40 protein-coding genes, 1 tRNA gene and 3 pseudogenes are annotated in these 45545 nt (G+C 71.4%); 25 read left to right on the plus strand and 19 right to left on the minus strand.

All coding sequences use genetic code 11. From position 1 onward, the window contains the following. Positions 1 to 63 precede the first annotated feature (63 nt). Positions 64 to 1167, minus strand: coding sequence for a 3-deoxy-7-phosphoheptulonate synthase (locus tag V5O40_RS20000; RefSeq protein WP_332906888.1), 1104 nt, complete (start codon positions 1165 to 1167; stop codon positions 64 to 66). Between the two features lie 300 nt (positions 1168 to 1467). On the opposite strand from V5O40_RS20000, the gene V5O40_RS20005 reads away from it, so the two are divergent. Together V5O40_RS20005 and V5O40_RS20010 are read left to right on the plus strand one after the other, a co-directional pair. Further along, positions 1468 to 2619, plus strand: coding sequence for an alkaline phosphatase PhoX (locus V5O40_RS20005; protein ID WP_332906889.1), 1152 nt, complete (start codon positions 1468 to 1470; stop codon positions 2617 to 2619). 107 nt (positions 2620 to 2726) lie between these two features. Next, on the plus strand, positions 2727 to 2942 hold the full coding sequence (locus tag V5O40_RS20010; protein WP_332906890.1) for a hypothetical protein: 216 nt from the start codon (positions 2727 to 2729) through the stop codon (positions 2940 to 2942). Here V5O40_RS20010 and V5O40_RS20015 read toward each other — a convergent pair. Continuing rightward, positions 2909 to 3643, minus strand: coding sequence for a phosphodiesterase (locus V5O40_RS20015; protein WP_332906891.1), 735 nt, complete (start codon positions 3641 to 3643; stop codon positions 2909 to 2911). The two genes, V5O40_RS20010 and V5O40_RS20015, sit on opposite strands and share 34 nt — an antisense overlap. Positions 3644 to 3770: 127 nt before the next feature. On the opposite strand from V5O40_RS20015, the gene V5O40_RS20020 reads away from it, so the two are divergent. The 8 genes from V5O40_RS20020 to V5O40_RS20055 all read left to right on the plus strand — a co-directional run bounded on the left by V5O40_RS20020 (position 3771) and on the right by V5O40_RS20055 (position 12177). Next, positions 3771 to 5063 (plus strand): M16 family metallopeptidase, encoded by a 1293-nt coding sequence (locus V5O40_RS20020; protein WP_332906892.1) that lies wholly within the window; start codon positions 3771 to 3773, stop codon positions 5061 to 5063. 85 nt (positions 5064 to 5148) lie between these two features. Next, on the plus strand, positions 5149 to 6501 hold the full coding sequence (locus V5O40_RS20025; protein ID WP_332906893.1) for a M16 family metallopeptidase: 1353 nt from the start codon (positions 5149 to 5151) through the stop codon (positions 6499 to 6501). Positions 6502 to 6719: 218 nt separating this feature from the next. Next, complete coding sequence (locus V5O40_RS20030; RefSeq protein WP_332906894.1) at positions 6720 to 7742, plus strand: aspartate-semialdehyde dehydrogenase; 1023 nt, start codon at positions 6720 to 6722, stop codon at positions 7740 to 7742. Positions 7743 to 7770: 28 nt separating this feature from the next. Beyond that, entirely contained in the window at positions 7771 to 8211 is a 441-nt protein-coding gene (locus tag V5O40_RS20035; protein WP_269737984.1) for a PPOX class F420-dependent oxidoreductase, read from the plus strand. A gap of 67 nt (positions 8212 to 8278) precedes the next feature. Next, on the plus strand, positions 8279 to 8695 hold the full coding sequence (locus tag V5O40_RS20040) for a CBS domain-containing protein (protein WP_269737983.1): 417 nt from the start codon (positions 8279 to 8281) through the stop codon (positions 8693 to 8695). 191 nt (positions 8696 to 8886) lie between these two features. Continuing rightward, positions 8887 to 9255, plus strand: coding sequence for an SCP2 sterol-binding domain-containing protein (locus V5O40_RS20045; protein ID WP_332906895.1), 369 nt, complete (start codon positions 8887 to 8889; stop codon positions 9253 to 9255). Continuing rightward, entirely contained in the window at positions 9255 to 11315 is a 2061-nt protein-coding gene (locus V5O40_RS20050; protein ID WP_332906896.1) for an amylo-alpha-1,6-glucosidase, read from the plus strand. Before V5O40_RS20045 ends, V5O40_RS20050 begins: the two co-directional genes overlap by 1 nt. Before the next feature lie 112 nt (positions 11316 to 11427). After that, on the plus strand, positions 11428 to 12177 hold the full coding sequence (locus tag V5O40_RS20055; protein ID WP_332906897.1) for a lysophospholipid acyltransferase family protein: 750 nt from the start codon (positions 11428 to 11430) through the stop codon (positions 12175 to 12177). A 29-nt stretch (positions 12178 to 12206) separates the two neighbouring features. Here the strand turns inward: V5O40_RS20055 and V5O40_RS20060 are convergent, their stop codons facing one another. The 5 genes from V5O40_RS20060 to V5O40_RS20080 form a co-directional block, all read right to left on the minus strand. Further along, a complete protein-coding gene (locus V5O40_RS20060; RefSeq protein ID WP_332906898.1) occupies positions 12207 to 12908 on the minus strand; it encodes a hypothetical protein in 702 nt (233 codons plus the stop codon). Between the two features lie 73 nt (positions 12909 to 12981). Then, on the minus strand, positions 12982 to 13695 hold the full coding sequence (locus V5O40_RS20065; protein ID WP_332906899.1) for a response regulator transcription factor: 714 nt from the start codon (positions 13693 to 13695) through the stop codon (positions 12982 to 12984). Beyond that, positions 13668 to 14921 carry a hypothetical protein gene (locus V5O40_RS20070; protein WP_332906900.1) on the minus strand — a complete coding sequence of 418 codons (1254 nt, stop codon included), beginning with the start codon at positions 14919 to 14921 and terminating at the stop codon, positions 13668 to 13670. The genes V5O40_RS20065 and V5O40_RS20070 overlap by 28 nt, the downstream gene beginning before the upstream one ends. Beyond that, positions 14911 to 16089 carry a sensor histidine kinase gene (locus V5O40_RS20075; RefSeq protein ID WP_332906901.1) on the minus strand — a complete coding sequence of 393 codons (1179 nt, stop codon included), beginning with the start codon at positions 16087 to 16089 and terminating at the stop codon, positions 14911 to 14913. Before V5O40_RS20075 ends, V5O40_RS20070 begins: the two co-directional genes overlap by 11 nt. Positions 16090 to 16227: 138 nt before the next feature. Further along, the gene (locus V5O40_RS20080; RefSeq protein ID WP_332906902.1) at positions 16228 to 16773 is read right to left on the minus strand and encodes a GNAT family N-acetyltransferase; all 546 of its coding nucleotides are present in this window, start codon (positions 16771 to 16773) and stop codon (positions 16228 to 16230) included. A gap of 101 nt (positions 16774 to 16874) precedes the next feature. Here V5O40_RS20080 and V5O40_RS20085 point away from each other — a divergent pair, with 101 nt between their 5' ends. Both V5O40_RS20085 and V5O40_RS20090 read left to right on the plus strand, forming a co-directional pair. Then, a complete protein-coding gene (locus V5O40_RS20085) occupies positions 16875 to 18419 on the plus strand; it encodes a PQQ-dependent sugar dehydrogenase (RefSeq protein WP_332906903.1) in 1545 nt (514 codons plus the stop codon). A gap of 147 nt (positions 18420 to 18566) precedes the next feature. Further along, positions 18567 to 19331: an HAD family hydrolase gene (locus V5O40_RS20090; protein ID WP_332906904.1), complete on the plus strand. Its 765-nt coding sequence runs from the start codon at positions 18567 to 18569 to the stop codon at positions 19329 to 19331. A gap of 291 nt (positions 19332 to 19622) precedes the next feature. Here V5O40_RS20090 and V5O40_RS20095 read toward each other — a convergent pair whose 3' ends face one another. Continuing rightward, complete coding sequence (locus V5O40_RS20095) at positions 19623 to 20246, minus strand: 3'-5' exonuclease family protein (protein ID WP_332906905.1); 624 nt, start codon at positions 20244 to 20246, stop codon at positions 19623 to 19625. After that, on the minus strand, positions 20243 to 21103 hold the full coding sequence (locus V5O40_RS20100; RefSeq protein WP_332906906.1) for a hypothetical protein: 861 nt from the start codon (positions 21101 to 21103) through the stop codon (positions 20243 to 20245). The genes V5O40_RS20095 and V5O40_RS20100 overlap by 4 nt, the downstream gene beginning before the upstream one ends. Positions 21104 to 21439: 336 nt before the next feature. Here V5O40_RS20100 and V5O40_RS20105 point away from each other — a divergent pair, with 336 nt between their 5' ends. Beyond that, positions 21440 to 21931: a hypothetical protein gene (locus V5O40_RS20105; RefSeq protein ID WP_332906907.1), complete on the plus strand. Its 492-nt coding sequence runs from the start codon at positions 21440 to 21442 to the stop codon at positions 21929 to 21931. On the opposite strand, the pseudogene V5O40_RS27975 reads toward V5O40_RS20105, so the two are convergent. The 7 genes and pseudogenes from V5O40_RS27975 to V5O40_RS20145 all read right to left on the minus strand — a co-directional run bounded on the left by V5O40_RS27975 (position 21886) and on the right by V5O40_RS20145 (position 27656). Then, positions 21886 to 22918, minus strand: a pseudogene (locus V5O40_RS27975) (NAD-dependent epimerase/dehydratase family protein). The gene V5O40_RS20105 and the pseudogene V5O40_RS27975 overlap by 46 nt on opposite strands. Before the next feature lie 128 nt (positions 22919 to 23046). Beyond that, positions 23047 to 24060, minus strand: coding sequence for a hypothetical protein (locus tag V5O40_RS20120; RefSeq protein WP_332906910.1), 1014 nt, complete (start codon positions 24058 to 24060; stop codon positions 23047 to 23049). 3 nt (positions 24061 to 24063) lie between these two features. Continuing rightward, a pseudogene (locus V5O40_RS20125) lies at positions 24064 to 25551 on the minus strand (tyrosine-type recombinase/integrase). A 140-nt stretch (positions 25552 to 25691) separates the two neighbouring features. Then, a tRNA-Arg gene (locus tag V5O40_RS20130) sits at positions 25692 to 25764 on the minus strand. Between the two features lie 94 nt (positions 25765 to 25858). Next, on the minus strand, positions 25859 to 26896 hold the full coding sequence (locus V5O40_RS20135; RefSeq protein ID WP_332906911.1) for an alpha/beta hydrolase: 1038 nt from the start codon (positions 26894 to 26896) through the stop codon (positions 25859 to 25861). Between the two features lie 79 nt (positions 26897 to 26975). Further along, positions 26976 to 27182 carry a hypothetical protein gene (locus tag V5O40_RS20140; protein ID WP_332906912.1) on the minus strand — a complete coding sequence of 69 codons (207 nt, stop codon included), beginning with the start codon at positions 27180 to 27182 and terminating at the stop codon, positions 26976 to 26978. A gap of 54 nt (positions 27183 to 27236) precedes the next feature. Then, complete coding sequence (locus V5O40_RS20145) at positions 27237 to 27656, minus strand: HPF/RaiA family ribosome-associated protein (RefSeq protein WP_164447469.1); 420 nt, start codon at positions 27654 to 27656, stop codon at positions 27237 to 27239. Positions 27657 to 28004: 348 nt separating this feature from the next. Here V5O40_RS20145 and V5O40_RS20150 point away from each other — a divergent pair, with 348 nt between their 5' ends. The 4 genes from V5O40_RS20150 to V5O40_RS20165 all read left to right on the plus strand — a co-directional run bounded on the left by V5O40_RS20150 (position 28005) and on the right by V5O40_RS20165 (position 32360). Then, entirely contained in the window at positions 28005 to 28838 is an 834-nt protein-coding gene (locus V5O40_RS20150) for a single-stranded DNA-binding protein (RefSeq protein WP_332906913.1), read from the plus strand. A 290-nt stretch (positions 28839 to 29128) separates the two neighbouring features. Then, entirely contained in the window at positions 29129 to 30145 is a 1017-nt protein-coding gene (locus V5O40_RS20155; protein ID WP_332906914.1) for a cobalamin biosynthesis protein, read from the plus strand. Then, positions 30142 to 31683 (plus strand): cobyric acid synthase, encoded by a 1542-nt coding sequence (locus V5O40_RS20160; protein WP_332906915.1) that lies wholly within the window; start codon positions 30142 to 30144, stop codon positions 31681 to 31683. The genes V5O40_RS20155 and V5O40_RS20160 overlap by 4 nt, the downstream gene beginning before the upstream one ends. Positions 31684 to 31751: 68 nt before the next feature. Next, complete coding sequence (locus tag V5O40_RS20165) at positions 31752 to 32360, plus strand: hypothetical protein (protein ID WP_332906916.1); 609 nt, start codon at positions 31752 to 31754, stop codon at positions 32358 to 32360. A gap of 1 nt (position 32361) precedes the next feature. Here the strand turns inward: V5O40_RS20165 and V5O40_RS20170 are convergent, their stop codons facing one another. After that, on the minus strand, positions 32362 to 32763 hold the full coding sequence (locus tag V5O40_RS20170; protein WP_332906923.1) for a rhodanese-like domain-containing protein: 402 nt from the start codon (positions 32761 to 32763) through the stop codon (positions 32362 to 32364). Here V5O40_RS20170 and V5O40_RS20175 point away from each other — a divergent pair. The 4 genes and pseudogenes from V5O40_RS20175 to V5O40_RS20190 form a co-directional block, all read left to right on the plus strand. Beyond that, positions 32698 to 33602 (plus strand): annotated as a pseudogene (locus V5O40_RS20175) (uridine kinase family protein); the annotation flags it as partial. The gene V5O40_RS20170 and the pseudogene V5O40_RS20175 overlap by 66 nt on opposite strands. After that, positions 33592 to 34938 (plus strand): dipeptidase, encoded by a 1347-nt coding sequence (locus V5O40_RS20180; RefSeq protein ID WP_332906925.1) that lies wholly within the window; start codon positions 33592 to 33594, stop codon positions 34936 to 34938. The pseudogene V5O40_RS20175 and the gene V5O40_RS20180, both read left to right, overlap by 11 nt. Before the next feature lie 70 nt (positions 34939 to 35008). Next, positions 35009 to 35215 (plus strand): hypothetical protein, encoded by a 207-nt coding sequence (locus V5O40_RS20185; RefSeq protein ID WP_093410448.1) that lies wholly within the window; start codon positions 35009 to 35011, stop codon positions 35213 to 35215. 139 nt (positions 35216 to 35354) lie between these two features. Next, entirely contained in the window at positions 35355 to 36941 is a 1587-nt protein-coding gene (locus V5O40_RS20190; RefSeq protein WP_332906917.1) for an ATP-dependent DNA ligase, read from the plus strand. A gap of 4 nt (positions 36942 to 36945) precedes the next feature. On the opposite strand, the gene V5O40_RS20195 is transcribed toward V5O40_RS20190, so the two are convergent. Beyond that, a complete protein-coding gene (locus V5O40_RS20195) occupies positions 36946 to 37764 on the minus strand; it encodes an SURF1 family cytochrome oxidase biogenesis protein (protein WP_332906918.1) in 819 nt (272 codons plus the stop codon). 283 nt (positions 37765 to 38047) lie between these two features. Between V5O40_RS20195 and V5O40_RS20200 the strand changes: the two genes are divergently transcribed. Beyond that, complete coding sequence (locus V5O40_RS20200; protein WP_332906919.1) at positions 38048 to 39529, plus strand: cobyrinate a,c-diamide synthase; 1482 nt, start codon at positions 38048 to 38050, stop codon at positions 39527 to 39529. A 3-nt stretch (positions 39530 to 39532) separates the two neighbouring features. Here V5O40_RS20200 and V5O40_RS20205 read toward each other — a convergent pair whose 3' ends face one another. Further along, positions 39533 to 41665 carry a transglycosylase domain-containing protein gene (locus V5O40_RS20205; protein WP_332906920.1) on the minus strand — a complete coding sequence of 711 codons (2133 nt, stop codon included), beginning with the start codon at positions 41663 to 41665 and terminating at the stop codon, positions 39533 to 39535. Positions 41666 to 41786: 121 nt separating this feature from the next. On the opposite strand from V5O40_RS20205, the gene cobC reads away from it, so the two are divergent. From cobC to cobA, 3 genes are all read left to right on the plus strand, one after another. Continuing rightward, entirely contained in the window at positions 41787 to 42869 is a 1083-nt protein-coding gene (cobC, locus tag V5O40_RS20210) for an Rv2231c family pyridoxal phosphate-dependent protein CobC (RefSeq protein ID WP_332906921.1), read from the plus strand. After that, positions 42869 to 43972 carry a nicotinate-nucleotide--dimethylbenzimidazole phosphoribosyltransferase gene (gene cobT, locus V5O40_RS20215; protein ID WP_332906926.1) on the plus strand — a complete coding sequence of 368 codons (1104 nt, stop codon included), beginning with the start codon at positions 42869 to 42871 and terminating at the stop codon, positions 43970 to 43972. The genes cobC and cobT overlap by 1 nt, the downstream gene beginning before the upstream one ends. A 142-nt stretch (positions 43973 to 44114) precedes the next feature. Then, a complete protein-coding gene (gene cobA, locus V5O40_RS20220) occupies positions 44115 to 45368 on the plus strand; it encodes a uroporphyrinogen-III C-methyltransferase (protein ID WP_332906922.1) in 1254 nt (417 codons plus the stop codon). The last annotated feature ends 177 nt before the right edge of the window (positions 45369 to 45545 follow it).

Here is a 45545-nt window from a genome sequence, read left to right on the forward strand (position 1 = left end):
TGCCGCTAACCTCATGATCAACGAGGCGGGGGGTGTGGGGGTGGGGTGGGGTGGGGTGGGGTGTTAGGCGGGGGTGGGGAGGGAGGGGGTGATGGCGCGGCGGGTGCGGACGGCGGCGGCCAACTCGGAGAGCACCTCGTCGGTGGTGTCCCAGCCGATGCAGGCATCGGTGACCGACTGGCCGTAAGTGAGTTCGCGGGTCGGGTCGAGATCCTGTCGACCCGGTACCAGGAAACTCTCCAGCATGATCCCGACGATGCCGCGCTGGCCGGCGGCGATCTGCCCGGCCACGTCGGCGGCGACCGCGGGCTGGTTGCGGTGGTCCTTGCCGCTGTTGGCGTGGCTGGCATCCACCACCAGGCGTTCCGGCAACCCTGCGGCGCGCAGCAGATCCAGCGCCCCGGCCACCGACTCGGCGTCGTAGTTCGGCCGGCCGCCGCCGCCCCGCAGCACCAGGTGGCCGTCCGCGTTGCCCCGGGTGTGCATGATCGCCGGCGTGCCGGAGACGTCGATGCCCGGGAAGACGTGCGGCACGCCGGCCGCCCGGATCGCGTCGACCGCGGTGGCGATGCTGCCGTCGGGACGGTTCTTCATGCCGATCGGCATGGACAGCCCGGAGGCGAGCTGGCGGTGCACCTGGCTCTCCACGGTGCGCGCCCCGATCGCCCCCCACGCGACGGTGTCCGCGATGTACTGCGGGGTGATCGGGTCGAGGAACTCGCAGCCCACCGGCAGACCGAGACGCAGCACGTCGAGCAGCAGCGCCCGGGCGCGGCGCAACCCGGTGTTGACGTCACCGGAGCCGTCCAGCCCGGGGTCGTTGATCAGCCCCTTCCAGCCCACCGTGGAACGCGGCTTCTCGAAGTACACCCGCATCACGACGAGCAGGTCCTCGTTGACCCGCTCGGCCGCCGCGCGGAGCCGGTGCGCGTAGTCGAGGGCGGCGGCGGGGTCGTGGACCGAGCACGGCCCGACCACCACCAGCAGGCGGTCGTCGGTGCGGTCGAGCACCTGGCCGACCGCCCGACGGCCAGCCAGTACGGCCGCCGTGAGGGCGTCGTCCAGGGGTAGCTCGTGCAGCAGCAGGGCCGGGGTGGTCAGCGGTACCACACGGTCGATCCGCTGGTCGATGACCCGGTGGTTCTCCGGGGTCGTCACGGTGGGCATCCTTCCGCCGACCGCACCCGGGGCCGGTGCCCGGGTCGAGCCGGCTGCTCGTACGCGAAAGGGCAGGAACGAAAGCTCCTGCCCGGCCGGCTCGAATTCGGTGACGTCAGATCATGGTGAGGTCACCGGCCGAGCCGGCTGCCTAAACCATCGATACGAGCGCGTCACGGCGGTAAGCGTACCCGACCATGCCCGAGCGCTCATCCTCCCGTCGACAAAGCCTCGCCTCGTGTTCACCGACATCGATAAAACCGCCGGTAATTTCAGCGCCACCGAACGCTGCTCCTCCGGAGGTCCCCGATGGATCGTCGTACCGTCCTGCGCGCCACCGTCGCCGGTGGCGCCGCCGCCTTCTCCGGCAGCCTCTGGGCGGGCGCCGCCGTGGCCGCACCCGCCCAGCCCGGTCCCAGCCCCTACGGCTCACTGCGCAGCGCCGACAGCAACGGCATCCAGCTGCCCACCGGATTCACCAGCCGGGTGATCGCCCGGTCCCGCCAGGCCGTTTCCGGGACGTCGTACACCTGGCACGACGCGCCCGACGGTGGCGCCTGCTTCGTCGCCGGCACGGGCTGGATCTACGTCTCGAACTCCGAGATCACCCCGGGCGGCGGTGCCTCGGCGGTGCGTTTCAACGCCGATGGCAGCATCGCCTCGGCGTACCGGATCCTCGCCAACACCAACCAGAACTGTGCCGGTGGGGCCACGCCGTGGGGCACCTGGCTCTCCTGCGAGGAGGTCAACCGCGGGTTCGTCTACGAGACCTATCCGCAGGGCGGCACCGCCGCGGTGCAGCGGCCGGCGATGGGACGGTTCAAGCACGAGGCCGCCGCCTGCGACCCGGACCGTCGGGTGATCTACCTGACCGAGGACGAGAGCAACGGCTGCTTCTACCGGTTCCGGCCGAACAGTTGGGGCAACCTCTCGTCCGGGACGCTTGAGGTACTGGTCGCGGGGTCCGCCACCAGCGGCCCGGTGACCTGGGCACGGGTACCGGACCCGGACGGGTCGCCGACGGTGACCCGCAGCCAGGTCTCCGGCGCCAAGCGGTTCAACGGTGGCGAGGGCTGCTGGTACGACGACGGCACCTGCTGGTTCACCACCAAGGGCGACAACCGGGTGTGGGCGTACGACGCGGTCAACCAACGCATCGACCTGGCGTACGACGACTCGCTGGTCTCCGGCACCGCACCGCTGACCGGGGTGGACAACATCACCGGCACCGGCTCGGGTGACCTCTACGTGGCCGAGGACGGCGGCAACATGGAGATCAACATCATCACACCGGCCGGGGTGGTCGCCCCGTTCCTGCGCATCACCGGTCAATCCTCCTCGGAGATCTGCGGGCCGGCCTTCTCACCGGACGGCACCCGGCTGTACTTCTCGTCCCAGCGCGGCACCTCCGGCTCCTCGTCCGGCGGCATCACCTACGAGGTGCGTGGCCCGTTCCGCTGACCCGGGTCTCGGAACGATCGGAAGGGCCCCTTGTCCGGCGCCAGGCGTCAGGAAGGGGCCCTTCCCCGGCGGAGTGGGGAAGACGGGGGCGGGGTATGAGGAGCGCCATGACTGACGAGCCAAGCGACCAGGAGCGGGTGGAGTCCCGCGCCCACCTGCTACCGGAGGAGGCGGCCGCCGGCAGCGACGACGCGCAGGCCCAGGCCGACGCGATCCTCACCGAGTCCGACGCCCGGGAGGCCGACCAGAACGCCGCCCCCGACACGGTGTTGGAGCGGCGCACCTCGGATCAGACCGTCAACCCGGTGGAACCGCCGGACTGAGCGGTGGCGCCACGCCCTCGGCGGGATCCTCGGTAGGTGTGCTGGCGCAGCCAGGCCAGCGGCCCGGCCAGGCGCAGCTCCTCCGGGAGGTTACCGACTGGGTCGAAGGCCAGCCCGGCGTCCTTTCGCGCGCTGAGCTGATCGCCGATCGTGACCTGCCCGAACGGCCGCCACGGTCCGGCGGCCGAGGCGACGGCGAGGACCAGGCTCGGCCGGCCGGCCGCCACCGCGGTGGACAGGCCGGCCAGGTCCCGGCCCAGGTCGGGTGACTCCGGGTCGGCCAGCGCGGCCAGCCAGAGCCGCCGCCGACCGGTGCGGTACGACATGACCGAGCTGTACGTGCCGGTGAACCGGCGTCGCGGCAGCGGCAGATGCCGCAGCACCGGTGCCGTGGCGCTGGAGCTGACCAGGAGATCGAACGGCCGTCCGGTCGCCCGGTGGATCCGCACGGCCAGGCCGAGCACGTCGGGCCAGGTGCCCGGGGTGGGCGTCCCCTTGGAGAGCCGGACGGTGGCCGGATACTGTCCGGGCCGGTCGAGCAGCCGGACACCGGTCGGCCGGCCGGCCGTACCCCAGACGAGCACCGCACCGGCGAAGGACCGGCCGGCCGGGTGCAGCGTCCGGCCCCGGCGCAGCCGGGCCACGGCCCGTGCCGCTCGTTCGGTGAGGACGGCGGGCGGCGGCCAGGAGATCGTCGGCATGTCTTCCGCATACCCAGGGCCCCACCGTCGATGCCGCCGTCCGCTCCTCGGACCCGTGCGTCGACGCGGCTCGCCGGTGGGGCGTCCCGGGGCCTGCCGGGGCGGAAGATCGGATAGCGTCGGTGCCATGCCCGACAGCGGTTACCCCTGGCCGATCTCGACGACCCGACTGGACAACGGCCTGCGCGTGGTGGTCAGCGAGGATCGCACCGCCCCGGCGGTCGCGGTCAACCTCTGGTACGACGTGGGTTCCCGGCACGAGCCGGCCGGACAGACCGGCTTCGCCCACCTTTTCGAGCACCTGATGTTCGAGGGCTCGACGCACGTGGCGAAGACCGAGCACATGAAGCTGGTCCAGGGGGCCGGGGGTTCGCTCAACGCCACCACCAACCCGGACCGCACCAACTACTTCGAGACGGTTCCGGCGGAACACCTCGAGTTGGCGCTCTGGCTGGAGGCCGACCGGATGGGCGGGTTGGTGCCGGCACTGACCCAGGAGACGCTCGACAACCAGCGGGACGTGGTCAAGAACGAGCGGCGGCAACGCTACGAGAACGTGCCGTACGGCGACGCCTGGCTGCGGCTGCTGCCGCTGCTCTACCCGCCAGGCCATCCGTACCACCACGCCACCATCGGCTCGATGGCCGATCTGAACGCCGCCGACCTGGCCACCTTCCAGGCGTTCCACCGGACCTACTACGCGCCGAACAACGCCGTGCTCAGCGTGGTCGGCGACACCACGGTGGACGAGGTCGTCGCGCTGGCCGAGAAGTACTTCGGCGGCATCCCGCCCCGGCCGGAGATCCCGGCGGCACCCGACGGCCGGGTCGTGCCGGCCACCGGAGTCCCCGCGGTGGAGACGGTGGTCACCGAGGTGCCGGCGCCGCGCGTGTACGTGGCGCACCGCACCCACCCGTTCGGCAGCCCCGGATACGACGTGGTGACCGTGCTGGCCACCGTGCTCGGCAGCGGTCGGGGCAGCCGGCTCTACCAGCGCCTCGCCGATGGTGAGCGGATCGCCCAGCCCGATCTGGTCGGTGCGTACGGGGTGGATCTGGCACACGCACCGGCACCGCTGATCGCCACCGCCACCGCCCGTCCCGGGGTGAGCGGTGAGCGGTTGGCCGCCGGGCTCGCCGAGGTGGTCGACGAGCTGGCGACCGTGCCGGTCACCGCCGCCGAGCTGGACCGGGCGAAGGCGTTGCTGACCACCGCGTGGTGGCGGCAGATGTCCACGGTGGACGGCCGGGCGGACGCGCTGAGCCGGTACGCCACCCAGTTCGGCGACCCGGCCACGGTGGCCGAGCGGCTACCGGCCTGGCTCGCGGTGACCGCCGAGCAGATCGCCGAGGTGGCCGCCGAGGTGCTCGGCGCCGACGACCGGGTGACCCTCACCTACCTACCGCAGGACAAGCAGTGAGCGCCAGCAGCGGGCGGTGCCGCCCGGCGGAGTGCTGTGGGTGGGCATCCGTGAACCCCGCAGCCGCGAACGAAAGGATCACCCGGTGACCCTGATCGCTGATCGTCCCGGTCCGGGTACGGCCCGCCCGTACCGTTTTCCCCAGGTGGTCCGCCGCTCCGTCGCCGGTGGCGACGTCGTCGCCGCGCACCTGCCCGGGCAGAACCTCGCCGTGGCGATGCTGCTGCTCGACGCGGGCGCCGGTCGGGAACCGGTGGGCCGCGAGGGGCTCGGCGGGGTGCTGGCCAAGGCGCTGGAGGAAGGCACCACCCAGCGTGACGCCACCGCGTACGCGCTGGCGATCGAGGCGCTCGGCACCGAGTTGGTGACCGGGCTGGACTGGGACACCTTCCAGGCGAGCGTGCAGGTGCCGGTGGGTCGGCTGGGCGCGGCGGTGGAACTGCTCGCCGAGGCGGTGCGTACCCCGAGGCTGGACCCGGACGACGTGCGGCGGGTCCGCGACGACGAGGTGACCGCGCTGCGGATGGACTGGGCCAACCCGGGGCCACGGGCCGACGCGGCGTTGCGTGCCGACCTGTTCGGGGCCGGCAACCGTTGGGGCCGTCCGATGTACGGCGACCCCGACTCGGTGGCGGGCCTGGACGTGGAGGACGTGACCGTCTTCCACTCGGAGTGGTTCATCCGTCCGGGCACCCTCGTCGTCGCCGGTGACCTGGACCGGCTCGACCTGGACGCCCTCGCCGCCACGGCGTTCACCGGCACCGGCGGTGGGCCGGTGGACCGGGGGACGCCGATCGAGGTGCCGGTGCGTCCCGAGCGGCGGATCATCCTCGTCGATCGGCCCGGATCGGTGCAGTCCACACTGCGGCTCGGTCATCCCGGACCGCACCGGGCACACCCGGACCACGTGCCGATCGCGCTCGCCGGCACGGTGCTCGGCGGGGCGTTCACCTCCCGGCTCAACCACCTCATTCGGGAGGTCCGTGGCTACACGTACGGCATCCGGGGTGACTTCGCCTCGTCCCGCCGGTACGGCCGGTTCGCGGTCAGTTCGAACGTGCAGACCGCCGTCACCGCACCGGCGCTGGTCGAGGCGGTCGGCGAGATCGCCCGTACCCAGGCCGGTGGGGTGACCGAGGACGAGCTGGCGGTGGCCCGGTCCTGGCGGGCGGGCCAGCTCTCGGTCGAGTTGCAGAGCCCGCGGGCGATCGCCGGGGCGCTCAGCACGCTCGTGGTGCACGATCTGCCGGACGACTACCACGCCCGGCTGCGGGAGGAACTGCTCGGCGCCCAGGTGGACCAGGTCTCGGCGGCCGCCGCCACGCACCTGCGTCCGGAGTCGCTGACCCTGGTGGTCGAGGGCGACGCCGCGGTGATCAGGGACGAGCTGCTGGCCACCGGTCTCGGCGAGCTGACCGACCACCCGTCCGGGACGTGATCGACCGCCCGCTGGGCCAAAGTGTGACGTCGGTCGCGGCGAGGGTGGCCGGGCTGAGATGCTGCGGTCGGTGAGGGCGGCGCGACGATGTTCTTGCGGCGGAACCGGCCGGCGAGGGGCGACTCTCCCGGTCCGGTCCGGCCCGGTCCGGCCGCCGGAATCCCCGCCGGTGGGAAAGCGTTCCCGATCCGGGCACCGGGCTGGGTAGCCTCGCGGGCATGAGGATCGGCATTGTGGGTGCCACCGGCCAGGTCGGTGGCGTGATGCGGCAGGTGCTGGCGGAGCGGAACTTCCCGGCGGAGCAGCTGCGGCTGTTCGCCTCGGCGCGCTCGGCCGGGCGGACGCTCGCGTGGCGCGGCGAGGAGATCACGGTCGAGGACGCCGCCACCGCGGACTACTCGGGGCTGGACATCGTGCTCTTCTCGGCCGGCAAGGGTTCCGCCAAGGAGCTGGCGCCACGGGTCGCCGCGGCCGGTGCGGTCGTCATCGACAACTCCTCGGCGTTCCGGATGGACCCCGAGGTGCCGTTGGTCGTCGCCGAGGTCAACCCACACGCCGCCGCCGTCCGGCCCAAGGGCATCATCGCCAACCCGAACTGCACCACCATGGCCGCGATGCCGGTGCTGCGCCCGCTGCACGCCGAGGCGGAACTGGTCGCCCTGGTCGTCGCCACCTATCAGGCGGTTTCCGGCGCCGGCCTGGCCGGCGTCGCCGAACTTGACGAGCAGGTCCGCAAGGTCGCCGAGACCGCCACCGGGCTCACCTTCGACGGCGGCGCGGTGGAGTTCCCCGCACCCCGCTCGTTCGCCCAGCCGATCGCCTTCAACGTGCTGCCGCTGGCCGGCTCGATCGTCGACGACGGGTCGGCGGAGACCGACGAGGAGCAGAAGCTCCGCAACGAGAGCCGCAAGATCCTGGAGATCCCCGACCTGAAGGTCTCCGGCACCTGCGTGCGGGTTCCGGTGTTCACCGGTCACTCGCTTCAGCTCAACGCCCGGTTCGCCCGGCCGATCAGCCCGCAGCGGGCGTACGAGCTGCTCGCCGACGCACCGGGGGTCGCCCTCTCCGACGTGCCGACCCCGTTGCAGGCGGCCGGCCAGGACCCGACGTTCGTCGGCCGGATCCGGGTCGACGAGACCGTCGAGCACGGTCTGGCGCTCTTCTGCTCCGGCGACAACCTGCGCAAGGGCGCCGCCCTCAACGCCGTGCAGCTGGCCGAGCTGGTCGCCGCCGAGGGCTGAACGATTGTCCGACCGATCGGAGCAGACCGTGACCGACGAGCACGTCCGGAACGCCCTCAGCGACCTCATCGCGGGTCGGTCGCTGGGGGTGCTGGCGACCATCAGACGCGACGGGCGGCCACAGCTGTCGAATGTGGTCTACGCCTATGACCGCACGAACGGGCTGATCCGGGTGTCGGTCACCGACGGGCGGGCGAAGACCGCCAACCTGCGCCGCGACCCCCGGGCCAGCTTCCACGTGGCCAGCGACGACGGCTGGTCGTACGCGGTGGCGGAGGTGCGGGCCGAGCTGACCCCGGTCGCGGCGGAGCCCGGCGACGACACCGTCGCCGAGCTGGTCGATCTCTACCGGGCGGTACAGGGGGAACATCCGGACTGGGACGACTACCGCCGGGCCATGGTGGCCGAGAGGCGGCTGGTGCTGCGGCTGCGCGTGGAGCGCCTGTACGGCATCCCGCCGCGCGGCTGACCGGTCACGTTACTGCCCGCGGCGGTCGGGTAGACCCCTGGTTGCCCGACACCCAGAGGGAGGCGCCATGACAACGGTCGGAGAGTTCATGACGACCCGGTTGGTGACCATGGACGGCAACGCCACGCTCGTCGCGGCGGCCCAGGAGATGCGTGACTCCGCCATCGGTGACGTGGTGGTGACCGACGGCGACAACGTGGTCGGCATCGTCACGGACCGGGACATCACGGTCCGAGGCGTGGCGGAGAGCATGGATCCGGACACCACTCGGCTGAACCAGATCACCACCAAGGACGTGGTGACGGTGAGTCAGTACGACGACGCCGTCGCCGCCGCCGACCTGATGCGGACGTACGCCGTGCGGCGGTTGCCCGTGCTGGAGGACGGCCGACTGATCGGCCTGGTGTCCATGGGCGATCTGGCGGTCGAGCGGGAGCCCCAGTCGGTGCTGGCCGACATCAGCGCGGACGACCCCAACAACTGATCCTTCCGCCGAACGGAGCCGGTTCCCGAGCTGTCGGGAGCCGGCTTCGTGCCGTCCGGCGCCACGGGTCCCGCGGTCCTGCTTCCACCGCAGCACGTGCCGCTCGGGTCTCACCCCAAGCGGGTGAGGTTGAGCCCGCGGGCCTCGGGGACCCCTCCTGCGGGACATGAGCGACTGGGAGGAGGGGCCCGATGGCGGACGCGACCACGCGGTTTTTCGAGGACCTCGACCAACAGGGGTACGAGCCTCTGCTGGCGAAGACCTCCGGAGCCCTGCGCTTCGACCTGCACGAGGGGCCGCAGACCACGCACTGGCTGGTGCGGATCGACCGGGGAAACATCCAGGTCAGCCGGCAGGACATGGAGGCCGACACGGTGGTCGGTACCAGCCCCGCGCTGTTCGAGGAACTGGTCACCGGCCGGGAGAACGGGCTGGCGGCGCTGCTGCGGGGGGACATGACGGTCACCGGTGACGCCCGCCTGGTGGTGCAGGTCGACCGGATCTTCCCCGGGTCGCCGTACGCCAGGGGACCGCAGCGCTACCGGAAGGGGGTGCAGTGATGGCACCCAGCCACACCGTACGGATCCTGGACGGCAACAACTTCGTCGTCAGCGAGGCCACCGGGGACATCGAGGCGACACCGACGGAGCCGACGGGACTGTTCTCCATCGACACCCGCTTCCTCTCCAGATGGGTGCTCACGGTCAACGGTGAGCGACTGAACGCCCTCTCCTACGACGACCTCCAGTACTACGAGTCGCGCTTCTTCCTGGTGCCCGGGCTGGCCACCCACTATGTGGACGCGAAGCTGTCGATCATCCGGGAGCGGGCGGTCGGTGGGAGCTTCCGGGAGGACATCACCATCCTCAACCATGACGAGAAGGCGGTCGACCTGGAGATCCGGATGGACGCCGGTTGCGACTTCGCCGACCTGTTCGAGGTCAAGGACGAGATCCTCAACAAGAAGGGTGAGATCTACTCCGAGGCCGAGCCGGACCGGCTGCGCCTGGGCTACCGGCGGGGCAACTTCAAGCGCGAGACCATCATCTCGTCCTCCGTGCCGGCCCGGTACGACCGCAACGGCTTCGCGTTCTCCATCCACCTGGAACCGAACGAGCAGTGGGACACCCGCATCGACGTGCAGACCCTGGCGGTCGGCCCGGGCGGTCGGGACCTGCGTCTCGGGTTGCAGGCGCACGGCACCGAGCGGCTCGCCCTGCAGCACGACCTGGAGGAGTGGATCGCCAAGGCGCCGACGGTGAACAGCGAGCACGACAGTCTGTCCGCGACATACCGCAAGTGCATCGTCGACCTGGCCGCTTTGCGTTTCTCGCCGCTGTCGCTGGGTGGTCAGACCCTGCCCGCCGCCGGTCTGCCGTGGTTCATGACCATGTTCGGCCGGGACAGCATCCTGACCTGTCTGCAGACGCTGCCGTTCACGCCGCAGCTGAGCGCGACCACGCTGCGGATCCTCGCGGCCCTGCAGGGCACCCGGTTCGACGACTTCCGGGAAGAGGACCCCGGCCGGATCCTGCACGAGATGCGGTACGGCGAGAGCGCCGCGTTCGAGGAGCAACCGCACTCGCCGTACTACGGTTCGGTCGACTCGACGCCGCTGTTCGTGGTGCTGCTCGACGAGTACGAGCAGTGGAGCGGCGACGGCGCGTTGGTCAAGGAGTTGGAGCAGGAGTGCCGCCGGGCCTTCAAGTGGATCGACGACTACGCCGATCTGGTCGGCAACGGCTACATCTGGTACGAGCGGCGGAACACCGACACCGGCCTGGAGAACCAGTGCTGGAAGGACTCCTGGGACTCCATCTCCTACCGCGACGGCACGCTGCCGCCGTTCCCCCGGGCCACCTGCGAGGTGCAGGGGTACGCGTACGACGCGAAGATGCGCGGCGCGCGGCTGGCGCGTGAGTTCTGGGACGACCCGGCGTTCGCCGAGCAGTTGGAGCGGGAGGCCGCGGCGCTGAAGGAGCGGTTCAACCGCGACTGGTGGGTCGAGGACGGCGGCTACTACGCGCTCGCGCTCGATCCCGACGGACGACAGTGCGACGTGCTCAGCTCCAACATCGGCCACCTGCTCTGGAGCGGGATCGTCGACGACGACCGGGCCGAGCAGATCGCACACCACCTGGTCGGGGCACGGCTGTGGACCGGCTGGGGAGTGCGGACCCTGGCCGAGGGCGAGGTGCGTTACAACCCGATCGGCTATCACAACGGCACCGTCTGGCCCTTCGACACCTCGTTCTGCGCCTGGGGTCTGCGCCGGTACGGCTTCGCCGAGGAGGCCGCCATGATCGCCAACGGCATCCTGGACGCCGCCCGGTACTTCGACGGACGGTTGCCCGAGGCGTTCGGCGGCTACCCGCGTGAGCAGACGAAGTTCCCGGTGGAGTACCCGACGGCGTGCAGTCCGCAGGCGTGGTCGACGGGGGCCCCGCTGCTGTTGCTGCGGACGATGCTCGGCCTGGAGCCGCACGAGGGGCACCTGGCGGTCGAGCCGCGGCTGCCGGTCGGCATGGGCCGGATCGAGGTGCTGGACATCCCCGGCCGCTGGGGCCGGGTGGACGCCTTCGCCCGGGGCCGGGTGGACCTGCACTCGCTCGCCGGATGACCGGCGTGGCCGGGTCGCCCTACCGGGCGACGGGTGACCCGGCCACGCTCCCGCAGATCACGGCGACCACCGTCCCTACCGGTGCGTAACCTACTCGGGGTAAAGTTCCGGAATGCCGGAACTCGTGTACCCGCCCGTTATCGCCGCCGCCAAGACGATGTTCCGGGTCCTCGACCTCAGGCTCACCGTCGAGGGCGACCACCACGTTCCCCGTACCGGCGGGGCGGTGCTGGCCAGCAACCACGTCAGCTACCTGGATTTCATCTTCTGCGGACTTGGTGCCCTCGAGTCACGTCGACTCGTCCGGTTCATGGCCAAGGACTCGGTGTTCCGGCACCGGGTCTCCGGGCCGTTGATGCGCGGCATGCGGCACATCCCGGTGGACCGGCGCGCCGGGGCCGACTCGTACGCCGCCGCGGTCGCCGCGCTGCGCTCGGGTGAGGTGGTCGGCGTGTTTCCCGAGGCGACGATCAGCCGCTCGTTCACCGTCAAGGAGCTCAAGAGCGGAGCCACCCGGATGGCCCGCGAGGCGCAGGTACCGGTGCTGCCGGTCGCGCTCTGGGGCACTCAGCGGCTGTGGACGAAGGGACGTCCGCGTACGCTGACCCGCCGGCACACGCCGATCACCATCCTGGTCGGCGAGCCGATGGATCCGTCCGGGTACCCGGACCCCGCCACGATGACCGAGGAACTGCGTATTCGGCTGAGCGCGCTTGTCGACCGGGCGCAGCGGGAGTACCCGGACCAGCCGGCCGCACCGGCGGACCGGTGGTGGTTGCCGGCGCACCTCGGCGGCAGCGCGCCGACCCCGCAGGAGGCGGCGGCGCTCGACGCCGACGACCGGCGTCCCACGACCCGCTGAACAGGTCGAGTCCGCGGGGTGCCGGCGGCCTACCGCTGGCCGGATGCCGCGTCGTACGGCTGCGCGTCGGCGTGCCTCGGCCGGTAGTAGTCCTCGCGGGAGTGGAACTCCACCGGCAGGGCACCGGGCAGCAGCACCCGGCCCGTGCCGCTGAGCGACGTGGTCCGGGCCAGCCGGGCCAGCGCGTCCCGTTCCGGCGGGGACAGGTCCACCAGCTCCGGCCGGACCAGCCGGAACGTGGCGATCGCGTGGCGCAGCTGCCGGGCGAGTTCACCGATCCGGTCGGCGGGACCGACCAGGGCGAGCGCCGGCTGCCGGATCGTCCGCAGCGCGTCACAGACCACCAGCAACGTCGCCGGGTTGCCGTCGGCGGCGGGCACAAACTCCAGCCGGGACGGCCACTGCCAGCGGATCTGCCCGCTGACCAGTGCGGGCAGGCGGGCTGTCCCGCGGTGCCTGGCGCCCAGGTCGGTGCGCTGCCGGTCCCCACCGACGTACGTCAGCCGGTGGTCGGTGACGGTGAGCGCCACCGGGGTGGGCAACGACCAGGCGCGGTAGGCGTCGCTGGGACCGAGTAGGTAACCCGCCACGTCCACCCGGTGGCGATCGAGCACGTGCTCGCCGCCGTCCGGGACCAGCTCGTGCCGCCGGTCGAGCAGCGGGCCGGTACCGTCGACCACCGCGTCGAACCGATGCGGCGCGATGAAGAACGGGGACGCGTCATCGTGCATCGTCGGAACCTCCGGTGCGGACGGCTGCTACTCATGAGCCTCGCCGAGACGTCCGCCGCTGTCATGACGCCCGTTAGGGGGTCGGCCGATCGGTCGACGCCCGCGACCGGTAGATACCAATTTCCTCCGGTCGGACGAGTCCGTCCTCGATCGCCCGGGCGAGCAGCGCCGCCTTGGTGGCAGCCGGGCGGCCGGCGCGCGTGTATTTGATCCGCGCCCGGTCGACGTACTGCTTCACGGTGTGCTCGCTGATCCGCATCCGCCGGGCCACCGACGCCTTCGACATCGACTGGAACCACAACAGCAGTGCCTCACGTTCCTTGTCGGACAGCACCGGCCGGTCCGGTCGCGGATCGCCGACCATCGCGCCGGCCAGCGCCGGCGCGACGTACGACCGGTCGCTCGCCGCGTCCAGCACGGTCGCCACACAGTGTTCCCGTCCCTCGTGCTTGGCGAGGAACGCCACCGCACCGGCGTCCAACGCGGCCAGCATCGTCGCCGGGTCGGAGTGTTCGGAGTAGACCACCACCCGCCGTCCGGCGGAACTCAGCTCGGCGAGCTTGTCCAGCACCACCCGTCCGTGCAACCGCAGGTCGAGCAGGATCACGTCGGCCTGCGGTGCCGTTCGCAACACCTCGTCCGGATCGTCACCGGTGGCCAGCACGGTCAGCCGGGGCTCGGTGGCGAGCCAGGCGCGCACCCCGTCGATGACCACCGGGTGGTCGTCCACGATCGCCACACCGACGGGCCGTTCCGGCGTCACCGGTGCCAGCGCGTCTGCGTCCATCTGATCTTCCCGTCCCGTTCGTAGAGGTGCTCCACCTGCCCGTCGTCCTCCGCCGGATGCCCGGGGTCGTCCGGGCCCTCCCAGTCGGGTGTGACGAGGCTGACCACCACCTCGTCCGGGCTGGAGACGACGGTCAGCCGGGCCCAGTCCCGAGCGTCCGCGAGTCCGGCGGTGAGCGGATCCGCCAGGCCCCGGCGGATCCGCACCGGCAACGGTGGCGGTGCACCAATTGTGACCAGGTCGATCGGCAGGCCGTTGCGCTCGGCCAGATCGGCTGCGGCGCGCAGCTCGTGCAGCAGCGGGTGGGGCACGTCGTCGGACTCGGCGATCAGACGACGCAGCCGAGCGGCAGCGCGTACGCAGCGGCGCTGGACCTCCGGGTCGGCCGGATCGGCCTGCCCACGGGCCAACTCGGTGAGCACCTCGCTGGCGGCGCGACTGACCAGGTTCAGCCGCTCGCCCCGCTCGTGCCGGGCACGTTCGGCGGCTTCCCGTTCGGCCACCATGGCGTTCGTGGTTGCCGCCGTGGCGGCCCGCTGCCGGGACAGCGCGGCGAGCGCCGCCGCACCGGCGAAGACCGCCACCGGCAACGACGACGTGCCGTAGAGCGCCATCGTGGCCCGGGCCAGATCGGCGGCCTGCGTAGCGCCGTGCAGCGCGACGGCGGTCAGCGCGGCGGCCGCGTGCGCGGCCAGCAGCGCGAGCAGCCGGCCCACCGGCCGCCCCCAGAGCGCCACCAGGAAGAACCAGGCGAGAGTGCCCCACACCCAGTTCGCCGGACTGAACAGATGCGACCGGCCGACCGCGGCGAAGACCGCCACGTCCACGACGAGCAGCAGGCCGGCCAGCGGCGCCGCCGGCAGCGGCGTGTCGCGTAGCAGCCGGATCCCGGCGATCACGCCGAGCGCCGCCACGAGCAGCCAGCCACCCAGCACCACCGCGGGCGCGGCCAGCGCCGATCCGGCGGCCAGCACCGCGGGCAGCCCGATGGCCAGGTGCCAGACCAGCGCGATGGTGACCGCGACGATCCGGGCGCCCCGGTCGGAGATGCGGGCCACGGCGGTGGCCGCCCGGACCGCACCGATCTCGTCGGACGCCGGCCTCAGCCGCTGGGCCGGTACCGGGCCGGACCGGGTCCGCCACGGGCGGAACACCGCCCTGCCGGACCGCCGCCGAAACCCGGACTCGCTCGTACCGGGGCCGCCCGACAACCGCTCAGCCGACATCCGACCACTCCAGCCGGATCCGGGTGCCCCGACCGGGAGCGGAGTCGACGTCGGCGTGGCCGCCGATCGTCGCCATCCGACCCCGTACCGACTCGCGCAGGCCGTACCGGTGCGCCGGCACGGTGCCCGGATCGAAACCGGGACCGTCGTCGCTGACCTCGACCGTGACGGTGTCGGCGAACCGCCGCAGTCGCAGTGTCGCCCGCGCGCCGAGAGCATGATTCACCACGTTCGCCAGCGCGGCGTGTGCGCTCTCCGCGACGGCTTCCGCGACCGGTGCCGCCACCGTGCAGGGTGGTAGGTCGGCGGCTACCGGCAGGCCGGGCAGCCGGGCGAGCACCGCCCGGAGGCGCTCGTCCAGCCGGGCCGTCGCGTCGTGCGGCACGGAGCGCGCCTCCGCCAGGGCGGCGAGGGTACGCAGATCGGTGGCACACCGCTCGCGTAGCGCGGGGGAGGGCCCGCGCACCGCGCCCTGCCCGACCATGGTGAGCGTCGCCAGCACCGTGTCGTGCAGGTCGCGGTTCTGCCGTCGTTCCGCCTCCCGCGCGATCCGGGCGACCGTGGCGTTACGGGCGGCCCGCTGCGCGGCCACGAACGCGGTGTCGGCGCGGGCGATGCGTCGGCGCATCACCGCGGTCATCATCGCCGTGCAGCCGGTCTGGACCAGCAGGGTGACCGCGTGGGCCCACGCCTCGGTCGGGTTCCCGGCCGCGTGCGCACCCGTGGCGTACGCGGCGACGACCAGCAGCCCGCCCGGAATGGACAGCCGGGCCGGAGCGGTCGCCTGAGCGTTGATCACGGTGGTGCTCGCCAGCACGGCGATCCAACTCGCCTCGCCGGGCAGCACCTCTGGCGCGACCAGGACCGGTATCGCCAGGCATGCCGCGCTGGTCAGCGCCACGTCGACGGCGACGAGTGGGGTGCCGAGGCCGTTCCGCCAGGCGCGCGACGCGTACCAGAGCGACCAGGCGGTCAGCACCGCCACCGCCGGTAGCAGCAGTTCCGGACGTACCGGCGGGGTACGCACGGCGAGCGCCACCGGGAGGCAGAACAGCCCGCAGGAGAGCCGCAGCAGCGCCGGCAACCGGGTGAAGATGAACGCGAACGCGCCGGCGGCCGGGCGGTCCACCGTGGCGGGTGACGTGATCGGGTTGGGCAGGGCCGGCATCGGGAAGGCGTCCTTTGCGACAAACGACCCGATCCGGGTGCGCGCTGCGGAGATCGACGCCGGAGAATAACACACGGCAGTGGCCGTGATGACTGTAGGTGACGTCGGGATGGACGCTACGTCGCCCATCCGTCACACTCAGCCGCTGCCGTCCTCGCGGAGCCCCACACAGTCCTGCTGCCAGAAGGTGGCCGAGTAGACGAACGTGCCGGTCATCCACGGCTCGTAGCCGGAGAGCCTGGCCACCTGGAAGGCGGGGGCCGGAATGCGCAGCGACGGTCTGCGGAAGCCCAGGTCGCCGGCGGCGGCGAAGCCGAAGCGGGCGTAGAAGCGTGGGTCGCCCTCCAGGAAGACCGCCGGCACGCCCCGCTCGTCCAGCAGGCGCAGCCCGTGGGTGACCAGGGCGCCGCCGATGCCGCGTCGCTGCCGGTCCGGTGCGACCGCGAGCGGGCTGAGCACCTGCACCGGTACGAGTCGAGGCGGCGCGTCGAGCAGACCGCGGCTGAACAGCACGTGGCCCACGACCTCGTCGTCCTCCTCCGCGACCAGGCTGAGGGCCTCCGGATCGTCGTCCCGCAGCGCCCGCACGAGCGCCGCCACCACCTCGCCGTGGGCGCCGAAGGCAAGCCGGTGCAACTCGTGCACGGCATCCCGATCGGCTGTCAGTTCCTCGCGCAGGCGCATGGCGTGGACGGTACGGCCGGCGGGTTGCCCGGGCCAGCGATATCCGGCGTCGGCCGGGGCATCGTGTTAAATTTACCAACATCTATGCACAAGGGGGTGGCATGAAGATCCGACTCGCGGTCGGGGCCGTACTCACCGCCGGTCTGGTCGCCGGCAGCGTCGGCGTCGCCGGCCTGGCCGGCGCGGTCCCGAACGCCGAACGTCCAGCCGGCGCCCTCGGCGACGCGGCACCCGCGCTGCTCGCCGTCGGCGACTTCGACTTCTCCCGGCCCGAGACGGTCGCCACCGGCCTGCAGGTGCCGTGGGGGATGGATTTCCTGCCCGACGGCAGTGCCCTGGTCGCCCAACGACCCACCGGGCAGGTGGTGCGGGTTCGCCCAGGCCAGGCGCCAGAGCCCGTGGTCACCATCTCGGGTGTGACTCCGGTGAGCGAGGGCGGCCTGCTCGGGCTGGCCGTGTCGCCGACCTACGCTCAGGACGGCTGGATCTACGTCTACCTCACCACCGCGACCGACAACCGGATCGCCCGGTTCCGGCTCACCGCACCGCAGACCCAGCAACCGATCCTCACCGGGCTGAACCGGGCGGCGATCCACAACGGCGGCCGGATCGCGTTCGGACCCGACGGCATGCTCTACGTCGGCGTGGGCGACGCCGGACAGACCGCGTCGGCGCAGGACCCGCAGAGCCGCAACGGCAAGATCCTGCGCATCCGACCAGACGGCACCGTTCCGCCGGACAACCCGACCGCCGGGTCGCCGGTCTACAGCCTCGGCCACCGCCACGTGCAGGGGCTGGCCTGGGACGCCCAGGGTCGGCTGTATGCCACCGAGTTCGGTCAGAACACCTGGGACGAGATCAACCTGATCGTCGCCGGCGGCAACTACGGATGGCCCACGGTGGAGGGAAGGGCCAACGACCCCCGCTTCCGTGACCCGCTGCTCACCTGGACCCCGGCGGAGGCGTCACCGAGCGGTGCGGCGATCGCCGGGAACCGGCTCTTCGTGGCCAGCCTGCGCGGCAACCGGCTGTGGAACGTGCCGTTGAACGGGTCCGGTGGCGTCGGCACCCCCACCGCGGAACTGACCGGCAGCTACGGGCGACTGCGCACCGTCGAGTACGGTCCGGACGGTTGGCTCTGGGTCACCACTAGCAACCGGGACGGCCGGGGTACGCCGGCCGCGACAGACGACCGCATCCTGCGCTTCCCGCCCCGCGACGGCACCACGCCACCGCCGACCACGCCGCCCCCGCCGACCACGCCACCCCCTCCCACCACGCCACCGCCGACCACGCCGCCCGCCACGACGCCACCGCCGACCACCGGGCCCGCGGCCTGTGCGGTGAGCTGGACTGTCAACCAGTGGAACACCGGCTTCACCGCGGACGTCCGGGTCACCAACCGGGGTGCCGCCCTGACCGGCTGGACCGTGACCTGGTCCTTCAGCGGCAACCAGCAGGTCACCAACGCGTGGAACGCGCAGGTCACCCAGTCCGGCAGGAACGTGACCGCGCGCAACGCGGCCTGGAACGGCAGCCTGCCGACGAACGGCACGGTGAGCTTCGGCTTCCAGGCCACCTACTCCGGCACCAACGACCGCCCCACCGACTTCCAGCTCAACGGCACCCCCTGCCAGCCCAACTGACCACCGGCCTCAGACGCCGCATGCCAGACCGAGCCAATCTTGGACAGTTTCCGTTACGCGCTAACGGGAACTGTCCAAGATTGACGGTGACGCAGCCTGGCGGGCGGCCGTTCGGTCCGCGCGCCTGGGGTGCGGAAGGATGGAGGCATGCTGCGATCGCCCCGCGCGCTCCTGTTGGACTTCGGCGGTGTCCTGGCCGACGCTCCACGACAGCCACCGGCGCCACCGGAACTGGTGCGTCGGCTGTTCGACCTGATCGGCGGCACCGTGTCGGCCGAGCAGATCGCCGCCAACCTGACCGAGGGCGGCCGGGCCTACGCGCGGTGGCGCGACGACGTCGGCCGCTCGGATGATCCCGTCGAACTGCCACACGCGCAGGTGTGGGCAAACTTCGTCACCGGCACCTGGCCCGGAGCGGCCCGCACGGTGGTCGAGGAAGCGGCGACCCCGCTGGCGTACGCCTGGGCGTGGCGATCGGAATGGCAGGTCCGCCCGGGAATTCTGGAGGCGTTGCGGGCCGCGGCCGACGCGGGTCTACCGATGGCGGTGGTCAGCAACGCGCTCTGCGGGGCGGCACATCGGGACTTCCTCGCCGCTGCCGGACTGTCCGACCTGTTCGTGGCCGAGTTCTACAGCGACGAGGCCGGGCTCCGTAAGCCCAATCCCCGCCTGGCCTGGCTCGCGGCCGACGCCGTCGGCGTACCGATCGGCGACTGCTGGTTCGTCGGCGACAGCGTGCACCGCGACGTGGCCTGCGCTCGTCGGGCCGGTGCCGGCGCCGCGATCCTGATGCGCTCACCCCGCACCGACCGCGAGCCGTCCGCACCCGCCCTGCGACCGGACGCCCGGATCGAGGACGGTCACGGCCTCCTCACCCTCCTGCGGCAGCCCGGGCGCATTGCCGCAGGCTGACGGCGAGAGACGTGAGGCGCGCCCGGCAGGATTCGAACCTGCAGCCTTGGGATTAGAAGTGGCGTTCGCGCTCTGAACTCCGGTTTCCCTGGATGCCTCTAGCTGCAGCCTGGCCTGCTCTGGCCGCCTCTACTTGCTGCTCTGAGCTGCATTTCGCACCACGACTAGCTCCACGTCTTGCTCGTGCCGGCAGCCGCTAGCCTTTTTGGCGCGTCGGACCCTGCCGCTCTACGCCCCGTCACGCCTGAGGCTCGGCGGTCGGCGCGGAAGCAGAGCCGCCAGCGGGCGGGCTCAGTAGGCAAAGACGTCTGGCCATCCACCCATCTCAAGTCGCACCCGAGAGGGGATAAAAGCGACGCAGTCTTCGAACAGATCCTTGAGGCCGGCTGCGTTAAGGTCTTCGGTCAGGTCATCCAGTAGTTGGAGAAGGTACTCCACGTCTCTCGTGGCATACCCAATCTGGTCGGCGGTTAGTTCTGGCGCTAGCCAATCGGTCATTCGTTGGTCTTTGCTGATCCAGACTCCGAGTCGCCTTTGCAGGAGGCTCTGAAGCGAATGCAGCTTGTTGTCTACGTCAGGGTGAAGGAGCTTGGATGCAATCTTGGTGCAGGAGATGTTTCTCGGCGTTGCGCCCCAGTGCGTCGTTATGAATCTGAGGTCGAACATGGCGTGATGGAAGACTTTTTGTACTCGGATGTCCTCGATTAGTCGGCAGAGTTTTCGAGGAATGTTGTCTTGCAGTTGAAGGATTACAGAGCCCACCGCCGGCGCGAAGATTTGTACGGTGCCGATTTGGTGCTCAAGAGGACTGAGGCCCGAGGTCTCGATGTCGCATGCAAACCTGCCTGCTTCCGCGATCGCGCGGCAAAGCGGCTCGTCTAGATCCCTTTTTGCAAGGTAGGTCGCCACCGTCATGATCCCGTGCCTCTCGTTATCTGAGTTATTGTCGCAGCGTTCCGCTGTGCTGGTATCGCCGGCCTGCATTCGTCTCGAATTGCCCGGAGTTCGTCATACACGAATTGATACAATGAACCTCCCGATTCGCACATGATCGTGGGGAGGATTGGGGAGCGACCCTTGTTGTGCTTGTACATGGAGATGATCGCGCGGTTATCGAAGCGGTAGAACGTGTAAACGCGGTCGCCAGGCCAGAAGAAGACGTCGATTGAAGCACCACCCGCCACCCGCAGATCTTCGAAGCCTTCCTTTGTGGCCCAGATCCGTCGTCGAAGTTCGTCGGGCTCCATGTCGAACCTGTGTGAGAGTGTAGTCATCGTGAACTCATCGTCTGGATCCGCCAAGTAGACGCGAATGCGGCCGTTAGAGCGGCTGGCAACCTTGTGCAATCGGGCAAGATTCATGTTTCGCCATGTCTGTGCGTAGGCAGCGAAGATATCCAGTTTTTGGACTCCCCTGAAGCATTGCTCCCAGGCTGCATCGTCGAAAAACTGAGTACTGATCCGCCTAAGCCCGGAGGCCTCAATCTCGGTCGATATCCGCGTGTCCTCGAGAACCTCTCTGGCGAAGGCCCGCTTTCCTACTAGCTCCCACAAAGTCGAAAGCAGGGAGGATACGATAAGTAGGCCGCCGAGCTGCTCCATTAGCGTTCGTAGACCCGGATTGCTGCGCCAAAAATTGGTTTCCTCTCCGCCGAGGTAAAGGCAGAAGACTCCAACCAGAAAGACAGAGCCCGCAGCGAGCGCAAACTTCAGGGTCGTCAGTGTCCGGTACGGCTTGTCGCGTGCTTCCTTCGCCACGGGTACCTCCGGCATGGCATCAGGCTAGGTCGGGGGTGAGACAACTTACCCAGGCTGCTGCGGCGCGCGGGATAGCGACACTCCCGTTGCTGATTACCGACAGTGACTTGACAACAACGTCTGGGACGAGTCGGCCAGAGGTGGCGGTTGTCGATCGAAGAGCTGGTTGCTGTCACACCCGCAGAGCCAGATTACGAGCAAGCTGACCCAAGGCAAGGGCTCGCACGCGGTCGTTGGTGGTGCTTGGCAGAGGGCTGAACCATCTCCGCATCTCCGCAGAGGTGGCCGTGAGCTGCGGAAACAGTTGCGGAGATTGATGGCCGGTGGTGGTGGGCATCTCCGCAAACTCCGGTGGCCGCCGCAAGATCGTGCGGAGACTCGGCGGAGAGCCAGCCCGACGAACTTGCGATTTCTATCGGCGGCGAGTTCGCCTTCGGAGACGCGCGGGCCGCAGCTTGCGCCGCTGCCGCCTGGCTTGATCTCCGCAACGGTGAGCAGGCCGCGAAGTACGCCCGAGAGGCACTGCGGGTGTACGAGGTGCTGCCAGCGGCCCGCCTGCCGTACTCGCAGATCAACGGCACGCACATCGACGTGGCCGCGGCGCACCTCTACATGCGAGACAAGGACGGGGCCGCGGAGACGCTGCGTACCGTCTTGGATCTGCCGCCTCAGAAGCGCAACGTCTTCTTGACTGGTCGGCTCTCACGGATCGAGCGGCTACTCGGCGAGGCCCCATGGGACGGCGACGCGGAAGCGGGTCGGCTCGCCGAGCGCATTTCGGTGTGGCTGTCGGAACCTCAGCCCGTCCGCTCACCTGACCGTCGCCAGGAGTCCAACACCTGAGCTTCCTTCTCTCGGCTGATCCCAATCTCGGCGGCTCGATCGTGGGCGCTGACCTCGCCGCTCTCCACCATCCACTGCCAGGTGTCGCGCACCGTTTCGGCCAGCGGCCGGCACCGAAGCCCGGCGGCCTGCGCGGCGCTCGTGTCGACTCGCCACACGCCGTCGAAGGTGCGCCACAGCGGTAGCTCCGACCACTGACATACGCCGTACCTCAGCAGGCGTCATCCGGAATCCAGGTGAAGGACGGATCGGATCGAGTGACATGGGCACACTCCGTCAGCATGTCGCCGAAGGTCGCGCCGTCCACCGGGGCGCAGACGTTGAACGGGCCGGACAGGTGCTCGGTGATAGCGTGCAGCGTGAACGCGGCCAAGTCGCGTACGTCGACCGGCTGGATCGTGCGATCGGGAGAGCCTGGCGCCAGCACCTCGCCACCGGCAGCCACACGGCGTTGCCGCCAAGGCAGGCGGCCGACGTACTCACGGGGGCCGAGCACCACGCCGGGACGCAGGATCGTCGTGCGGTCTACTACGAACGCAGCGACCGCCGCTGCCTCGCTTCCGGCCTTTGGTAGCCGTACTGGGTCGGTCCGTCCTCAGTATCAGTGACGTAGTCCGGGCTGGCGTCCTGCGAGCAGTAGAGCACGTCGGAGTGCTCGCTGAGCGGCTTTGCCGGCCAGTCCTGATAGACGCTGACTGACGACATGAAGACGTAGTAGCCGGAAACGGGCGCAAGCGCACGGGCCACGGCAAGGGTGTTGGCCGGGACGTACCCAGAGGTGTCAACCACTGCATCCCAGGATCCAGCAGCAGCTAGGCGAGCGATATCTTCCGAGCGAGTGCGGTCTCCCCGAACGGGCCGCGCAGCCTCTAGGAACGGATCGGAGGTGCCCCGGTTGAACGTGGTCACCTCCCAGCCTGCGTCGATCGCGGCCTTGACGATCGCATGGCCCACGAACCAGGTCCCGCCGAGTACCAGCAAATGCATGGAACCATCATGCCGACTGAGGTGGCTCGGCAACCTGGGCGGTCGTCCGTAGCGCCTACGCGCGTCGGGCGTGGCCACCGTACCTAACAGCTGCCGCATCGACGTCCCGAGGCGGTGTCTCAGTTCAACTATTGCGGACTGCTACTAGCCTTCTGGCTCGGGATGAGCCTCTTCAATTCCTCTAGGAGTGTCGGCAGGCCATGTACGGTAGATAGATTATCGTAGTCTCTATCCAAAGCCTCTGTCGATGCGAGTGGCGGAGCGGCGCCGAAGATCCTTGATCCGAGCAGGCGGAGCATTTCCTGCTTGGAGGTGGCATCTAGGGCATCAGTGAATGCCTTTACGGTCTTGAGTTGTACGGCTGTGAGATTTGCTTCCGCCTCGGCGTTCCTGTGGTAGCTGGCTTGCCTGGCGGCATAGACTGCGAAGGCGAAAATTGGTAGAGCGATCGTTATGCGTGCAAATTCGTGGATTGTAAGTGTTGCGTCGGGGGTTCGGTTGACGGCGAACCATCCGACGATGGCGGCGGCGCTTGAGGCTGCGATTAGCAGTGAATTCCAGAGAACGTAGCGAAGTCGCTCCTGCTGGGCTCTCTCTTGGTAGAAGGATGCAACCTCGCTGTTGGCGGTTATGCCTGCCGCTTCTTGGGCATCTTCTGCGATTTGCACAACTTCACGGTGGAGTTTGCGGAATGACTCTTGTTCCTTGAGGCGTCCGAGGGCCAAATTAGCCGATTGAATCAACTCGCGCTTGAAGTCGCGTTCTCGTCGCTCCCTGCTGTTTGGGCTCGCCGCAGCCTGCCACTGGGCAAAAACGTCGCCGAGGCACCAAATAATGCTGAGCAAAGCATCTAGGACTTCAGGCTTATCTGCTGTTAGGATCTTCTGTCCTGCCGAGCTGACAGTCGTTTCGAGCGAGGCCACCATCAGCGGGAAATCTGGACTATTGCGGATCAAATCCTCTTCAATAGATATTTGGTTCGTCAACTCCTCGAAAGCGTAGAATGGTTGAATGGTTAGATCTATTAAGCTGCTTCGCTCATCCGCACTGAGATGCGGATTGTGTTTGATACCGAGGTGAACCCTGCCGAACCCGGCACCAATCGACCGCAGTTGTTCATCAAGATCATCCAGTGTGTCCACAGGCTATGTTTGCACGTTGCTTCCGCGCGTCGCCGTCTGACGCTCCGCGCTGTCCCTGCTTCCGCCGGCTGCCCTCCGGGCAGGGCTGATGGTCGCGCGTCGGCCTCGAACAACGCTTATAGCCCCCTCTGCTGCCAGCAGCGCGACTGCGCGGTGGGCGGTACCTACCGAGACCCCATGAGCCCTGGCCAGTTCGGCGGTTGCAGGCAGTCGATCTTCGGGGCGGAGTAGACCGGTCGCGATTTGCTGGCGTAGCTTGGTGTCGATTGTCTGGTAAGGGCTACTCGGCACGGCGCGCCGAGGGGGCGTCAAGGGATGTATCGGCATTCGGGCAGCCAATGTGCCAGCGGCCCGCTGGTCCGACTCCGCTAGCCAGGCTGCATAGACCCTGAGCGTCGTTGTCCCACCGCCACCATGGCCGAGTCGTCCAGCAACCGTCCGCACGTCGACACCCGCGTTGATCAGCTCATTGCCGAGTAGTGCCGAAGAGCGTGGATGTGGCTGTCGATCCCGAGTCGGGTGGCTAGCCGGCCGTACCGCTGGGTGATGGTGTCAGGCCGGTAGCCACGGCTGTTGTCCGGCTCGGGGGAGAAGACGTAGTCGGCAGGGTCGGCGTCCGCGTCGAGCTGCGCCAGGCGGTCGAGGTACCGCCCGTGCGACTCGCGCAGCACTTCGATCGTCTCCGGGTCAAGCGCCACCCGGCGCTGCTGGTGCGTCTTGGTGTCCTTCTCTCGCAGCTCGCCGTTCTCATCGAGGTAGGCACTACGGCGGAGCGTCAGCACACCGGCGGCCAGGTCGAGATGGTGCCAACGCAGCGCGCCACAGCTCGCCGCGTCGGGCGCCGGTGGTCATGGCGAGCCAGACCAGCGCGCCCCAGTCTGGATCGCGCCACGCCTCGTTGATGATGCGAGCCGCATCGGCAGGGTTCGGTGGCTGAGGGTCCGGATGCGGTGGCGCGGGCGGTTCGGCCTGGCCGGCGGGGTTGACGGCGATCCAGCGCCACCGGACGCCACGGCTGAGAGCACCACTCAGGATCCAGTGGATCTGGCGGACTGAGGAGGCGCTGAGCGGCTTGCAGACGTGCTGCCGGCATTTCGGGGTGCAGGTGTGCTCGCCCTCCATACGGTGCTTCACGTACGCCTTGCCGCCGCACCAGTCGCGGCAGCGGCGCAGGCGCGCGTAGAACGACTCCAACGTCTCGGCGTCGAGTCGGCCGACCGGCAGTTTGCCGAGCACCGGCCGTACGTTCTTGTTGATCTTGTTGACGTAGCCCATGCGGGTGGTGGCCTCGATGTCGGCCACCTCAAGCCACCGGTCTAGGAGTTGGTCGAGCGTCGCGCGGGTGCGCGGATTCCGCCGCTCGTCCACCTGGGCCAGTAACCGCGTGCGTGCCTTCTCGGCTTCCTTGGCGGCGGTGCGACCGGCGGGGATCGTCTCGGTCAGGTAGTGCCGCTTGCCGCTGATCGGGTCGACACCGGCATAGACCTTCACCCGCAGCGATCCGCTGGGGAGGGTTTCGATCTCGCCGCGCTGGCGCTTGCTGCATCCGTTCGAGGCTGCCGCGCGGCCACCGTAGCTCGTTCGCACCACGAATAGCCCCAGGCGAGACGTGCAGAGGAGGGAAGTTCCTGCGCGCCCGGCAGGATTCGAACCTGCGGCCTTGGGATTAGAAGTCCCCTGCTCTATCCGCTGAGCTACGGGCGCAACGTGGTATCGCGCGAGAAGGGTACCGCCGCCCGGCTCTCGCCCGGGGGAACGGGTGGTCAGGCCGGGTGTAGCGGTCGGGTGTCGGCGACGGTCAGGCGTCCGCGGGAGAGCGGTCCGCCGTCGGGTGATCCTCCTCGGCAGAGGGCCGGGGCCGCGGCGGGGTCGGGTGGGTTGTCGTCGGTCCGGCGCCGAGGAAAGCGTCGGCCCAGCGGCCGACCTCGGCGAAGACCTTCTCACGTACGGCGGGGCCGGAGAGCGTGAGGTCGTGCAGGCCGCCGTCGAAGCGGGACACGGTGACGTGGTGGCCGAGTCGGGGCGCCCACCGGACCATGTGTTCGACGTCGAGGACGGCGTCGGCCAGGGTCGCCGCGTCCTGCCATTTCGTGCCCCGGAACGACCGGGTCGAACAGGCGAGCAGCACCGGCACCGGGATGTCCAGTCCCGCGCGCAGCCGCCGCTGGCCGGTGCGGATGGCATCCAGCCAGCCGGCCCGGACGGGGAAACCGGCGAGTGGCTTCCAGGCCAGGTCGTACGTCCACTCGCCGCGATGGTCGGCGTGCAGGCTCTCGCCGTACACGGTGCCGAGCGAAAAGGGGAGGATGCGGTGCGGCGCCCTGCGGCCCAGGCGGGCGACGGCGGCCGCGACGGGTCGCCGTACGAACCAGGGGGCGTTGAGGTCGAAGAAGGGACTGTTGAGGAAGAGCCCGTCGACGAGCCCGGCGTCGCGGCGGGCGTTGGCCCACAGGGAGAGGATCAGGCCGCCGGTGGAGTGGCCCATGGCCAGCAGGGTCTCGTGCCCGTCCCGGTCGCGGACGAGCTGTGCGGCGGCGTCCAGCTCCGGGAAGTAGTCGGCGAGGTCACGGCAGAAGTTCGGGGTCTGGTGCGGCAGCAGGCTGCGACCGTACTTGCGCAGGTCGAGGGCGTAGAAGTCCCAGCCGCGCGCGGCGAAGAAGTCGGCCACGTGGGTCTGGAAGAAGTAGTCGACGAAGCCGTGCACGTAGAGCACGGCGCGACCGGTGGGGCGCTCGGCCCGGCGGCGGACCAGCGTCGCCACCACCGGGCCCTCGTCGTCCCGGCCCAGGTCGATGATCTCCCGCTCGTAGGGCGGGCCAAGCACGTCCGGTTCCACCTCGCCGACGGTACGCCGGCTGGCTACCGGGCGGTAGCCCCCGTCCGCCGGCACCCGGCGGACGGGGGCTGTTCGCTGGTCAGTCGCCCACGGCCTCCCGGCCGGACGGCTCCTGCGAGGTCGTGGCCCGCCCCCGGTCGGGACCGTACGGCGACACCTGGTCGACCGGCACCGAGCGGTGCTCCTTCCGGGCCGAGGAGGAACCGCCCTCGATCGGGCCGTCGCTGTCCTGGACCAGCCTGGTCTCGCCGCTGCGGCGCATCTCGGGCTGCTGCACGTTGGGCATGTCGTTCACCTCCACGGTGGCGTGGCCGGGGCCTTCGTCGCCCCGGCCGGGCGCTCACCTCTCGTCGGTCGTCGTCCCGGCACCGGCCAGCTCGTCGGTAGGCGTCGCCGGGCCGGGCGGTTCGTTGACCCGCAGGTGCTTGTTGTTGCGGGGCTCCTGCCGGGTCTTCGCGTCGTTCAACTGGCGACGCAGGTCGTCACGGACGTCGTTGAGCGCGGCGTGCAGGTCCTCCTCGGTCGAGGTGGCCACCACCCGTTGCCGACCGGCGATCCAGCACTCCAGGGTGACCTTCTGGCCCTTGGCCTCCCGGTCCTTCACCGACAGCTCCATGTCGGTGGCGTCGGCGTGGAAGCCGGCCAGGCGGGCGTCGAGCGTGGCGAACTGCTCGACGATGCGGTTCCGCTCCCGGTCGGAGAAACCCGCGCCCAGCCTGAGGCACGTGGCCACGGTGGCGGGGTTCTGCACGGCGCTCATCGCCGCACCTGCCCGGAGGGGCGGGTGGAACGGGTGACGGTCATCATCATGATCGCTGACCTTTCGTTCGACGTCGTGCTCACGCGTGCGGTTGTAGAGATCCCTACCCAGGTCGGCTCCGTCCGGAACGTGACCATTTCCGCTTCCTGTTGATCGTCGATGGTCGGTCGCCCGGGGGGCAGGGGCGATCGGCCTACCACATCGGGACCTTGATCAGGCGTTTGTCCACAGCTGGTCCGGTCGTCCACAGGTGCCGCCCGTTGGGCTGTTCGGGACGGCGGCCAGCCCGCAGGCTCGGTGGCGAGTCGACTCGTCGAAGCCAGGCCCGCGACCCTTCAAGGAGGGACGATGTTCGATACCTATATGACTATTGTCGGAAATGTTCTTACTGCGCCGGAGTGGCGCCGCACCGCCCAGAGCAACACGCTGGTGGCCAACTTCAAGGTCGCCTCGACCGCTCGACGCCTCGACCGGGACAGCGGACGCTGGGTCGACGGCAACAGCCTGCGGGTACGCGTCAACTGCTGGCGCAAGCTCGCCGAGGGAGTCGCCGCCTCGGTGATGGTCGGCGACCCGGTGGTGGTCTGCGGTCGGCTCTACACCCGGGACTGGGTCGACGACGCCGGCAACCACCGCACCCTGTACGAACTGGAGGCTGTCGCGGTCGGCCACGACCTGTCCCGGGGGCGGGGTAGGTTCCTGCGTAACCGGCCCACCCTGGCCACCAGCGCGGTCTCGGACGCCGACGCGGAGCGGCGGGTGCAGGGTGAGCCGACCGAGCCGGTTCCGGACGACGAGGCGCCCGCCCGACTCGACCACCGCCCGGTCGACGACGACTTCGAACTCGCTGACATATCCGGCTTCGGGATTGGTGCGGCCGCCGAACGTCACCCGGGACGGGACGGCGGCTTCGATCCGGGCTCGGGGGTCGGGTTCGACCCGGGCTCGACGGTCTCCGACTCGACGTCTGGCTCCCCGAAGTCGGGCGACGACCACCTGTCGTCGGAGTTCGACGACCTCGTCGACGCTGGCGAAGGCGTCGCCGACGAACTGGCTCCGGTACTCGCCGACGCCACCGAGACCGGGACCGAGTTGGCGGTGCGCCCGGAGGAATCGGGGGCGGGCGATGCCGCGACCGGGCGTGGTCGTCGAGGGCGCGGCAAGCTGCCACAGCCCGTCTGACCTGGCGCGGAAGCCGACTGGCGACGATTGGTGACCGGGCTCGCCCGACGGAGTGCGGCCCGGCCACCCGGTCCCGGTGTCGAGGTGACCGGGTTTCGGCGACGGGCCCGGTCACCCATCGGCGGAGGTGGCGCCAGCGGGTACGACCGCGGCGTAGGCGGGCTCCGCCTGCGGCGTGGGTGGGCTCCGCAGGGGGCTTGGGTGGGCTCCGCCGGGGGCGTGGGCTGCTCCGCCGGGGCCGATCCGGACGGCACCGCTCGGCTAGGCTGACCGCCCGGGGGTGACATGCCGTGCGATACGCGGGTGCGGTGGCGAACGCGACGGGACTGGTCGCGGGCTACGCGCTGGACGCGCTGTTCGGTGACCCGCGCAGAGGGCACCCGGTCGCCGGATTCGGCCGGGCCGCCGCCGCCCTGGAACGTCGCCTCTACCGCCCGGAACGGCTGGCCGGTGCGATTTTCACCGCGCTCTGTGTGGGCGCGCCGGTGGCGATGGGGGTGGCTGCCACGGTGGGCACCCGGCGTCGGCCGGCGGCCCGGGCCGTGCTTGTCGCCGCCGGCACCTGGGCGGTGCTGGGCGGGCGCAGCCTGCGCCACGAGGCGAAGACGATGGGCCGCTCGTTGCGCGGCGGTGACCTGCCGGCGGCCCGACAGCGGCTCGGGCATCTCTGCGGGCGGGACCCGTCGACGCTCGACGAGCCCGATATCGCGCGCGCGACGGTGGAGTCGGTGGCGGAGAACACCTCCGACGCGGTGGTCGCCCCGCTTGTCTGGGGTGCGGTCGCCGGGCTGCCCGGCCTGCTCGGCTACCGCGCGGCGAACACTCTCGACGCGATGGTGGGCCACCGCAATGTTCGGTACGCCCGGTTCGGTACCCCGGCTGCCCGCCTGGACGACCTGCTCAACCTGGTGCCGGCTCGGCTGACCGGGCTGCTGACCGTGGCGCTGGCGCCGGCCGGCAAGGGCGACCGGGCGCGGGCCTGGCGGGTGTGGCAGCGGGACCGCGACGACCATCCCAGCCCCAACGCCGGGCAGTGCGAGGCGGCGATGGCCGGGGCGTTGGGCGTACGGCTGGGTGGACGCAACGTGTACTTCGGCCGTACAGAGGTGCGTCCCTTCCTCGGTGACGGGCCACGTCCCGAGGCACGGCATCTGGCGCGGGCGGCCCGCATCTCCCGGGCGGTCGGGCTGGCGACCCTCGGTCTCGCGGTGGCGTACCCGTTGACCGCGGGTCGCCTGGTGGCTGCCGCCGCCCGCCGGGCCGGTCCGCTGACCGGCATCGCGGCTCGGCGGGCGGGCCGTCGGTGAGCGGTGGGCTGCTGGTGGCCGGGACGACCTCGGATGCCGGCAAGAGTGTGCTCACCGCCGGCATCTGCCGGTGGCTGCACCGACGGGGTGTGAAGGTGGCGCCCTTCAAGGCGCAGAACATGTCGAACAACTCCGCCGTGGTACTCGGGCCGGACGGCCGGGGCGGCGAGATCGGCCGGGCCCAGGCGATGCAGGCGGCGGCCTGTGGGCTCGCGCCGGACCTGAGATTCAACCCGGTGCTGCTCAAGCCCGGCAGCGACCTGGCCAGCCAGGTGGTCCTGCTCGGCGAGGCGGTCGACACGATCACCGCCGCTACCTTCCGGACCCTGCGTCCCCGGCTCGCCGAGACCGCGTACGCGGCCCTGGCCGAGCTGCGCTCGGAGTACGACGTGGTGATCTGCGAGGGCGCCGGCAGTCCAGCGGAGATCAACCTACGCGACGGCGACTACGTGAACATGGGGCTGGCCCGGCACGCGCGGCTGCCCACGCTCGTCGTCGGCGACATCGACCGGGGTGGTGTGTTCGCCGCGATGTTCGGCACCCTCGCCCTGCTCGACCCCGCTGACCAGTCCCTCGTCGCCGGCTTCGTGGTCAACAAGTTCCGCGGCGACCGGGGTCTGCTCGCCCCCGGGCTGGAGATGCTGCGGCAGCTCACCGGACGTCCGACGTACGGGGTGCTGCCCTGGGCACTGGACCTGTGGCTCGACGCGGAGGACTCGCTCGCCTACGGCCGGGTGCTCGGTCGCCCGGCCGCCCCGCGCGGCACCGAATGGCTCGACGTGGCCGTGCTGCGGCTGCCCCGGATCAGCAACGCCACCGACGTCGAGGCGCTGGCGACGGAGCCGGGGGTGCGGGTACGCCTGACCGTCGAGCCGGCCGAACTCGCCGCCGCCGACCTGGTGGTGCTGCCCGGCTCGAAGTCGACGGTGGCGGACCTGGCCTGGCTGCGCGAGACGGGTCTCGCCGACGCCGTCACGGCGCACGTGGCGGCGAACCGTCCACTGCTCGGCATCTGCGGCGGCTACCAGATGCTGGCCCGCGCCATCCACGACCCGGTGGAGAGCCGGCAGGGCACGGTGCCCGGCCTCGGCCTGCTCCCCATCGAGATCACCTTCGACCACCGCAAGACCGTCCGACCGGCGGTGGGCAGCGCCGCGGGTGACCTTCCGGTCCACGGCTACGAGATCCACCATGGTCACGTCTCGACCGCCGACCCCCGGTTGGTCCCGTTGCTGCGGTACACCGGTGGCGCCGACGAGGGTGCCATGCACGGCGTCGTGCACGGTACCCACTGGCACGGCGCGTTCGAGTCCGACGAGTTCCGTCGCTGGTTCCTCACCCGGGCGGCCCGCCTCGCCGGACGTACCGGCTTCCGGGTCGCGCCGGACACCTCCTTCGCCGCCGCCCGGGAACGCAGTCTCGACCTGCTCGGCGACCTGGTCGAGGAGCACCTGGACACGGACGCCCTGTGGCGACTCGTCGAGGACGGGCCCCCGACCGACCTGCCGTTCGTCCCACCCGGCGCCCCGCAACGTTGATCTCGGGAACTGTCGTGCTCGCCCCGGTGGGCACCCGAGGGAGAGATCCACTGTGGCACGATCTCGTGGTGGTCCATACCCCTCGCTGGAGCCGACCAGCCCTGATGCTCCCGGTCGTGCTCGCCGGCTGTGCCGGCACCGCCGCTCCGGCAGCCGATTCACCTGCGTCACCCGCCGCGTCCTACCGGCTCGTCGACGATCTCTGCACCAAACTCGACCACCAGCCGCTGCTCGACGTGGCCGGCGGGACAACGCAGGTACGCGACCGCCCCGACCGGCCGGATCGCAAGAGCTGCGTGCTCAGCGCGGTGTCGAGGGACCCGCTGGCGATCCACGCGGTCACTATCACCATGCTGGTCGCAGATTCGACGACAGCGGCCCGCGAGTCGCTGGGCGGACCGCCGCCCGCCGGAGCGCAGGGCATCGCCCGGAAGGCCAGCGGGGTCGGCGACGGCGCCTGGGTGTCGATCCCACCGGCCAACGGCCCGATCACCGATCCACCGGAGCCCTACGACGGGCCGGTGGACAGCCGGCTCTCGATGGCGGCGGCGATGGCGGGAACGGCGGTGGTTCACCTGCAGCTCAATTTCATCGCGGCGCAGGTGCCGAACGAGGCCCGGACCGAGGAGCTGGCGATGGAGTACGCCAGGCAGACCCTGGCCCTGATGACCTACTGAATCAGTAGCGGACGTCGGCGGGTTGGTCGGAGAAGGGCAGGCCGGCCGACCGCCACGCCTCCACTCCGCCGATCATGTCGGTCGCCCGGTGCAGGCCCAGGGCGCGCAGGCTGGCGGCGGCGAGGCTGGAGCTGTAGCCCTGCCGGCACATCACCACGATCTCCAGGTCGTACCCGGTGGCCTCGGGGATCCGCCAGTCGCTGGCCGGGTCGAGCCGCCACTCCAGCACCGTCCGGTCGATCACGATGACGCCGGGCAGCTCGCCCTGTTCCCGACGCTGCGCGTCGGTGCGCGTGTCGATCAGGAGTGCGCCACGGCTCGCGGCCTGCACCGTCTCCTGCGGGGTCAACCGGGTCATGCCCGCGCGGGCCTGTTCCAGCAACGCCTCGACGCCGGGACTCATCACGGAATGGGACACGCCACGAGCATGCCGCGCGGTGCCCGGGCGTGCGATCCGAAGTGGCCCGGGACAACCCGATCGGTAACGTCGGTGTCCGTGGTGGTGGTCTTCGAGGCGTACGCCGGACTTGCGCGACGGGTGTTGGCGGGGCCGGCCCGGCTGGGGCGTACCCGGTTGGTGGCCGTCGACGGGCCCAGCGGCGCCGGCAAGACGGTCTTCGCGGCGCGCCTGGCCGATGCCCTCGCCGCCGCGACGCCCGACGCCACCCGGCCACCGGTGGTGCACACCGACGACCTGCTCGACGGATGGGACGACCAGCTCACCTTCTGGGACCGGCTGGAGGAGCAGGTGTTGGCGCCGGTACGAGCTGGGCGGGCCGGTGCCTACCGGCGCTACAGCTGGGTACGCCGGCGTTTCCTGCCCACGCCGGTGCCGGTGCCGGTCGCGCCGGTGCTGATCGTGGAGGGGGTCAGCGCGGCCCGGACGGCGGCCGTGGCGAGCTTGACCCTGGCGGTCTTCGTCACCGCCCCGCAGCCGCTGCGGCTGGACCGGGCGGTGGCCCGCGACGGTCCGGCGATCCTGCCGGAGCTGCGTCGCTGGCACATCACCGAACGCGCCCACTTCGCCGCCGACGGCACCGAGGCCCGGGCCGACCTGGTCGTCGAGGGCGCACCGGTGCTGCCGCACGCCGCCGAGCGCTACTACTGCCGACGCGGCTGACCGCACCGACCACACCACCCGCCGGCGTCCACCCGCCGCCGTCGGACCCGCCACGCCGGCCGCGCCGTCCGGTAAGGCCGGCATACGATGCCGGTCATGACCACACCGATCATGACCGAGTCCGACCTGCGGGAGGCCGTCGCGCGGGAGCTGCCCGGCGTACGGGCCGACCTGGAGCGCCTGGTCCGCATTCCCGGCATCGCCTTCGACGGCTTCGACCACGCGCACGTGGAGCGCTCCGCCGAGGCGGTGGCCGAGTTGCTGCGCGGCTGCGGCCTCGACGTCGAGGTGGTGCGGGCCGGTGGTCAGCCCGCCGTCATCGGCCGTCGGGCGGCGCCGCCCGGTGCCCCGACCGTGATGCTCTACGCCCACCACGACGTGCAGCCGATCGGCGACCCCACGTTGTGGGAGTCCGACCCGTTCGAGCCGGTGGAGCGCGACGGTCGGCTGTACGGGCGGGGTGCCGCCGACGACAAGGCCGGCATCATGGCGCACGTCGCGGCGCTGCGCGCGTACGGTGACCGGCTGCCGGTCGGCGTGGTCGTGTTCGTCGAGGGGGAGGAGGAGTACGGCTCCGACTCCCTGGAGCGGCTGCTCGCCGAGCACCGGGACAAGCTCACCGCCGACGTCATCGTGATCGCCGACTCGACCAACTGGGATGTCGGCGTACCGGCGCTGACCACGTCGTTGCGCGGCATCGTCAACTGCTTCGTGGAGGTGCGCACGCTGGACCACGCCGTGCACAGCGGCATGTTCGGCGGTGCCGTTCCGGACGCGCTCACCACCCTGGTCCGGCTGCTCGCCACGCTGCACGACGACGCCGGCAACGTGGCGGTGGCCGACCTGGTCGGCCGGGAGGCGGCCCGCGTCGACTACCCCGAGGACCGGTTCCGCGCCGAGGCCGGGCTGGCCGACGGCGTGCGGCTGTTCGGCACCGGCCGGATCACCGACCGGCTGTGGACCAAGCCGGCGCTCGCCGTGCTCGGCATCGACGCCCCGGCCACCGGCGAGGCGCCGAACGCGCTGGTTCCGGCGGCCAAGGCCAAGCTCAGCGTGCGGCTGGCGCCGGGCGACGAACCGAAGCGGGCGTACGCGGCGCTCCGCGCCCACCTGGAGCGGCACGCACCGTGGGGCGCGCAGGTCGAGGTGACCTTCGAGCACGACGGTGCCCCCTGCGTCATCGACGCCAGCGGCCCGATGTTCGACGCGGCCCGATCGGCCTTCCGGACCGCCTGGGACGGCACCGACGCGGTGGAGATCGGGGTCGGTGGCTCCATTCCGTTCATCGCCACGTTCCAGGAGATGTTCCCGCAGGCGGCGATCCTGGTGACCGGGGTGGAGGATCCGCACGCCCGAGCACACGGGCCGAACGAGAGCCTGCACCTGGGCGAGTTCGCCCGGGTCTGCCTCGCCGAGGCGTTGCTGCTGGCCAGAGTGGCTGAGGTGGGTCGAGGGTGAACCCGTAACTTCGCACCGACGGTAGCCGTTTCCGGTGTGTCGGACGCGGGGCTGTTGTAGCCTCTCGAACATGCGTACGAATGAGGTTCTGGCCCGCCTGGAGGCCGCCGTCATCGCTCTGGGGGACGTCGACGTCTCCGCGTGGCCCGAGGACACGCTGAAGGAACAGCTCGGCGAACTGTCCGCCGCGCTGGTCGCCCTGGATGCGTCGCTGTCGCGCATCGCCGACGGTGTCCGCGCCCGGGGGCTGCGGATCGAGGAGCCGGTGCCGGCCTGACGTCGGCGACCGCCGGGCGGCGGGGTGGCTGGACGGACGGTCCCGCGAGGGCGGCCGGGCCACCCTGTCGGGACCACCGAGAAGGTCGGGCCGTCCGCAGGTGGCGCCGGTTGTCGGTGGTGGCTGGCAGGATGAGGTCGTGCGGTTCCTGGACCTGGCTGCCACCTCCGCGGCCGTCGGCGCCACCAGCGGTCGTCGGGCCAAGGTGGAGCTGCTCGCCGATGCCTTGCGGCGGCTCGACCCGCCCGAGGTGGCGGCGGGCTCCGGTTGGCTCGCCGGCGAGCTGCGCCAGCGGCAGACCGGGGTCGGCTGGGCCAGCCTGCGCGACCTGCCCCCGCCGGCGACCGAACCGACGCTCAGCGTGTCGGCGGTGGACGCCGCGATCGACGAGATCGCGGCCGTGCACGGCGCCGGGTCGCAGGCTCGCCGCCGGGCCCTGGTGCACGCCCTCTACGCGGCCGCCACCGCCGACGAGCAGCGCCTGCTGACCGGCCTGTTCCTCGGCGAGCTGCGGCACGGTGCCCAGGCCGGGCTGCTCGCCGACGCGGTCGCCCGGGCAGCCGGGGTGCCCGTCGCCGTCGTACGCCGGGCGCTGCTGCTCGCCGGCGACCTGCGGGCGGTGGCGGTGGCCGCTCTCGGCGGCGGGGCGAGCGCGCTCGCCGAGTTCGGTCTCCGGGTGGGTCGACCCCTGGCGCCGATGCTGGCGCAGAGCGCGTCCACCGTCGACGAGGCGCTCGCCGCCACCGGGGTGCCCGCCGTGGTCGACGTGAAGCTCGACGGCATCCGCATCCAGGTGCACCGCAGTGGTTCCGACATCGCCGTCTTCTCCCGCAGCCTCGACGAGATCACCACCCGGGTGCCCGAGGTGGTCGCCGCCGTGCGTGCCCTGCCCGCCCGGGAGATCGTCCTCGACGGGGAGGCCATCGGGCTGGACGCCGCCGGCCGGCCGCTGCCGTTCCAGCAGACGTCCAGTGCCGCCGCCCGCCGGGCCGGGTCCGCTGGTCCCGCCGCCGGGGCACCGGTCGCGCCGGCGGTGCGCGCCGCCGCCGAACGGACCGGTGAGACCGTGCTCACGCCATACTTCTTCGACCTGCTGCACCTCGACGGGGTGGATCTGATCGACCTGCCGGGCCGGGAGCGGTGGGCGGCACTGCGCGGCACGGCCGACGCGTCGCTGCTGGTCGGTCGGATGGAGGTGGACGACCCGGAGCAGGCCGGCGAGGCCTTCGCCGCCGCACTGGACGCCGGCCAGGAGGGCGTGGTGGTCAAGGCGCCCGGCGCGCCCTACGACGCCGGTCGGCGTGGCGCCGCCTGGGTCAAGGTGAAGCCCCGGCACACCCTCGACCTGGTCGTGCTCGCCGTGGAGTGGGGCAGTGGCCGACGCACCGGGTGGTTGTCGAACCTGCACCTGGGCGCTCGTGACCCGGGCACCGGCGGGTTCGTGATGCTCGGCAAGACCTTCAAGGGGCTCACCGACGAGTTGCTGCGCTGGCAGACCGAACGCTTCCTCGGCCTCGCCGTGGACCGTGGCGACTGGGTCGTCCGGGTCCGACCCGAGCAGGTCGTGGAGATCGCCTTCGACGGCGTGCAGAGCAGTACGCGCTATCCCGGCGGGGTGGCCCTGCGGTTCGCCCGGGTGGTCCGCTACCGGGACGACAAGACCGCTGCCGAGGCCGACACCATCGACGCCGTCCGGGCTATCCACGCGGGCCGCCGGCCCGGCTGAGTGGTCAGGTGACGGCGGGGGTGCCGGAGTCGGCGGCCCGGTCGCGGGGGCGTTCGTCGACCACGCCGGCGAGCCGGCGGGCCTCACGGCGCGCGGTCCAGCCGTAGCCGACCAGGGTCATCGCCGCGAAGATCCACCACTGGACGACGTAGCCGAGGTTCTGCCAGTTGTTGGTGTGGCCGATCGACACGGCCCGGAACGTCGGGTCGGCGGCCGGCGTCTGCTCGTCCAGAAGCACGTACGCGCCGTGCACCGGGTAGGGCAGCTCGCCGGCGAGCTGAGGCACGGAGACCCGGCGGCTCTCCAGGCGGCCCTCGCGGCGGGACACCTTGGCGTCGCCGCTCTCGCTCGCGTGCACCCGACCCTCGACGGTCACCTCACCCGCCGGCGCCGGTGGCACGTCCGGCTGCGCCACCGCCCCGCCGGGGGCGGGTGGGATCCAGCCTCGATCCACCAGGACGGCGGTGCCGTCGGTGAGCAGCAGCGGGGTGACCACCTCGAAGCCGACCCGGCCCTCAGCCGTGCGGCCCCGCACCAGGACGATGTTGCCGGCGTCGTACCGGCCGGTCACGGTGACCCGGGTGAAGGTCCGCTCCTCCGCCGGTGGCGCACCGACCGTGCCCGGGCCACCGGTCGGCGCGGGCAGCGCCTCGCGCAGCGGCACGGGATCCATCCGCAGGCCGGCGTCGATGCGTTCGTTGATCGCGGTGCGGCCGTGGTAGCGGTCCAGCTGCCAGTTGCCGAGCAGCACCATCACCGTGGCGGCGGCCAGGGCCAGCACGAGCAGGCCCAGCCAGCGCGGGGTCAGCAGGAACCGGTACACGCCACGAGGTTACCCGTGTGACCGCCGCCACTGCGCCGAGCCGTCGGGGCGTCCGCGCGTCGTTGTCGGCGCCGGGCTGCCGCAGGCAGTGAGCCCGGCCGAATCCGACGACGCGGACCTCGTGGTGGCGGAGCGTACCCGCGTCGGGGCGGTCCGCCACCGACTGGCTGACCTGGCCCGGACAGTGCGGCGGAGGGTGCGTGTCCGGCGTCCGGTTCAGCTATCGTCACGCGGGCGGAGCGCGCCGACGGTCGGCACGCCGACCGCTCGCGAGGAGTCGATGATGACCGTCGTGCCGCGTCTGGTGCTCAGTGCCCCCTCCTCCGGGCACGGCAAGAACGCGCTGGCGATCGGTCTGCTCGCCGCGCTCGCCGACCGGGGCCTCGACGTGGCCGGCTTCAAGATCGGGCCCGACCAGGTGGATGCGGCGTACCTCGGGCTGGCCAGCGGCCGACCCGGGCGCACCCTGGACCCGCGGCTGGTGGGTGCCGAACGCGTCGCCCCGCTGCTGCTGCACGGTGCGCAGGGCACGGACCTCGCGGTGGTGCAGGGCAGCATGGGTCTGTACGACAGCCTGACCGGCCGGAGCGAGACCGAGTCGACCGCCGCCGTCGCCACCATGCTTCGCAGCCCGGTGGTGCTGGTGGTCGACGTCGCCGCGATGGGCCAGTCGGTGGCCGCCCTGGTGCACGGCTTCCGGGCGTACGACGAACAGTTGTGGATCGGTGGCGTGATCCTCAACCGGGTCGCCTCCGCCCGGCACGAGGCGCTGCTGCGGGAGGCGCTCGACGACATCGGCATGCCGGTCTACGGCGCGCTGCGCCGTCAGGATCTGCCCTCGGTGCTGCCGTCGCGCCGGCACGGCGTGGTGCCGGTGCTCGAACGCGCCGGTGAGGCCACCCGGGCGGTCCGGCGGTTGGGTGAGGCGGTGACCGCCACGGTCGACCTGGAGCGGCTGCTCGGGCTGGCCCGGTCGGCACCGGCGCTGGGCGTGCCGCAATGGTCGCCGCCGAACACGGCCGAGGCCGCCCCGGCCCGGCCCGCCGGCGCCGCTCCTGCCGTCGTGGCGCTGCTCGGCGGACCGGGCGGCAGCTTCAGTCACGCCGAGACGGCCGAGCTGTTGCGGGCCGCCGGTGCGGAGGTGATGACGCTCGACCCGTTCGCCGACGAGGCACTGCCGGCCGGCACCCGTGCCCTGGTGGTCGGCGGAGCACTGCCCGAGTCGTACGCGGAGCAGCTCTCCGCCAACCGGCGGCTCTGCATCGCGGTCGCCGAACTGGCCCGCACCGGCCGACCGGTGGTCGCCGAGGGCGCCGGCCTGCTCTGGCTGGCCCGCGAACTCGACGGGCTGCCGATGTGCGGGGTGATCGACGCGATCGGCAGCCTGCGGGACGGGCTGGTGGTCGGCTACCGGGAGGCGACCGCTCAGGGCGACAGCGTGGTCGCCGCCCGTGGTGACGTGGTGGTCGGGCACAAGGAGCACCGGGCGGTCCTCACCCCCCGGGGCGGGCAGCGTCCGGCGTGGAGCTGGCCCGGTGGCGCGCCGGAGGGGTTCATCTGGCGGGGTGTGCACGCCTCCCAGCTCGTGCCGCACTGGGCCGCGTACCCGCAGATCGCGACGCGGTTGGTGGCCGCCGCTGCGGCCGAGCCGGCCACGGTCCCGGTCGGCCCCGGCGGCGGTGTCCCGGCCGGGCCGGCGGGTGCCGCCCCGGGCGACCCGGCCGGTGCGGTGGCGTCCGAGCCGGTCGCCGGGCCGTCGGCCTGAGCATCAGCCGACGATCCGGTCCGACGGTGGCACGAAGTCCCGCTTGGGTTTGCCCTTCAGGGCGTCGCGGAGCGTGTTCGACACCGCCGCGATCGGGATCTGCGACTGGCCGTCACCCACCGCGTTGAACGGATTGTCGGGGTCGGAGATGAAACTGGCCGCCGCCAGTTCCGGCGTGTAGCCGACGAACCAGGCGGATCGCGTGCTGTCCGTCGTACCGGTCTTGCCGGCCACCGGGCGGCCCACCGTGCCGCGCACACTGTCGGCCGTGGACCAGCCGCCGCAACTGCCCTTGGCCGGGGTGTCGCCGGTGGGGCAACGGGCGGCGTCGGTGGCCGCGCGCGCCGCGTCGGCGCTGACCACCTGGCGGCAGCGTGGCTTGGCGACCTCCCGTTCGATGCCGCCGGGTGTGGTGTAGGTGGCCGGGGTGCCGTCCCGGTTGTAGATGGCGTTCACCGGCAGCGCCTCGCAGTAGCGCCCGTCGGCGGCGACCGCCGCGTAGGCGTTGGCCATCTCCAGCGGAGTGGCGTCGGAGACGCCCAGGGTGAACGCGCCCCACTTGTTGGCCTTCGCCGGGGAGGCGTGCTCCCGGTCCACGTCGGTACGCCAGCGCAGCCCCAGTTGCTCGGCGAGCCGGACGGCCCGTTCCGCCCCGACCTGCTCCTCCAGCCAGACGAAGTAGGTGTTCACCGACTTGCCGAAGCCGGACCACATGGTCTGCGTGCCGCTCATCGCGCCGCTGGCGTTCGAGGGCTGCCAGCCGTCGTAGACCTCGGAGCGGTAGCTGTGCGGCGCGTTGAAGGTGGTGCTGAGCGGCATGCCGGCGTCGAGGGCGGCCAGCATGGGGAACATCTTGAACGTCGACCCGGCCTGGTACCCGGGCAGGTCACCACCGCCCATCAGGGGTGCCACGGTGTTCGGGTAGTTGGCCTTGACGTCCGGTCCGGCCTCCGGGTTGGAGCTCAGCGGGTTCTCGTCCAGGTTGAGGGAGTAGGTGCGGTTCACCGCCATCGCCTTGACCCGGCCGGTGCCCGGTTCGGAGACCACGATGCCGTTGGCGAACGGGCTGCCGGTGTTCGACTCGGTGCCGACGTTCTTCTCCGCCGCCGCCTGGATCTTCGGGTCCATGCTCAGCACGATCCGATAGCCGCCCCGGCGTAGCTTGTCCAACCGCTGGAGCGGGTTCGCACCGAACGCCGGCTGGGCGCTCCACCAGTTCTTCAGGTAGTCGCAGAGGAACCCCCAGCTGTTCCACTTCTCGGGCACCGCCGCGCAGTCGTTCGGCGGATAGGTCAGTCGGAGCCGGATCGGCTCACCCTTCGCCGCCTGCGCGGAGTCCGGTGAGACGTAGCCGAGACGTGCCATGTTGTCCAGCACGTAGTTGCGACGGGCGGTGGCCTCCTTCTGGTCCGAGCTGGCCGGGTCGTACTGGGAGGGTGACTTCACCAGCCCGGCGAGGGTGGCCGCCTCGACGGCGGTCAGCTCCTTGGGGGTCTTCGAGAAGAAGATCTCGCTGGCGGCGTAGATGCCGTACGCGCGGTGCCCGAAGTACGCGGAGTTGAGGTACCGCTCCAGGATGTCCTCCTTGCTCAACTCCTTCTCCAGGTCGACCGCCATGCGCATCTCCTTGATCTTGCGCGTCGGGGTCTGCGCGGTGGCCTCCTGCACCTCCCTGGGGTTGGTGGCGCTGTCGCGCAGCGCCATCCGGACGTACTGCATGGTGAGCGTGGAGGCGCCCTGGGAGACGCCGCTGGAGCGGGCGTTGGCCACGAAGGCGCGGGCGACGCCCTTCGGGTCGACGCCGTGGTGCTGGTAGAAGCGGTTGTCCTCGGCGGCCACGATGGCCTGCTGCATGCTGGGCGAGATGTCCGACAGCTTGGTGTACTGCCGGTACTCCTCGAAGAACATGGTCAGCACGGTCCTGCCGTCGGGGGCGTACAGGTAGGAGGTCTCGGCGGGCAGGGCGGTGGTCAGCAGCCGGGTCTTGCTCTCCACGGCGTGCGCGGTGGCCTTGGCGCCGATACCGGTCACCGCGACGGCCGGGTACGCGGCGGCGGCGACGACGATGCCGGCGATCAGCCCGGCGCGGAGCAGTGGAACGAGACGACCAGCGGCAGCAAGGGGTCGGTAGCTCACCCCGTCAAGTTATGACATTTCCGATTCAAGCATGAGAAATACTCATGAAGTGATGCGTGGTGATGCGGCCCACCCGCCGGGTTGCTGTCGCCCGCGCCGCCTTCCCGGCAGGATCGCGGTCATGCATGGGCAGCTGAGCACGACACCCACAGCGGCGGCCGAACCGGATCTGACCCACCACGGTGACGCCGAGGTCGCCACGGGCCTGGTCGACCTCGCCGTCAACGTGCGACGCGCCCCGCTGCCACCCTGGCTGGCCGGACCGATCACCGCGTCGATGACCGACCTCGCCGCGTACCCGGACCCGCGCCCGGCACGCGCCGCCGTCGCCGCCCGGCACCGTCGCCCACCCGAGGAGGTACTGCTCACCGCCGGAGCCGCCGAGGGCTTCGTGCTGCTCGCCCAGGCACTGCGCGGGCTACGCCGGCCGGTGGTGGTGCACCCGCAGTTCACCGAGCCGGAGGCCGCGTTGCGGGCTGCCGGACACCCGGTGGAGCGGGTGCTGCTCGACGCGGCGGACGGTTTCCGGCTCCACCCGGATCGGATACCCGCCGACGCCGACCTGGTGATGATCGGCAACCCGACGAATCCCACCTCCGTGCTGCATCCCGCCGCCGACCTCGCCGCGCTGGCCCGCCCCGGTCGGGTCCTCGTGGTCGACGAGGCGTTCGCCGACACCGCCGCCAGGACCGGCGTACCCGGCGAACCCGAATCGCTTGCCGCCCGCCGGGACCTGCCGGGACTGCTGGTCGTGCGCAGCCTCACCAAGACGTGGGGGCTGGCCGGACTGCGGATCGGCTACCTGCTCGGCGAGGCCACCCTGCTGCGCCGACTGGCCGCCGTACAGCCGCTCTGGGCGGTTTCCACCCCGGCGCTGGCCGCCGCCGAGGCCTGTGCGGGTCCCGAGGCGGCCCAGGCCGAACGGGCCATCGCCGAGCAGCTCGCGGCCGACCGCGAACATCTGGTCGCGCGGCTGTCGGCCCTGCCCGGGATACGCGTGGCCGGTCGTCCGGCCAGCGCCTTCGTGCTGGTACGGATCTCCGGCGCTGACCGGATCCGGGACCTGCTGCGGGCGCGTGGCTGGGCGGTACGCCGGGGTGACACGTTTCCCGGACTCGGTCCGGACTGGCTGCGGATCGCAGTTCGGGATCGGACGACCACCGACGCTTTCACCACCGTGCTGGCCGAGATCATGGAGGCATGATGCTGGACAACACCATCGCGGCCGTCGGCCCGCTCGACGAGTCGGCGATGACCGCGGCGCGGCAGTTGCAGGCGCGCCTGACCAAGCCCGCCGGTTCGCTCGGCGCCCTGGAGGAGCTGTCCGTACGCCTCGCCGGCCTGGCCGGCAGCTGCCCGCCACCGGTGCCCGACCGGGCGGCGGTGGCGATCTTCGCCGGTGATCATGGCGTGCACGCCCAGCGGGTCAGTCCCTGGCCGCAGGAGGTCACCGGGCAGATGGTGGGTAACTTCCTGGCCGGTGGAGCGGTGGTCAACGCCTTCGCCCGGCAGGCGGGCGCCTCGGTGACCGTGATCGACGTCGGGGTGGCGACCCCGCTGCCGGTGGCCGACGACCACCCGGACGGTTCCGGTGGCCCGCACGGCGCACCGGAACCGGTGGTGCCCCGGCTGGTGAACGCACCGGTCCGGCGCGGTACCCGGGACATGACCGTCACCGCCGCGATGACCCGGCAGGAGGCACTGGCAGCGGTCGAGGTCGGCATCGGCGTCGCCGGGGACCTGGCCGACGCCGGCGCCGGAATTCTGCTGACCGGTGACATGGGGATCGCCAACACCACCCCGGCCGCCGCCCTGATCGCCGCCTTCACCGGGGCCGACGCCGCCGAGGCCACCGGCCGGGGTACCGGCGTGGACGACCCGACCTACCAGCACAAGATCGAAGTGGTCCGGGCCGCGCTGCGCCGGCACGAACCCGACCCGGCGGATCCCCTCGGTGTGCTGGCCGCAGTCGGTGGGTTGGAACACGCCGCCCTGGCCGGGTTCGTGCTCGGCGCCGCGGCGCGCCGCGTACCGGTGCTGCTGGACGGGGTGATCGCGGTCTCCGCCGCGCTTGCCGCGGCGGCCTTCGCCCCGGATTCCGTGGCAGCCATGGTCGCCGGTCACCGTTCCGCCGAGCCCGGCGCGACGGTCGCGCTGCGCCAGCTCGGCCTCACCCCCCTGATCGACCTCGGACTGCGGCTCGGCGAGGGCACCGGTGCGTTGCTGGCTCTCCCCGTGGTCACCGGCGCGGTCCGGGTGCTGCACGAGGTGGCCACCTTCGACTCCGCCGGGGTGGCCGAGAAGTGAGCGAGCGAACCCTTCGGGCTGCCGCCCGCTTCGCCGGGCACCACCGGTGCGCGGAGCGAGGCGGCCTGAGCGCGCGTGCGATGAAACGATCAGGCCCAGCAGTGGCCGCGCCCCGCCGCTGCCCGGCGAAGCGGGCGGCAGCGTGAGCAACAATTCCTATCCCCTCGGGCTCCGGCTGGCCGGACTCCGCGTGGTGGTGGTCGGCGGGGGAGCGGTGGCCACGCGGCGGGTCCCGGCGCTGCTCGACGCGGGCGCGGACGTACTGCTGGTGACGCCGGAGATCACCCCGGCGCTGCGCGCGCACGTCGACGCAGGGCGGCTGCGCTGGGCGGCACGCCGGTTCACCCCGGACGACCTCGACGGCGCCTGGCTGGTGCAGGTCGCCATCGACGACCCGATCGCCGCCGCGGAGGTCAGCGCCGCCGCCGCCCAACATCGGATCTTCTGCGTACGCGCCGACGACCGGAACGCGGCGACGGCCTGGACCCCGGCCGTGACCCGGTACGGCCCGGTCACCGTCGCGGTGCACGGCGGCGGCGACCCACATCGCGCGGTGAGCGTCCGCGACGCCATCCGTACCCTCCTGCAACACGAGCGGAAGCCGCTGGAGCCGGCCGAGCCGGAAACCCCGAACCGTCCCGCAGACGGGGGCGGTCGTCCCGGTCGGGTCGCCCTGGTGGGTGCCGGACCCGGTGACCCGGAGCTGATCACCCTCCGTGGGTGGCGGCTGCTCAGCGAGGCCGACGTGGTGGTCGCCGACCGGCTGGTGCCCGGACTGCTCCTGGACGAACTGCGCTCGGGCGTGGAGCTGGTGGACGCCTCCAAGATCCCCTACGGCCCGTCCCGGACGCAGGAGGAGATCAACCGGATTCTGGTGGACCGGGCGTTGGCGGGCGCCTTCGTGGTCCGGCTCAAGGGCGGTGACCCGTACGTCTTCGGCCGGGGCGGCGAGGAACTGCTGGCCTGCGCGGCGGCCGGAGTGCCGGTCACCGTGGTACCCGGGGTGACCAGCTCGATCGCCGCACCGGCCGCGGCGGGCATTCCGGTCACCCACCGGTCGGTGGCACACGAGTTCACCGTCGTGTCCGGGCACGTCGCGCCGGAATCGCCGGACTCACTGGTCCGCTGGGAGGCGCTGGCCGGGCTACGCGGCACGCTGGTGATCCTGATGGGCCTGAAGAACCTACCGTCGATCGCCAGCACGCTGCTGGCGCACGGACGGGCGGCCGGTACGCCGGCCGCGGTCATCCAGGAGGCCACCACCGGCGGTCAGCGGATCGTCCGCGCCACGCTCGGCGAGGTGGCCGAGGCGGTGACCGCTGCGGGGTTGCGTCCGCCGGCGGTGGTCGTGGTCGGTGACGTGGTCGAGGCACTGGGGGCGGCCGGGCTGGACTGAGCGTTTGCTCTGGGGGTTCCGGCTTATTCGGTGGGGCTTGGTTGTGTCCGGGTTCTTGGGTGGTTGCGGTGGGGGGGGGGGGGGGGGGGGGGGGGGGCGGGGGGGGGGGGGGGGGGGGGGGGGGGGGGGGGCGGGCGGCCCCCCGCCCGCGGCCGGCCCGGGCGCGCGCGCGGGGGG

The organism is Micromonospora palythoicola (assembly GCF_036689795.1).
In the GTDB taxonomy this organism is placed as follows: domain Bacteria; phylum Actinomycetota; class Actinomycetes; order Mycobacteriales; family Micromonosporaceae; genus Micromonospora; species Micromonospora palythoicola.

Excerpts from the sequence above, each read along its gene's own strand:
- V5O40_RS20150 (WP_332906913.1), top strand. The coding sequence starts at position 28,005 with ATGTTCGATACCTATATGACTATTGTCGGAAATGTTCTTACTGCGCCG.
- V5O40_RS20185 (WP_093410448.1), top strand. The coding sequence starts at position 35,009 with ATGCGTACGAATGAGGTTCTGGCCCGCCTGGAGGCCGCCGTCATCGCT.
- V5O40_RS20005 (WP_332906889.1), top strand. The coding sequence starts at position 1,468 with ATGGATCGTCGTACCGTCCTGCGCGCCACCGTCGCCGGTGGCGCCGCC.
- V5O40_RS20010 (WP_332906890.1), top strand. The coding sequence starts at position 2,727 with ATGACTGACGAGCCAAGCGACCAGGAGCGGGTGGAGTCCCGCGCCCAC.
- V5O40_RS20085 (WP_332906903.1), top strand. The coding sequence starts at position 16,875 with ATGAAGATCCGACTCGCGGTCGGGGCCGTACTCACCGCCGGTCTGGTC.
- V5O40_RS20055 (WP_332906897.1), top strand. The coding sequence starts at position 11,428 with ATGCCGGAACTCGTGTACCCGCCCGTTATCGCCGCCGCCAAGACGATG.
- V5O40_RS20200 (WP_332906919.1), top strand. The coding sequence starts at position 38,048 with ATGACCGTCGTGCCGCGTCTGGTGCTCAGTGCCCCCTCCTCCGGGCAC.
- V5O40_RS20030 (WP_332906894.1), top strand. The coding sequence starts at position 6,720 with ATGAGGATCGGCATTGTGGGTGCCACCGGCCAGGTCGGTGGCGTGATG.
- V5O40_RS20100 (WP_332906906.1), bottom strand. The coding sequence starts at position 21,103 with ATGCCGGAGGTACCCGTGGCGAAGGAAGCACGCGACAAGCCGTACCGG.
- V5O40_RS20060 (WP_332906898.1), bottom strand. The coding sequence starts at position 12,908 with ATGCACGATGACGCGTCCCCGTTCTTCATCGCGCCGCATCGGTTCGAC.
- cobT (WP_332906926.1), top strand. The coding sequence starts at position 42,869 with ATGCTGGACAACACCATCGCGGCCGTCGGCCCGCTCGACGAGTCGGCG.
- V5O40_RS20050 (WP_332906896.1), top strand. The coding sequence starts at position 9,255 with ATGGCACCCAGCCACACCGTACGGATCCTGGACGGCAACAACTTCGTC.
- V5O40_RS20020 (WP_332906892.1), top strand. The coding sequence starts at position 3,771 with ATGCCCGACAGCGGTTACCCCTGGCCGATCTCGACGACCCGACTGGAC.
- V5O40_RS20040 (WP_269737983.1), top strand. The coding sequence starts at position 8,279 with ATGACAACGGTCGGAGAGTTCATGACGACCCGGTTGGTGACCATGGAC.
- V5O40_RS20090 (WP_332906904.1), top strand. The coding sequence starts at position 18,567 with ATGCTGCGATCGCCCCGCGCGCTCCTGTTGGACTTCGGCGGTGTCCTG.
- V5O40_RS20045 (WP_332906895.1), top strand. The coding sequence starts at position 8,887 with ATGGCGGACGCGACCACGCGGTTTTTCGAGGACCTCGACCAACAGGGG.
- V5O40_RS20180 (WP_332906925.1), top strand. The coding sequence starts at position 33,592 with ATGACCGAGTCCGACCTGCGGGAGGCCGTCGCGCGGGAGCTGCCCGGC.
- V5O40_RS20015 (WP_332906891.1), bottom strand. The coding sequence starts at position 3,643 with ATGCCGACGATCTCCTGGCCGCCGCCCGCCGTCCTCACCGAACGAGCG.
- V5O40_RS20070 (WP_332906900.1), bottom strand. The coding sequence starts at position 14,921 with ATGTCGGCTGAGCGGTTGTCGGGCGGCCCCGGTACGAGCGAGTCCGGG.
- V5O40_RS20170 (WP_332906923.1), bottom strand. The coding sequence starts at position 32,763 with ATGAGTCCCGGCGTCGAGGCGTTGCTGGAACAGGCCCGCGCGGGCATG.
- V5O40_RS20000 (WP_332906888.1), bottom strand. The coding sequence starts at position 1,167 with ATGCCCACCGTGACGACCCCGGAGAACCACCGGGTCATCGACCAGCGG.
- V5O40_RS20145 (WP_164447469.1), bottom strand. The coding sequence starts at position 27,656 with ATGAGCGCCGTGCAGAACCCCGCCACCGTGGCCACGTGCCTCAGGCTG.
- V5O40_RS20065 (WP_332906899.1), bottom strand. The coding sequence starts at position 13,695 with ATGGACGCAGACGCGCTGGCACCGGTGACGCCGGAACGGCCCGTCGGT.
- V5O40_RS20140 (WP_332906912.1), bottom strand. The coding sequence starts at position 27,182 with ATGCCCAACGTGCAGCAGCCCGAGATGCGCCGCAGCGGCGAGACCAGG.
- V5O40_RS20075 (WP_332906901.1), bottom strand. The coding sequence starts at position 16,089 with ATGCCGGCCCTGCCCAACCCGATCACGTCACCCGCCACGGTGGACCGC.
- V5O40_RS20080 (WP_332906902.1), bottom strand. The coding sequence starts at position 16,773 with ATGCGCCTGCGCGAGGAACTGACAGCCGATCGGGATGCCGTGCACGAG.
- cobC (WP_332906921.1), top strand. The coding sequence starts at position 41,787 with ATGCATGGGCAGCTGAGCACGACACCCACAGCGGCGGCCGAACCGGAT.
- V5O40_RS20095 (WP_332906905.1), bottom strand. The coding sequence starts at position 20,246 with ATGACGGTGGCGACCTACCTTGCAAAAAGGGATCTAGACGAGCCGCTT.